The sequence below is a fragment of the Ewingella sp. CoE-038-23 genome (assembly GCF_040419245.1).
Taxonomy (GTDB): Bacteria; Pseudomonadota; Gammaproteobacteria; order Enterobacterales; family Enterobacteriaceae; genus Ewingella; species Ewingella allii.
In genome coordinates, this window is sequence record NZ_JAZHOH010000001.1 from 687,984 (window position 1) to 745,654 (window position 57,671).

46 protein-coding genes and 4 tRNA genes (2 of these 50 cut by a window edge) are annotated in these 57,671 nt (G+C 54.0%); 41 read left to right on the forward strand and 9 right to left on the reverse strand.

What is annotated here, in order from left to right; translation table 11 throughout:
- On the forward strand, positions 1-947 hold the 3' portion of the coding sequence (locus V2154_RS03260) for an amino acid deaminase (protein WP_353501046.1). Its footprint begins 415 nt before the window's first position; only the last 947 of its 1,362 coding nucleotides appear in the window; the start codon falls outside the window, past its left edge; it ends in the stop codon at positions 945-947.
- An 80-nt stretch (positions 948-1,027) separates the two neighbouring features.
- On the opposite strand, the gene celB is transcribed toward V2154_RS03260, so the two are convergent.
- The 3 genes from celB to barA form a co-directional block, all read right to left on the reverse strand.
- Positions 1,028-2,377 carry a PTS cellobiose transporter subunit IIC gene (gene celB, locus V2154_RS03265; protein WP_437342019.1) on the reverse strand — a complete coding sequence of 450 codons (1,350 nt, stop codon included), beginning with the start codon at positions 2,375-2,377 and terminating at the stop codon, positions 1,028-1,030.
- 116 nt (positions 2,378-2,493) lie between these two features.
- Positions 2,494-2,844, reverse strand: coding sequence for a PTS lactose/cellobiose transporter subunit IIA (locus V2154_RS03270; RefSeq protein ID WP_353501048.1), 351 nt, complete (start codon positions 2,842-2,844; stop codon positions 2,494-2,496).
- Positions 2,845-3,206: 362 nt separating this feature from the next.
- Complete coding sequence (gene barA, locus V2154_RS03275) at positions 3,207-5,954, reverse strand: two-component sensor histidine kinase BarA (protein WP_353501049.1); 2,748 nt, start codon at positions 5,952-5,954, stop codon at positions 3,207-3,209.
- Between the two features lie 66 nt (positions 5,955-6,020).
- On the opposite strand from barA, the gene rlmD reads away from it, so the two are divergent.
- The 5 genes from rlmD (at position 6,021) to eno (ending at position 13,918) form a co-directional block, all read left to right on the forward strand.
- Positions 6,021-7,394, forward strand: coding sequence for a 23S rRNA (uracil(1939)-C(5))-methyltransferase RlmD (gene rlmD / locus V2154_RS03280; protein ID WP_353501050.1), 1,374 nt, complete (start codon positions 6,021-6,023; stop codon positions 7,392-7,394).
- 27 nt (positions 7,395-7,421) lie between these two features.
- Positions 7,422-9,665 carry a GTP diphosphokinase gene (gene relA, locus V2154_RS03285; protein WP_353501051.1) on the forward strand — a complete coding sequence of 748 codons (2,244 nt, stop codon included), beginning with the start codon at positions 7,422-7,424 and terminating at the stop codon, positions 9,663-9,665.
- 92 nt (positions 9,666-9,757) lie between these two features.
- A complete protein-coding gene (gene mazG / locus V2154_RS03290) occupies positions 9,758-10,564 on the forward strand; it encodes a nucleoside triphosphate pyrophosphohydrolase (RefSeq protein WP_353501052.1) in 807 nt (268 codons plus the stop codon).
- A 345-nt stretch (positions 10,565-10,909) separates the two neighbouring features.
- Complete coding sequence (gene pyrG, locus V2154_RS03295) at positions 10,910-12,547, forward strand: glutamine hydrolyzing CTP synthase (protein WP_034787426.1); 1,638 nt, start codon at positions 10,910-10,912, stop codon at positions 12,545-12,547.
- A 75-nt stretch (positions 12,548-12,622) separates the two neighbouring features.
- Positions 12,623-13,918 carry a phosphopyruvate hydratase gene (eno, locus tag V2154_RS03300; protein WP_353501053.1) on the forward strand — a complete coding sequence of 432 codons (1,296 nt, stop codon included), beginning with the start codon at positions 12,623-12,625 and terminating at the stop codon, positions 13,916-13,918.
- Positions 13,919-14,005: 87 nt separating this feature from the next.
- On the opposite strand, the gene V2154_RS03305 is transcribed toward eno, so the two are convergent.
- The gene (locus V2154_RS03305; protein WP_353503902.1) at positions 14,006-14,833 is read right to left on the reverse strand and encodes a MurR/RpiR family transcriptional regulator; all 828 of its coding nucleotides are present in this window, start codon (positions 14,831-14,833) and stop codon (positions 14,006-14,008) included.
- A gap of 177 nt (positions 14,834-15,010) precedes the next feature.
- Here V2154_RS03305 and V2154_RS03310 point away from each other — a divergent pair, with 177 nt between their 5' ends.
- The 3 genes from V2154_RS03310 to queE all read left to right on the forward strand — a co-directional run bounded on the left by V2154_RS03310 (position 15,011) and on the right by queE (position 18,015).
- Positions 15,011-16,564 carry a PTS transporter subunit EIIC gene (locus V2154_RS03310; RefSeq protein WP_353501054.1) on the forward strand — a complete coding sequence of 518 codons (1,554 nt, stop codon included), beginning with the start codon at positions 15,011-15,013 and terminating at the stop codon, positions 16,562-16,564.
- Positions 16,561-17,259: an N-acetylmannosamine-6-phosphate 2-epimerase gene (locus V2154_RS03315; protein ID WP_353501055.1), complete on the forward strand. Its 699-nt coding sequence runs from the start codon at positions 16,561-16,563 to the stop codon at positions 17,257-17,259. The genes V2154_RS03310 and V2154_RS03315 overlap by 4 nt, the downstream gene beginning before the upstream one ends.
- 84 nt (positions 17,260-17,343) lie before the next feature.
- A complete protein-coding gene (queE, locus tag V2154_RS03320) occupies positions 17,344-18,015 on the forward strand; it encodes a 7-carboxy-7-deazaguanine synthase QueE (protein ID WP_353503903.1) in 672 nt (223 codons plus the stop codon).
- Here the strand turns inward: queE and queD are convergent.
- The gene (queD, locus tag V2154_RS03325; protein ID WP_353501056.1) at positions 18,012-18,371 is read right to left on the reverse strand and encodes a 6-carboxytetrahydropterin synthase QueD; all 360 of its coding nucleotides are present in this window, start codon (positions 18,369-18,371) and stop codon (positions 18,012-18,014) included. The two genes, queE and queD, sit on opposite strands and share 4 nt — an antisense overlap.
- 167 nt (positions 18,372-18,538) lie before the next feature.
- Between queD and V2154_RS03330 the strand changes: the two genes are divergently transcribed.
- The 4 genes from V2154_RS03330 to V2154_RS03345 all read left to right on the forward strand — a co-directional run bounded on the left by V2154_RS03330 (position 18,539) and on the right by V2154_RS03345 (position 24,271).
- Positions 18,539-19,600: a hypothetical protein gene (locus tag V2154_RS03330; RefSeq protein WP_353501057.1), complete on the forward strand. Its 1,062-nt coding sequence runs from the start codon at positions 18,539-18,541 to the stop codon at positions 19,598-19,600.
- Between the two features lie 342 nt (positions 19,601-19,942).
- Positions 19,943-21,745 (forward strand): NADPH-dependent assimilatory sulfite reductase flavoprotein subunit, encoded by a 1,803-nt coding sequence (gene cysJ, locus V2154_RS03335; protein WP_353503904.1) that lies wholly within the window; start codon positions 19,943-19,945, stop codon positions 21,743-21,745.
- 27 nt (positions 21,746-21,772) lie between these two features.
- Positions 21,773-23,509 (forward strand): assimilatory sulfite reductase (NADPH) hemoprotein subunit, encoded by a 1,737-nt coding sequence (gene cysI, locus V2154_RS03340; protein WP_353501058.1) that lies wholly within the window; start codon positions 21,773-21,775, stop codon positions 23,507-23,509.
- A 30-nt stretch (positions 23,510-23,539) separates the two neighbouring features.
- Positions 23,540-24,271, forward strand: coding sequence for a phosphoadenylyl-sulfate reductase (locus V2154_RS03345; protein ID WP_034787438.1), 732 nt, complete (start codon positions 23,540-23,542; stop codon positions 24,269-24,271).
- A 115-nt stretch (positions 24,272-24,386) separates the two neighbouring features.
- On the opposite strand, the gene V2154_RS03350 is transcribed toward V2154_RS03345, so the two are convergent.
- Positions 24,387-25,445, reverse strand: coding sequence for an aminopeptidase (locus V2154_RS03350; protein WP_353501059.1), 1,059 nt, complete (start codon positions 25,443-25,445; stop codon positions 24,387-24,389).
- A gap of 282 nt (positions 25,446-25,727) precedes the next feature.
- On the opposite strand from V2154_RS03350, the gene cysG reads away from it, so the two are divergent.
- The 13 genes from cysG (at position 25,728) to rpoS (ending at position 37,072) form a co-directional block, all read left to right on the forward strand.
- The gene (cysG, locus tag V2154_RS03355) at positions 25,728-27,152 is read left to right on the forward strand and encodes a siroheme synthase CysG (protein WP_353501060.1); all 1,425 of its coding nucleotides are present in this window, start codon (positions 25,728-25,730) and stop codon (positions 27,150-27,152) included.
- A 9-nt stretch (positions 27,153-27,161) separates the two neighbouring features.
- Positions 27,162-28,070 (forward strand): sulfate adenylyltransferase subunit CysD, encoded by a 909-nt coding sequence (cysD, locus tag V2154_RS03360; protein WP_034787444.1) that lies wholly within the window; start codon positions 27,162-27,164, stop codon positions 28,068-28,070.
- 12 nt (positions 28,071-28,082) lie between these two features.
- Positions 28,083-29,510 (forward strand): sulfate adenylyltransferase subunit CysN, encoded by a 1,428-nt coding sequence (gene cysN / locus V2154_RS03365; RefSeq protein ID WP_353501061.1) that lies wholly within the window; start codon positions 28,083-28,085, stop codon positions 29,508-29,510.
- A gap of 1 nt (position 29,511) precedes the next feature.
- The gene (gene cysC / locus V2154_RS03370) at positions 29,512-30,132 is read left to right on the forward strand and encodes an adenylyl-sulfate kinase (RefSeq protein ID WP_353501062.1); all 621 of its coding nucleotides are present in this window, start codon (positions 29,512-29,514) and stop codon (positions 30,130-30,132) included.
- A gap of 60 nt (positions 30,133-30,192) precedes the next feature.
- The gene (locus V2154_RS03375; protein WP_353501063.1) at positions 30,193-30,549 is read left to right on the forward strand and encodes a DUF3561 family protein; all 357 of its coding nucleotides are present in this window, start codon (positions 30,193-30,195) and stop codon (positions 30,547-30,549) included.
- 245 nt (positions 30,550-30,794) lie between these two features.
- On the forward strand, positions 30,795-31,133 hold the full coding sequence (gene ftsB / locus V2154_RS03380) for a cell division protein FtsB (protein ID WP_034787453.1): 339 nt from the start codon (positions 30,795-30,797) through the stop codon (positions 31,131-31,133).
- 2 nt (positions 31,134-31,135) lie between these two features.
- Positions 31,136-31,855, forward strand: coding sequence for a 2-C-methyl-D-erythritol 4-phosphate cytidylyltransferase (gene ispD / locus V2154_RS03385; RefSeq protein ID WP_353501064.1), 720 nt, complete (start codon positions 31,136-31,138; stop codon positions 31,853-31,855).
- Positions 31,855-32,328, forward strand: a complete 474-nt coding sequence (ispF, locus tag V2154_RS03390) for a 2-C-methyl-D-erythritol 2,4-cyclodiphosphate synthase (protein WP_353501065.1) — start codon at positions 31,855-31,857, stop codon at positions 32,326-32,328. The genes ispD and ispF overlap by 1 nt, the downstream gene beginning before the upstream one ends.
- Before the next feature lie 18 nt (positions 32,329-32,346).
- Positions 32,347-33,393, forward strand: coding sequence for a tRNA pseudouridine(13) synthase TruD (gene truD / locus V2154_RS03395; RefSeq protein WP_353503905.1), 1,047 nt, complete (start codon positions 32,347-32,349; stop codon positions 33,391-33,393).
- Positions 33,374-34,138 carry a 5'/3'-nucleotidase SurE gene (surE, locus tag V2154_RS03400; protein ID WP_353501066.1) on the forward strand — a complete coding sequence of 255 codons (765 nt, stop codon included), beginning with the start codon at positions 33,374-33,376 and terminating at the stop codon, positions 34,136-34,138. The genes truD and surE overlap by 20 nt, the downstream gene beginning before the upstream one ends.
- Entirely contained in the window at positions 34,128-34,754 is a 627-nt protein-coding gene (locus tag V2154_RS03405; protein WP_353501067.1) for a protein-L-isoaspartate(D-aspartate) O-methyltransferase, read from the forward strand. Before surE ends, V2154_RS03405 begins: the two co-directional genes overlap by 11 nt.
- Before the next feature lie 240 nt (positions 34,755-34,994).
- Entirely contained in the window at positions 34,995-36,020 is a 1,026-nt protein-coding gene (nlpD, locus tag V2154_RS03410) for a murein hydrolase activator NlpD (RefSeq protein ID WP_353501068.1), read from the forward strand.
- A 50-nt stretch (positions 36,021-36,070) separates the two neighbouring features.
- Complete coding sequence (rpoS, locus tag V2154_RS03415; RefSeq protein WP_100938021.1) at positions 36,071-37,072, forward strand: RNA polymerase sigma factor RpoS; 1,002 nt, start codon at positions 36,071-36,073, stop codon at positions 37,070-37,072.
- Positions 37,073-37,194: 122 nt separating this feature from the next.
- On the opposite strand, the gene mutS is transcribed toward rpoS, so the two are convergent.
- Both mutS and V2154_RS03425 read right to left on the reverse strand, forming a co-directional pair.
- Positions 37,195-39,750: a DNA mismatch repair protein MutS gene (mutS, locus tag V2154_RS03420; protein WP_353501069.1), complete on the reverse strand. Its 2,556-nt coding sequence runs from the start codon at positions 39,748-39,750 to the stop codon at positions 37,195-37,197.
- A gap of 304 nt (positions 39,751-40,054) precedes the next feature.
- Entirely contained in the window at positions 40,055-41,566 is a 1,512-nt protein-coding gene (locus V2154_RS03425) for an anion permease (RefSeq protein WP_353501070.1), read from the reverse strand.
- 594 nt (positions 41,567-42,160) lie between these two features.
- Here V2154_RS03425 and V2154_RS03430 point away from each other — a divergent pair.
- Both V2154_RS03430 and V2154_RS03435 read left to right on the forward strand, forming a co-directional pair.
- Complete coding sequence (locus tag V2154_RS03430; RefSeq protein ID WP_353501071.1) at positions 42,161-44,944, forward strand: flavocytochrome c; 2,784 nt, start codon at positions 42,161-42,163, stop codon at positions 44,942-44,944.
- A gap of 148 nt (positions 44,945-45,092) precedes the next feature.
- A complete protein-coding gene (locus tag V2154_RS03435) occupies positions 45,093-46,520 on the forward strand; it encodes a hypothetical protein (protein WP_353501072.1) in 1,428 nt (475 codons plus the stop codon).
- A gap of 15 nt (positions 46,521-46,535) precedes the next feature.
- Here the strand turns inward: V2154_RS03435 and V2154_RS03440 are convergent, their stop codons facing one another.
- Positions 46,536-47,438, reverse strand: coding sequence for a LysR family transcriptional regulator (locus tag V2154_RS03440; protein WP_353501073.1), 903 nt, complete (start codon positions 47,436-47,438; stop codon positions 46,536-46,538).
- Positions 47,439-47,539: 101 nt separating this feature from the next.
- Between V2154_RS03440 and V2154_RS03445 the strand changes: the two genes are divergently transcribed.
- From V2154_RS03445 to yqaB, 13 genes are all read left to right on the forward strand, one after another.
- The gene (locus V2154_RS03445; RefSeq protein WP_353501074.1) at positions 47,540-48,763 is read left to right on the forward strand and encodes an MFS transporter; all 1,224 of its coding nucleotides are present in this window, start codon (positions 47,540-47,542) and stop codon (positions 48,761-48,763) included.
- Positions 48,764-48,773: 10 nt separating this feature from the next.
- Complete coding sequence (locus tag V2154_RS03450; protein WP_353501075.1) at positions 48,774-49,178, forward strand: GlcG/HbpS family heme-binding protein; 405 nt, start codon at positions 48,774-48,776, stop codon at positions 49,176-49,178.
- A gap of 187 nt (positions 49,179-49,365) precedes the next feature.
- A complete protein-coding gene (gene mltB, locus V2154_RS03455; RefSeq protein ID WP_353501076.1) occupies positions 49,366-50,478 on the forward strand; it encodes a lytic murein transglycosylase B in 1,113 nt (370 codons plus the stop codon).
- A 241-nt stretch (positions 50,479-50,719) separates the two neighbouring features.
- The gene (gene pncC / locus V2154_RS03460; RefSeq protein WP_154146491.1) at positions 50,720-51,214 is read left to right on the forward strand and encodes a nicotinamide-nucleotide amidase; all 495 of its coding nucleotides are present in this window, start codon (positions 50,720-50,722) and stop codon (positions 51,212-51,214) included.
- Positions 51,215-51,324: 110 nt separating this feature from the next.
- On the forward strand, positions 51,325-52,389 hold the full coding sequence (gene recA, locus V2154_RS03465) for a recombinase RecA (protein WP_034787594.1): 1,065 nt from the start codon (positions 51,325-51,327) through the stop codon (positions 52,387-52,389).
- 224 nt (positions 52,390-52,613) lie between these two features.
- The gene (gene recX / locus V2154_RS03470) at positions 52,614-53,183 is read left to right on the forward strand and encodes a recombination regulator RecX (RefSeq protein WP_353503906.1); all 570 of its coding nucleotides are present in this window, start codon (positions 52,614-52,616) and stop codon (positions 53,181-53,183) included.
- 138 nt (positions 53,184-53,321) lie between these two features.
- A complete protein-coding gene (gene alaS / locus V2154_RS03475) occupies positions 53,322-55,949 on the forward strand; it encodes an alanine--tRNA ligase (RefSeq protein ID WP_353501077.1) in 2,628 nt (875 codons plus the stop codon).
- Positions 55,950-56,205: 256 nt separating this feature from the next.
- Positions 56,206-56,391 carry a carbon storage regulator CsrA gene (gene csrA, locus V2154_RS03480; protein ID WP_013574027.1) on the forward strand — a complete coding sequence of 62 codons (186 nt, stop codon included), beginning with the start codon at positions 56,206-56,208 and terminating at the stop codon, positions 56,389-56,391.
- Positions 56,392-56,718: 327 nt separating this feature from the next.
- A tRNA-Ser gene (locus V2154_RS03485) sits at positions 56,719-56,811 on the forward strand.
- 8 nt (positions 56,812-56,819) lie between these two features.
- Positions 56,820-56,896: transfer RNA gene (locus tag V2154_RS03490), tRNA-Arg, on the forward strand.
- Positions 56,897-57,007: 111 nt separating this feature from the next.
- A tRNA-Arg gene (locus V2154_RS03495) sits at positions 57,008-57,084 on the forward strand.
- Between the two features lie 182 nt (positions 57,085-57,266).
- A tRNA-Arg gene (locus V2154_RS03500) sits at positions 57,267-57,343 on the forward strand.
- Between the two features lie 321 nt (positions 57,344-57,664).
- Positions 57,665-57,671, forward strand: partial view of a fructose-1-phosphate/6-phosphogluconate phosphatase gene (gene yqaB, locus V2154_RS03505; RefSeq protein WP_185688492.1) — the beginning only. The gene runs 560 nt beyond the window's last position; 7 of the gene's 567 nt are visible here — the first part of the coding sequence; its start codon is at positions 57,665-57,667; its stop codon lies beyond the right edge, outside the window.

The window sequence follows — 57,671 nt, forward strand, 5'->3', positions numbered from 1 at the left end:
TGGTCGGCAAAGCCAATATGGCCGTGATCGCCGGGCTGTTGGCACAGGACAGCGAGTTTGATTTCACCTGTATTGTGGATTCGGCGGCCAACGTCGACGCCCTCGGCGAGTATTTTACTTCTCGCCAGCAGACGCTGCGGGTGCTGTTGGAATATGGTCTGGCCGGCGGGCGCACCGGCGTGCGCAACGCCGAGCAGGAGCTGGAGGTGTTAGAGGCTATCCAGCGCTGGCCGCGGGCTATTTCGCTGGTGGGGGTAGAAATTTACGAAGGGGTGATTAATGAAGAAGCGCCCATTCGCGCTTTCCTGCAACACGTGATGCAACGCACCGAGGCTCTGGCGCAGAACGGTGCCTTTGCCGAGCCGACGGTGATTCTCACCGGCGCGGGTTCTGCATGGTTTGACGTGGTGGCCGAAGAGTTTAGGCGTGATAGCCAGTATCTGGACAGCCAGCAGCGTTTCACGCTTGACGTTATCCTGCGTTCAGGGTGCTACCTGACCCATGACGCCGGTATTTATCAGCAGGCTAATCAGCGAATTCAGGCCCAAAACCCCGTGGCGCGCCAGATGAACAGCAGCCTGCAACCTGCGCTACAGGTGTGGGCTTACGTACAGTCACTGCCTGAGCCGGGCAGGGCGATCATCGGCCTGGGCCGTCGCGACGCCGGGCCGGATGCGGGTTTCCCGGTCGCTGCCGGGCATTTTCGCCCGCAAAGCAGCCATTCGGCAGGCTACACTACGGTTGTGCCGGTAGATAAGTCATGGGAAATCATCAAGATGATGGACCAACACGCCTTTATGACCGTGCCCGCAGGGGCCGATATTCAGGTCGGCGACATGCTGATTTTCGACATTTCCCACCCTTGCCTGACCTTCGACAGATGGCGTCAGCTGCTGCGAGTGAATGAACAGTGGGACGTGACCGGCGCGGTAACTACCTGGTTCTAACAAGTTTGAAACCTAAAAGCCCGACGCTGGCAGACAGTCGTCGGGCTTTTTTGTTTCTTCAGTTTGCTACAGCAGTAGTATCAGCGGGCGGTTAATTGCCCTGCGGCGGTTTGCGCTTTCTCCGCTTCTAACTGCGCGGCCTGATGCTCTTCTTTATACTTCAACTTGTCCCAGGCGCGGAAGAACGGATAGTAAATCACCAGCGAAATCCCCAAATTCACCACCTGAATCACTGTGCCAGAAATATGCCCGCCGGTGGCCAGATAGCCACTGATGAAGATTGGTGTCGTGAACGGTAGCGCAATCCCTACCGGCGGCGTCACCAGCCCGGTAGCCATTGCGGTATAGGTGACAATCACCAGAATCACCGGGGTCAGAATAAACGGAATGGCGAAGTACGGGTTCATCACCAGCGGAATACCAAACACCATTGGCTCGCTAATATTAAACAGGCAGCCCGGCGCGGCAATTTTCCCCAGCTGTTTCATCTGCGCGCTGCGGGCGCGCAGCAGCATGAAGATCACCAGTCCCAGCAAGGCTCCGGTGCCCCCCGGCGCTATCCATAAGTCGTAAAACTGCTGAGTAATAATGTGCGGGATCGGCTGGCCGTTCTGGAAGGCCGTCAGGTTTTCGGACATGTTAGACAGCCACACCGGCTGAATAAACACCAGCACGATGGCATCGCCGTGCAGCCCTACCATCCACAGCAAACCTATCAATATCACCGAGAAAATCATTCCCGGCAGCGTGCCGCCAATATGGTGCATCGGGATGCCGATAAGGGTGGCAATCATATTGTTGATGTTGCCAAACGGCGTCGCTTCAACCCCTAAACGCAGGGCCAGCACCACCGCCATAACCGCAAAGCCCGGGATCAGCGCCAAAAAGGATTTCGCTACCGCCGGTGGCACACCCGCAGGCATGTTGATCACCAGATTGCGATCGTGGACGAAACGATAGATTTCAGTCGAAAGTATGGCGATGACAATCGCCACAAACAGCCCCTGACTGCCGATGAAATTCATTGGCAACACGCCTTTGACGATCTGTTCAGTCGCGCCATTCAGTGGCTGGAAAAGGGTGTTTTGCGGAATGGTCAGAATGAACGCCACCAGCGAGACGGCGCCGGTGGTCAGCGGGTCCAGCGTTTTGTATTTCTCCGCCAGTCGGTAGGCGATGCCGAAGCTGGAGATAATCGCCATGATGTCGTAGGTCGCTTTCACCGGATAAAGCAGCTTTTCACGCCAAGCCGCGCCAAACACGTCGCCCATCATGTTGGCGTAACTTGGGATTGGCAGGTACGCAAAAATCAGGAAGAACGAGCCAATCAGCATAAATGGCATGTTCAAAATGATGCCGTCGCGCACCGACAGGACGTGCTTTTGAGAGGCTATCTTCAAAGCAAAAGGCAAAACATAACGTTCGAGCAGGACATTCGGTTTAGACACTACACACCCCCGAGCGGATTTTTTCCGCATTATTATTTGTTAATGGCTATTTTTGTCAGTGCTTGGCTAATTAAAACGATGTATTGCGTGAGGCCAGGCTAGCAATGGCTGGCCTGAAATGTGTTTACCCTAGTTGCAGGTGCTGGCGGTAAACGGCGGTAAAGCTCAATCATATCAATGGCTAAATCCTGAATGACCATCGCATTCATAAGGTGGTCCTGCGCGTGGACAGTGATCAGATTGACCGGGATTTTGCCGCAGCCTTCATCCAGACCGATAAGCTCAGTTTGCATGCCGTGGGCCAAAGATACGGCCTGACGCGAGTCGCCCATGGCCTGCTCTGCGGCAGGGAAGTCACCACGGCGGGCGTGTTGTAACGCCATCATGGCATGGCTACGGGCGCTTCCTGCGTGAACCAACAACTCCATGATTGTGTTTTCCAGATCCATGCGTTTTTCCTCTACTTAAATCAGAGACAGTCATCGGTGGGATTGTCTGGTTTCAGGTCTCGTCGTCAGGAAGACAGACTACGATTTGCGCCTCATAAATAAAAAGAGAGCGCTCTCATTTTTGAATCAAAAAAAATCAGCTCGCGCAAAAATACCGACTTCAGCCCAGAAATAGAGTGACGGAAAACTGCGCAACTGATGAGTAGAGTTAAACCAAAGTGATCGGGAGTTGTAAATACCTCCCGACCATAGGATTTTTATATGAGGAATAAATAACGCTTAATTTCAGTGAGTTAGTGTGGTCGCGAACAGAAACTATTTTCCGTAAGTGAGATCTCAAGCAAATGTTGGTGCCGCATAATTTACCGTTTCAGGTGCAGCTGCGCTTCGCGGGTCACATTTTCAATTTCGTCCAGCAGCTCGAACCATTCCGGCTCCAGGTCGCTCGCCGGGATGTTTTTACGCAGTTGCTGTTCAAGGTAAAAACAGAGCTGTTTCAAACGCGGCACGCCGCTGTAACTACAGCTGCCGTGCAGCTTATGGATCAGCGACAGGATGTCTTCGTCCGGTTGGCCCTGCGCTACGGCGTTCACCCGCTCAGTGACCTGCGGGAGAAAATCGACCAGCATTTGCAGCAGATCGCGCGCCAAATCCTCTTTGTTAGCCGACTGGCGCAGGGCCAGTTGCCAATCCAGCGTGCTCATTGGCATGCTGCCACTCTCCTGAATGAGCGGCGACTCCTGCGGCGTCTGGTGCGAGTAATGGCGGGCCAGCACGCGTTTTAGCATGCTCTCATCAATAGGTTTCGCCAGATAATCATCCATGCCCACTTTGAGCAGCTGTTCACGCTCGCCACTCAGCGAGTGGGCGGTGACGGCGACAATAGGCGTTTTTGCGTGGCGCGGCATCTGGTGAATGATTTCACTGGCGCGAATGCCATCGATGTTTGGCATCTGAATATCCATCAGGATGATATCCAAATCGTTATTGCGCGCCATGTCGATGGCCTCTTCGCCGCTATGGCAGAGCAGGGTGGTTTCCACCAATTCTTCCAGCAGAGTCCCAATCAGCTTGAGGTTCGCCGGGTTGTCATCCACCGCCATGGCCGTCAGGGGCAGGCGGTCAGAACGCGCGCCGTCCACGTTCAGGAGTGGCGGGGAATAAGGCGTTGCAAGCAGCAGCGGCAGCAGGCGAATACTGGAGATAGGCTTGATTAAACAGGCTCGTACCCCACGATTTTTAAGGGACTCAGCATCAACCTGGAATTCGCTCGGCAGTGCCAACATCAGCCTGTCAGTCATCTTTAACACTTTCTGCAGGCGCTCGTCGTAGTCAGAAAGTTGGTGGTCGAGTTTCACCGGAATGCTGCACAGCATCAGGTCGTAATAAGGGTCAGGCAGTGCTTGAATGGTCGTGCGATGCACCACGTCGAGCGGCGTGGATTGCAAGATTTCCAGCGTGGCTTTCGCCGCCGCTGGGTTGGCTTCCACATAGGCCAGGCGCTTACCTTCCAGACAGGACATGGAAAGCGGCGTGATGTGTCGGTTGTCATTCAACTCAAGGGTGATGTGGAACCAGAAGGTCGATCCGCGATTAATTTGGCTGTAGAAGCTGATGTCGCCGCCCATCTCCTTGACCAGCCGCTGAGTGATAACCAGCCCCAGCCCGGTGCCGCCGTGGCGACGGGAAATACTGGCATCGGCCTGACGGAATGCCTGGAAGAGCTGCGACTGTTGGCGCTCAGATATTCCGATCCCTGTGTCATGAATTTGTACTTCCAGCTCCACTTGCAAATTGTTCTGCGAGCGAACTTCCACATTGATATCAATGTTGCCATTTTCGGTGAACTTGATGGCATTACCGAGTAAATTAGTGACAACTTGCTGCAAGCGCATCGGGTCGCCAAGGACACTTTCCGGCACGTTATTGTGCACATTGAGCGTCAGCTCTAGCCCTTTTTCATGGGCAGTGTGTGCCAGCAATACCACCACTTCATCCAGCATTTCACGCAGGGAGAACGGGATATGCTCCAACACCAGTTTGCCGGCTTCCAGTTTCGAGAAGTCGAGCACGTCGTTAATAATTGTCAGCAGGTTATTGGCAGAACGTTCAATGGTTTGCAGGTAATCGGCCTGCGTCGGCGACAGCGGCGTTTTCAGGGTCTGGCGAGTGAAGCCAATCACCCCGTTGAGCGGGGTACGCAGCTCGTGGGACATATTGGCGAGGAACTCGGACTTAATACGGGCAGCTTCCTGCGCACGCTTTTTCGCCAGATCCAGTTCCACGTTTTGGATCTCCATCTGCTCCAGCGTCTCTCGCAGATCCGAGGTGGCCTGATCGATGTTCTGTTGCACCTCTTCATGGTAGGCAGTCAACGACATGGCCATCGAGTTTATGCCGTTTTTCAGCATGCTGAGCTCACCCAGCATGTTGCCTTCGACGCGGCTATCGAGCTGGCCGCGACGAATACGGTCAACAGTATTGACCATGTTGCGAATTGGGCCAGTCACGTCGCGCATCAGGCGGTAAGCGAACAGCGTGGCGATACCCAGACAGAGCAGCAGCAACATGGTGGAGACAAAGGCCTCCTGATACTGCTGTAGGCGAACAGAGCTGAGATCCAGATCAATAGCGATGTAGCCGAGAGTGCGCGCAGGCGAGGTGTGGAAGGCGTCGTCATCCGCCGCCGTGTGGTTTTCCGCCAAAATCGGCGTGCGCAAAATCAGTGAGTCTCCCATGCGTTTTTGGGTGAGTTCGCGCGGAATATCGCTAACTGAAGCCACCTGCAACTTGTTGCCTTCGCGCAACGAGTTTGAGGTAGCAAAGAGTTTGTTTTGCCCGTCGAACACGCTGATGGCGCGAACAATCTCTGAATGGTTGCGATGCAGTCGGCTGATTAAACGCGTTACCGGCTCTCGCTCACGGAAGGTCATGCCATATTCGCTGGCGACGGCCAAAGGCTCAATAATGCTGGAACCGGAGTCCGTTAATTGCTTCTGCAACTCGTTATAACGATGCACCACAAAGAAGGTGCTGAGCAGCAGACCAATCATCAAAGTCGGTGCCAGAATTAAAATCATCATCCGTGCGCGAAGGCTATATTTGGTCATGAGGTTCCAATGTGGGAGAATCAGCAGCTGAAAGACCTTAATTGACTCAGCGTGCAATCAACAATAATGGCCCAATTCTACTCTCCGAATCGTCGCGTGACGACCCGGCAAACAATAACTGTGACTGCCACCGACCTTGATGCATTTGGTCAGGGTGTGGCACGCCACAATGGTAAGGCGATATTTATCAGCGGCTTGCTGCCAGGCGAACAGGCCGAGGTGACGCTCACCGAGGATAAACGCCAGTATGCCAAAGGGCGTGTAAAACGCCTGCTGACCACCAGCGAACAGCGCGTGAAACCGGCCTGCCCACATTTCACTACCTGCGGCGGCTGTCAGCAGCAACATGCCAGTGAAGTATTACAGCAACAGAGCAAATCTGCGGCCTTATTACGCCTTATTTCACGCGAAACTGGGGTAGAAGCGCAACCTCAGCCGGTGATCGCTGGCCCGCAATACGGCTATCGTCGCCGCGCGCGACTGGGTTTACAGATTGCCGGAAGTGGGAAAGGCGGCGGGAAAGGCAAAAATAAAATGGCGTCTTCCTCATCTTCTTCTACGCTGGTGATGGGTTTTCGTCAGGAAGGCTCGAATGATCTGGTGGGGATAAATCGCTGTCCGGTGCTGCGCTCTGAGCTGGAACGTCTGTTGGTGCCTTTGCAACACTGTCTTTCTCACCTCTCCGCGGCCCAACGTTTGGGGCATGTTGAACTGGTGCTGGCCGAAAATGGTCCATTAATCGTGTTGCGCCATCTCGATCCGCTGAAAGAGCAAGACCGCGCCAGCCTGTTGGCCTTCGGCGCAGAACACGGCGTGGCGGTATGGCTGGCGGCAGAAAGCGACAGTTTAGCGCTGCTGTGCGGCGAGCCGCCGTTCTATCAAATTGATGGCCTGACGCTGAAATTCAGCCCGCGTGATTTCATTCAGGTGAATGATGACGTCAACCAGCAAATGGTGGCACAGGCGATTGAATGGCTAGATCTCAATTCCGACGATCGCCTATTGGATTTATTCTGCGGCGTGGGTAATTTCACCCTGCCTTTAGCCAAGCGTGTAAAGCACGTCACTGGCGTAGAAGGTGTTGCCACGTTGGTGGCGAATGGGCAAGATAATGCCATTCGAAATAATTTGAACAATGCTGAATTCTTCCATGAAAATTTGGAAGAGGATGTCAGCCAGCAACCTTGGGCGGCACAGGGCTTTAATAAAGTGCTGCTAGACCCTGCAAGGGCCGGTGCTGCTGGCGTTATGACACATATTATTAAGCTGAATCCGCAGCGCGTGGTGTATGTCTCATGCAACCCCACGACTTTGGCGCGGGACAGCAAAATTTTGTTGGAGGCGGGTTATCACTTAGCTCAGGTTCGCATGCTGGATATGTTCCCGCACACTGGGCATCTTGAGTCGATGGCTCTGTTTATCAACCCGTCTGTCGCCTGAATGGCAGCAGAAATGTAGGGAGAGGGTATGGTTGCGGTAAGAAGTGCACATTTGAACACGGCAGGCGAGTTTGCGCTCGACGACTGGATAACCAGTTTAGGCCTTTCTAGCCAGCAGTCATGTGAGCGTTTAGCCGAAACCTGGCGCTACTGCGAACAACAGACACAAGGCCATCCGGATGCCTCGCTGCTTTTATGGCGCGGGCTGGAGATGGTCGAGATCCTCTCTACCCTGAGCATGGATAACGACAGTATGCGCGCCGCGCTGCTGTTCCCCCTGGTTGATGTTGGCATTATCGATGAAGACACGCTGACCCAGCAGTTTGGCAAAAGCATCACCGATCTGGTGCATGGCGTGCGCGATATGGACGCCATTCGCCAGCTAAAAGCCACGCAAAACGACTCCATGGCCTCCGAGCAGGTGGATAACGTTCGCCGCATGCTGCTGGCGATGGTGGAAGATTTCCGCTGCGTGGTGCTCAAGCTTGCCGAACGTATCGCTCACCTGCGCGAAGTGAAAGACGCGCCGGAAGAAGAGCGCGTGTTGGCGGCGAAAGAGTGTACCAACATCTATGCCCCGCTGGCTAACCGTCTGGGCATCGGCCAGTTAAAATGGGAGCTGGAGGATTTCTGCTTCCGTTACCTGCATCCTGACGAATACAAAAGAATCGCCAAACTGCTGCACGAGCGTCGCATCGATCGTGAGCAGTATATTGACGATTTTGTCTCCACCGTGCGCGGTGCGATGGCCGAAGAGGGCATCAAAGTTGATGTCTATGGTCGTCCGAAACACATCTACAGCATCTGGCGTAAGATGCAGAAAAAAGCGCTGTCATTTGACGAGCTGTTTGACGTCCGCGCGGTGCGTATCGTGGTCGAGCGCCTGCAAGATTGCTACGCGGCGCTGGGTATTGTTCACACCCATTTCCGCCATCTGCCTGACGAGTTTGATGACTACGTCGCTAACCCGAAACCTAACGGCTATCAGTCCATTCATACCGTGGTTCTTGGGCCGCGAGGCAAAACCCTTGAAGTGCAAATCCGTACCCGCCAGATGCATGAAGATGCCGAACTGGGCGTGGCCGCGCACTGGAAATACAAAGAGGGTACTGCCGTGGCTGGTGGCCGCAGCGGTGGCTACGAAGGCCGCATTGCCTGGCTGCGTAAACTGATTGCGTGGCAGGAAGAGATGGCCGATTCGGGCGAAATGCTTGATGAAGTGCGCAGTCAGGTGTTTGACGATCGCGTCTACGTGTTTACCCCAAAAGGCGACGTCATTGACTTGCCGATGGGCTCCACGCCGCTCGACTTCGCTTATCACATCCACAGCGATGTCGGTCACCGCTGTATCGGGGCCAAGATTGGCGGGCGCATCGTGCCGTTCACCTATCAGCTGCAAATGGGCGATCAGATTGAGATCATCACCCAGAAGCACCCGAACCCAAGCCGCGATTGGCTGAATCCGAACCTCGGCTATGTCACCACCAGCCGTGGGCGGTCGAAGATCCACAACTGGTTCCGCAAGCAGGATCGCGACAAAAACATTATTGCCGGCAAACAGATCCTCGATGACGAGCTGGACAGGCTGGATATCAGCATCAAAGATGCCGAGAAACTGCTGCTGCCGCGCTACAACGTCAACTCGCTGGATGAAGTGCTGGCGGCCATCGGTAACGGCGATATTCGCCTGAACCAGATGGTTAACTTCCTGCAATCTCAGTTGAAAAAGCCGAGTGCGGAAGAGTTAGACAAAGAGGCGCTGCGCCAGTTGACGCAGAAAACCTCTGCGCCGCCGCCGCGCAGCACTGGCAAGGACAATGGTCGCGTGGTGGTGGAAGGCGTGGGTAATCTGATGCACCACATCGCGCGCTGCTGCCAGCCGATTCCGGGCGATGAGATTGTGGGTTATATCACTCAGGGTCGTGGGATTTCGATTCACCGCGCCGACTGTGACCAGTTGGAAGACCTGCGCCAGAATGCGCCGGAGCGCGTGGTTGACGCCGTGTGGGGCGAAAGTTATTCCAGCGGTTACTCGCTGGTGGTCCGCGTGGTCGCCAATGACCGCAGCGGCCTGCTGCGCGACATCACCACCATTCTTGCCAACGAGAAGGTTAACGTGCTCGGCGTTGCCAGCCGTAGCGACACCAAGCAGCAGCTGGCGACTATCGATATGGACATCGAAATCTACAACCCGCAGGTGCTGGGGCGCGTAATAGCCAAGCTCAACCAACTGCCGGATGTGATTGACGCCAAGCGCCTTCACGGCAACTAAGCATTGTGATTTTACTGGCCCGCTTGTCGGGCCTTTATTTTTACGGCTGGCGCTCAGACGCCCGCCGCTCAATAAGAAACGGACAGCCCGCCATGACAGAATCAGCCCTGCAACGTTTGCTCACCATCATGAAAACCCTGCGCGACCCGATTGCCGGATGCCCTTGGGACAAGGAGCAGACCTTTGAAACTATCGCACCTTACACTCTAGAAGAGGCTTACGAAGTGCTCGACGCTATCGCTCGCAAAGACTATGACGACGTGCGCGACGAGCTGGGCGACTTACTCTTCCAAGTGGTGTTTTATGCCCAGATGGGCAGCGAGCAGGGGCTGTTTGCCTTCGACGATATCTGCAATGCCATCTCCGACAAGCTCGAGCGCCGTCATCCTCACGTTTTCGCTAATGCCGGCAGCCCGCAAAAGGAGAAGAGCAGTCAGGATGTGTTAGCGAAATGGGAAGCGCGCAAGTCGCTGGAAAGAGCCGAGAAGTCGCTGCATTCCGCGCTCGATGATATTCCACAGGCTTTGCCTGCCCTGATGCGGGCGCACAAAATCCAGAAGCGCTGCGCCAATGTCGGCTTCGACTGGACCACCCTCGGCCCGGTGCTGGACAAAGTCTACGAAGAGATAGACGAAGTGATGCACGAAGCGCAACAGGCGGTTATCGATGAAGAGAAGCTGGGCGAGGAGATTGGCGACCTGCTGTTTGCTACCGTGAACCTGTCGCGCCATCTGGGACATAAGGCCGAAGATGCATTACAGGCCGCCAACCGTAAGTTTGAGCGCCGCTTCCGTCAGGTCGAGCAGATTATTCGTGAGCAAGGCTTAACCATGCAGGGCGCAACCTTGGACCAAATGGAAGAGGCATGGCAGCAAGTTAAGCAGGGCGAGGCGCACTGACGTCCGCTCGGACTTTGATCGGCGACAATATCTGTCAGTGCTGAAACGGTTAAGCTCAAACTTAGTCAACCAAGTATTGTTTGGCCTGAGAGAGCAAAGTCCAACAAATTGAAATCTAAGAGATTTTATTGGGCTACGGCAGCAAGTTAGCGAATCACAATGGTTAACTTGTTGTTTTTAAAAGAATCAGAGGCAGGGGCTTGAAGAGTTAACTCTTCTGAACTGAGGCGAAGAAAACGATGATAAACAGCAAAACCTTTATTTGTGGCGCGCACAAGGTTCCGGTATATTGTTTTCCCGTCTTGGTTATTCCATCGTCTTTAAACCTAACCTCTCAGGTTCAGCATGACAACTAATTATATTTTTGTGACCGGCGGGGTCGTATCCTCTCTGGGTAAAGGCATTGCCGCAGCCTCTCTGGCGGCTATTCTCGAAGCCCGTGGCCTCAACGTGACCATCATGAAACTGGACCCGTATATCAACGTGGATCCGGGCACCATGAGCCCAACTCAGCACGGCGAAGTGTTCGTCACCGAAGACGGCGCTGAAACGGATCTCGATTTAGGTCACTACGAGCGCTTCATCCGCACCAAAATGACTCGTCGCAACAACTTCACCACGGGGCGCATCTACTCTGACGTACTGCGCAAAGAACGCCGTGGCGACTATTTGGGCGCGACCATTCAGGTAATCCCACACATCACCAACAACATTAAAGAACGTATCATCGAAGGCGGCGAAGGCCATGATGTGGTTCTGGTTGAAATTGGCGGTACCGTTGGCGATATCGAATCTCTGCCATTCCTGGAAGCTATTCGCCAGATGGCGGTAGAAGTCGGCCGTGAGCACACGCTGTACATGCACCTGACTCTGGTTCCGTACATGGCAGCCGCCGGCGAAGTGAAAACCAAACCAACCCAGCACTCTGTTAAAGAACTGCTGTCGATTGGTATTCAGCCAGACGTGCTGATCTGCCGTTCAGACCGTGCCGTACCGGCCAACGAACGCGCGAAAATCGCCTTGTTCTGTAACGTGCCAGAAAAAGCGGTTATTTCACTTAAAGACGTTGATTCCATTTATAAAATCCCAGCCCTATTGAAATCTCAGGGTCTGGACGACTATATTTGTAAACGATTCAGCTTGACCCCGCCTGAAGCTAACCTGTCCGAATGGGAGCAGGTAGTGTATGAAGAAGCGAACCCAGGTGGCGAAGTGACCATCGGGATGGTGGGTAAATACGTTGAGCTGCCAGATGCTTATAAGTCTGTTATCGAAGCGCTCAAGCACGGCGGGCTGAAAAATCGTCTGACCGTCAACATCAAACTTATCGACTCACAAGATGTCGAAACGCGTGGTGTAGAAATTCTGAAAGGGTTGGACGCTATCCTGATCCCTGGTGGCTTCGGTTACCGTGGTGTGGAAGGGAAAGTGATGACCGCCCAATATGCGCGCGAAAACAACATCCCTTACCTGGGTATTTGTTTAGGTATGCAGGTCGCGTTGATGGAGTTTGCCCGCCACGTTGTTGGCATGGAAAACGCCAACTCAACCGAATTTGTGCCAGACTGTAAGTTCCCGGTTGTGGCATTGATTACCGAATGGCGTGATGAGAACGGCAATGTAGAAGTCCGTTCTGAAGAGAGTGATTTAGGCGGCACCATGCGTGTCGGTGGGCAACAATGCCACCTGACTGACGGTAGCCTGGTTCGCGAGATGTACGGCGAGCCGACGATTGTAGAACGTCATCGTCACCGTTACGAAGTAAACAACATGCTGCTCAAACAGATCGAAGCCGCGGGTTTACGCGTTGCAGGACGCTCTGGCGACAAGCAACTGGTGGAAATTATCGAGCTGCCAAACCACCCATGGTTTGTGGCTTGCCAGTTCCACCCGGAATTTACGTCAACGCCGCGTGATGGTCATCCGTTGTTTGCAGGCTTTGTTAAAGCTGCCGGTGAGTATCAGAAGCGTCAGGTAAAATAAATATAGGAGAAACAGCGTGCCATTTGGCACGTTGTTTGTCTGAAGCTTTAGTTAACTTGTACTGAGGAAATCCTAATGTCCAAAATCGTTAAAGTGATCGGTCGTGAAATCATCGACTCCCGTGGTAACCCTACTGTAGAAGCTGAAGTTCATCTGGAAGGCGGTTTCGTAGGTTTGGCAGCGGCTCCATCAGGCGCATCTACTGGTTCTCGCGAAGCGCTGGAACTGCGTGACGGTGATAAATCACGTTACCTGGGCAAAGGCGTTACTAAAGCCGTTGCTGCAGTAAATGGCCCAATCGCTGACGCTGTTAAAGGCAAAGACGCGAAAGACCAGGCTAACATCGACAAGATCATGATCGATCTCGACGGTACTGAGAACAAATCTAAGTTCGGTGCTAACGCGATTCTGGCTGTTTCCCTTGCTGCGGCTAAAGCTGCTGCTGCCTCTAAAGGCATGCCGCTGTACGCGCACATCGCTGAACTGAACGGCACCCCAGGCAAATACTCTATGCCTCTGCCAATGATGAACATCATCAACGGTGGCGAGCATGCTGATAACAACGTTGATATCCAAGAGTTCATGATCCAGCCTGTTGGCGCGAAAACCCTGAAAGAAGCCATCCGTATGGGTTCTGAAGTTTTCCACACTCTGGCTAAAGTTCTGAAATCTAAAGGCATGGGTACTGCTGTTGGTGACGAAGGTGGCTACGCGCCAAACCTGGGTTCTAACGCTGAAGCTCTGGCTGTTATCGCTGAAGCTGTTAAACAAGCGGGCTACGAGCTGGGCAAAGACATCACTCTGGCGATGGACTGTGCTGCGTCTGAATTCTACAAAGACGGCAAATACGTTCTGGCTGGCGAAGGCAACAAAGCTTTCACTTCTGAAGAGTTCACTCACTTCCTGGAAGACCTGACTAAACAGTACCCAATCGTTTCTATCGAAGACGGTTTGGACGAGTCTGATTGGGATGGCTTTGCTTACCAGACTAAAGTTCTGGGCGACAAAATCCAGTTGGTTGGTGACGATCTGTTCGTAACTAACACCAAGATCCTGAAAGAAGGTATCGAAAAAGGTATCGCTAACTCCATCTTGATCAAATTCAACCAGATCGGTTCTCTGACCGAAACTCTGGCAGCGATCAAAATGGCGAAAGATGCTGGCTACACTGCAGTTATCTCTCACCGTTCAGGCGAAACTGAAGACGCTACCATCGCTGACCTGGCTGTTGGTACTGCTGCAGGCCAGATCAAAACGGGCTCTATGAGCCGTTCTGACCGTGTTGCTAAATACAACCAGCTGATTCGTATCGAAGAAGCGCTGGGTGATGCAGCACCGTTCAACGGTCTGAAAGAAGTTAAAGGCCAGTAATTACTGCGCTTTATAACACTTTCCTAAAAACCCGCTTCGGCGGGTTTTTTTATGCCTAAAACAGATGAAATCTCGCCATGCAGAATGCTAGAGCAAGAGAGAAAGCGTCGCGCTGGCGCTTTGTTGGCTCGCTTGAAGGTAATCAGGAGAGAGGGTTAGCAGCTGATTTATCAGCAGTTCTACCAGCAGCATTCCGCCGATTTTCGAGGTCAGCAAACCCGCCGTCAAAGGCCCTTCAGGTTTAGCGGCCACCAGCAAAGTATCAGCCAGAGAAGAGAGCGGGCTGCGTAGCGTGTTGCTGATACCAATCACTTTGGTGCCCTGGCGCTTAGCCAGTTCAGCGGCATGGAGCACGTCTTTGGTAGAACCGGAGCTGGAAATCACGACCACAATGTCTTGTTTATCCAAACTCACCGCATTCATTGCCGCGCGATGCATATCGGAGAAGCACTGCGATGCTTTGCCTAAGCGCAGCAGCTTGTAGCCCAAATAATCCGCCACGATCGCGCTGGCAGCCACGCCATAAATTTGTACGGATCGGGCGTTATGAATGTCTAACGCGGTATCAACCAGAGTTTGCCGATCGAGTAATTTCCCCGTATCTCGCAGCGCGGTAATGCTGTCGTCAATGACCAACTGCACTTCATCATCCCCGTCAGTGGCCTGACGAGCTTGGCTTTGGCGAGTTTCCAGAGCAAGACCCATCTTGAATTCTGTAAAGCCTTTACAACCTAGCTGGCGGCAAAGTCGGGTGACGCTGGCCTCGCTGGTATCACTCTCGCGCGCCAATTCGGTAATGGTCAGATAAAGCACTCTTTCAGGCTGCTCGAGCACAAAGTTGCCGAGCTTATGCAGTGTCGGGCTGTAATTCTCCAACCCTTGGCGCAATCGCAGTAATAGCGTGCCCGTTTCCATGGTCTGACTCACTCGGCTCTCCTCTGATTAATTGACCTCTCTAGTTTGGCTGATGTGACGCAGTTAACGCCAGAAGAATTCCATATGGATAACTCGCCTTATTTGGTGGTAATTATTTTTATATAAATATAATGTGGTGAAAATAATTACCAAAACAACCTAACGCGGAGTTATCTCATGTCGATCTTCAATGGTTCAGGCGGTGGAACTTGGTTTGAAAGGGCGCAGAAATTTGGCAAGTCTTTCATGTTGCCTATCGCGATTTTGCCAGCGGCGGGTTTGCTGTTGGGGATTGGCGGGGCGCTCTCGAACCCCAATACCCTGACGGCATACCCGTTTCTGAATATTCCGGCGCTACAGGCCATCTTTACCGTGATGGCCAGCGCGGGTTCGATTGTTTTTGCCAATCTTGCGGTGCTGTTTGCCGTCGGAGTCGCGGTTGGGCTGGCGCGAAGTGACAAGGGAACCGCAGGGCTATCCGCGCTGCTCGGCTATTTAGTCATGAACGCTACTATTAATGCCATTTTGATCCTCAAGGGGCAGTTGGCGGCCAGCAATCTCAGTGCGTCGGGGCAGGGAATGGCGTTGGGCATACAGACTCTGGAAACGGGCGTTTTTGGCGGCGTGGTGATTGGATTAGTCACCTGGCTGCTGCATAGCCGCTATAACAAAATTCAACTGCCGCAATTCCTCGGATTTTTCGGCGGCTCGCGCTTTGTGCCTATTATTACTTCGGTGGCGGCAATTGTTGTCGGGGCGCTGATGTTCTTCATCTGGCCTCATTTCCAAAAAGTAATTTTTGGCATGGGCGGGCTGGTGGATGCCACGGGGTATTTGGGCACCTTTATCTACGGTTTTGTCTTGCGCATGCTCGGGCCTTTCGGCCTGCATCATATCTTTTATCTGCCTTTTTGGACCACAGCACTGGGCGGCAGTGAGGTGGTAAACGGGCATCTGGTGGAGGGAACCCAGCGTATCTTCTTTGCCCAGTTGGCCGATCCTTCAACTCAGCATTTTTACGTCGGCACGTCGCGTTTTATGTCCGGGCGTTTCATTACCATGATGTTTGGTCTGGTGGGGGCCTGTCTGGCGATGTACCACACCGCGCGGCCTGAAAATAAAAAGAAAGTGGCCGGTCTGCTGCTTTCTGCGGCGCTAACTTCTTTCCTCACCGGTATCACTGAGCCGATTGAATTCTCATTCCTGTTTGTCGCGCCGATGCTGTACGTGCTGCACGCGGTGTTTGACGGGCTGGCTTTCATGATTGCCCATATTCTGCATATCACCATTGGTCAGACATTCTCTGGTGGCTTCATCGACTTCCTCCTTTTCGGGGTTCTACAGGGCGAAGGCAAAACCAATTGGATGTACGTGCCATTGGTGGGTGTGCCTTGGTTTGCTCTCTACTACTTCTCTTTCCGCTATCTGATCACCCGTTTCAACTTTAAAACGCCAGGTCGAGATGACGCGGAAGTAGAACAAGCCAGCATCACCACCGACCGTGCCGGGCTGATCATTGAAGCATTGGGCGGTGCTAGCAATATTGCCGAGCTGGACTGCTGCGCAACACGTCTGCGGATAAGCGTGCATCAGGCCAACATGGTGAATGAAAGCCAGTTGAAGTCGAGTGGCGCGAGGGCGGTACTGATTCGTGGGAATGGGATTCAGGTCATTTATGGGCCACATGTCACGGTGATTAAAAACGAAATTGAGGAGATGTTGGGAGTATGAATCAGTCAATGTTAGCGGCCATAAAAGGAAAACTGGTGGTGTCCTGTCAGGCACTGGACGATGAACCCTTACACAGCGATTTCATCATGAGCCGCATGGCGCTGGCCGCCATGCAGGGCGGGGCTGCGGGGATCCGCGCCAATAGTGTTGTAGATGTGCAGGCGATTCGCGCCACCGTGACTCTGCCGGTCATTGGCATTATCAAGCGCGATTATCCCGACAGCGAAGTCTATATCACCGCCACAATGCAAGAGGTTGACGAGCTGATGACCGCAGGTCCGCAAATGATCGCGCTCGATGCCACCTTGCATCGACGTCCGGGGGAGTTGCAGTTGGCGGCCTTAGTGCAACAGATTCGGCAGAAATATCCCTCTTTGTTGCTGATGGCCGACATCGCTAGCGTCGAAGAGGCGGTCAATGCTGAGGCCTTAGGCTTTGACTGCATTGGCACCACTTTACACGGGTATACCCCGGAAACCGCGGGCTGCAAGCTGTGGCAAGATGACTTCGCCTTTTTGCGCCAGGTGCTCTCACAGTGCGGCGCTCCGGTCATCGCCGAAGGCAATGTGGACACGCCTGAAATGGCCGCGCGCTGCCTGACACTGGGGGCGCATTCCGTGGTTGTGGGCGGTGCCATCACCCGGCCTCAACAGATCACTCAACGCTTCACCGAGGCCATCAATCACCTTTACTGACAAATCTGCTTGGGTCGAAGTTTGGAACAGCGTGCACTATCTGTGATAATGCGCGCTGATTTTTTAGAGATGATTGAGAAAACCATGCAGTACCCGATTAATGAAATGTTCGAAACCCTGCAAGGGGAAGGTTATTTTACCGGCGTGCCGGCTATCTTTATTCGCCTGCAGGGCTGCCCGGTGGGCTGTAGCTGGTGCGACACCAAACATACCTGGGACAAAATCGCCGATCGGGAAGTCGACGTACAACGCATTTTGGTGAAGACCGAAGAGAGTGACGCCTGGGGTAACGCCACGGCAGAGCAACTGCACGAGATTATTCTTCAGCAGGGCTATACGGCGCGTCACGTGGTGATCACCGGCGGAGAGCCGTGCATTTACGATTTAATGCCGCTCACCACGCTGCTGGAAAAAAATGGTTTTAGCTGCCAGATAGAAACCAGCGGGACCCATGAGGTGCGCTGCTCGGTGAATACTTGGGTGACGGTGTCGCCAAAGGTGAACATGCGCGGCGGCTATGACATTCTGCCGCAGGCCTTGAAACGGGCTGATGAAGTGAAGCATCCGGTGGCGCGTCAGCGCGATATCGATGCCTTGGAAGCGTTACTGGCGACATTGACTGACGAAAAAGCGCGAATCATCGCTTTGCAGCCAATCAGTCAGAAAGAAGAAGCCACCAAATTGTGCATTGCGACCTGCATTGCAAAAAATTGGCGGCTGTCGATGCAGACCCACAAATACCTAAATATCGCTTAGCCTTTATAGACGCAGCCCGCGGTGCAAGTCTCTTTGACGCGTACGGCGGAAAGCAGGGGCAGCTTAGGCTTCATCTCATTCCAGATCCACTCGGCCAGCACTTCACTGGTCGGGTTCTCTAAGCCCGGAATATCGTTGAGATTATAGTGGTCGAGACGGTCCAATGTCGGGGCGAAAGCCGCTTTTAAATCAGCAAAATCCATTACCCAACCCGTATGCGGATCCACTTCACCGGTGATTTCTAATCTTACCGAGAAAGAGTGCCCGTGCAGGCGGCCGCATTTGTGGCCTGCTGGAACGTGAGGTAAATGGTGCGCGGCTTCGAACTGAAAATCTTTAAAGAGTGTGGTGGTCATGGTGCTGTCTCGTTGCTCAAAAAACGCGGCATAGTAACGGAAATCCGGCGTTCGCGCCACGAAATCCACGGTACATAGCTGTACAAGGCGTTACCAACCACTGCTTTACTCAGCCTGATTTACTGACTTAAAGTGGCAGCAGTGAGACTAACCTATTGAGTGTTTGCATGATTACTGTGCTGCGTTTGGCCATATTGTCGGTGCTATTCACGGCGAGCGTCGGTGCGGAAACGCTCCCCCAGCCAGCCGCGCCTGCTTCCACCGATGCCAAGTCTACGGACTCAAAGCCTGCGGAATCTGAGGCTGCTGGCCCTAAGCCTGCTGACATCAAACCTGCTCAAACTGAGCCGAAAACCGCCAAGCCTGCCGTTGCTGCTAAACCTGTTGCCCTGACCTTCCCGACGGGCGCGGGCAGTTTACATATTCTGGTGGCGCAGGGGAAAAAGACGCTGGACGTTTTCACCTATCAACCCGAGGGTGCTGATGCCACAACGCCTATCGTGATGGTGATGACTGAAGGCGATCGTAACGCCGTCAATGCGCGCAATGAATGGATCACCATGGCGAACCAGTACCATTTGCGCGTGGTGGTGCCAAAGTTCAGCGAGCAGGACTTCCCGGGCGCGGCGGGTTATAACCTTGGCAATCTGGTTGATCCCAAAACCCATCGCAAGCTGCCCGCGTCACAATGGACTTTCACGCTGGTAGATTCGCTGTTCAGCCAGTTGCAGAAGCAGGGCGTCACCAGCCAGTCGCAGTTCTACCTTTTCGGCAACAGCGCCGGATGCCAAGTTGTTCACCGCATGCTGACATTATTGCCGCAGCCGCAAGTGAAAGCCGCCGTCTGTGCCGCGCCGACGTGGTGGACCTTGCCGGATACCGACCAGCGCTGGCCTTATGGCCTGCGCGAGTCGCCGGTGAGCGTCAACCAGCAGCAGCTCGCCAGCTATTTTGCCAAGCCGATGCTGATTGCCGTCGGCAGTGAAGATGATAATCCTGAAACGCGCGCGCAGCGTTTGTCCAAGCAGGTGATGGCACAGGGGAGTAACCGCCTTGACCGCGCCGAGAGCTATTTCACCACCTCACAGCAGCGCGCCGAGCAGAACAACACGCCGTTTAACTGGCACTTTGTCGATTTGCCGGACACCGGCCACAGCAGCAGTAAAATGTCGGTCTTTGCCGCAGGGCAGTTCGCCTGGTTCGAAGAACATGGCCAGTTCCATCTATAAAACCTGCTGCTAATAAAGTATTTTCACCCCGCTCCGGCGGGGTTTTTCTTTATATAACAAACTGTTTTGCCTAGTCGGATAAATGTCTGCCGATTTTCATAGCTATTTCAGTAAGATAAAAAATCATTACTTACCACTTTTAGTGGTTATGGCTATCTCTAAAACCACTTAGTCATTTTGGTTATTTAATATTTCCATCACTTCTTTAATTGTTATCATCAGCCTCGTTAACCTTACAAACTGCAGCCTCCGTCGCTTTTCTACGTGGGGTGATTTACGGTCTTTCTTGTGCACGAAGGCCGGATTGATGACTGGCTTATGCATAAGGGAATTCGTACCGCGATGACGACTCAGGCTCCTCCAACTTCTATCTTGCCTCTTTCTCCAGAGCAACTGGCTAAGCTCCAGTCTGCCATTGGTGAATACTCACCAACGCAGCTGGCATGGCTATCTGGCTATTTCTGGGGAATGGTGAATCAACAGCCGGGCGCTGTTCCGGCAGCAGCACCTGCGCCCGCCGCGGCCGCTGTTACCCTGATTTCCGCTTCCCAGACCGGCAATGCCCGTCGTTTGGCCGAGCAGGTGCGCGATGACCTGATCGCCGCAAAACTGAACGTCAATCTGGTTAACGCCGGTGATTACAAGTTCAAACAAATCGGTCAGGAAAAATTGCTGCTAATTGTTGCCTCCACTCAGGGGGAAGGTGAGCAGGCCGAAGAGGCCGTCGCCTTGCATAAATTCCTGCAATCGAAGAAAGCGCCACAGATGAAAGATACGGCGTTTGCCGTGTTTGCGCTGGGCGACACTTCCTACGAATTCTTCTGTCAGGCCGGTAAAGATTTTGATAACCGCCTTGGCGAGCTGGGCGCAGAGCGCCTGTTAGATCGCGTGGACGCTGACGTTGAATATCAGGCCCAGGCCGAAGAGTGGCGCAAACGCATTGTTGAAGTGCTGAAACAGCGCGTTCCCGCAGAGGCGACGGCGCAGCCCGCCGCGACTCTGGCTGGCGCGGTCAACCAAGTTGACAGCAGCCCCTATACTAAAGAAGAGCCACTGACCGCTTTGCTGTCGGTAAACCAGAAAATTACCGGGCGCAATTCGGATAAAGACGTGCGCCATATCGAGATTGATCTGGGTGATTCGGGCCTGCGCTACCAGCCGGGCGACGCCTTAGGTATCTGGTTCGAAAACGATCCGGCCTTGGTCAAAGAAGTGGTTGAACTGCTCTGGCTGAAAGGAGATGAGTCGGTTGAAGTTAACGGCAAAACGCTAGCGCTGAGCGAAGCGTTGCAGCATCACATCGAGCTGACCCAAAACACCACGCCCATCGTCGAGAAATACGCCGCAGCGTGCCGTGATGAGCAGCTGAATGCGCTGCTAGCCGACAAGCACGCCTTGCAGCAGTTCGCGCAAAACACGCCGTTCGTCGACATGGTGCGTCAGGCGCCGACCGAGCTGGATGCCCAGCAGTTGGTTGATTTGCTGCGCCCGCTGACGCCGCGCCTCTACTCCATCGCCTCCTCTCAGGCCGAGAATGAGTCCGAAGTGCATATCACCGTCGGCGCCGTGCGCTACGAAATCGACGGCCGCGCCCGCACCGGCGGTGCATCGGGCTATCTGGCTGACCGTCTGCAAGAAGATGGTGAAGTTCGCGTATTCATCGAGCATAACGACAATTTCCGCCTGCCAGCTAACCCGGATGCGCCAGTGATTATGATTGGCCCGGGCACCGGCATCGCGCCATTCCGCGCCTTTATGCAGCAGCGCGAAAACGACGGCGCCGGGGGTAAAAACTGGCTGTTCTTCGGCAACCCGCACTTCACCGAGGACTTCCTATATCAGGTTGAATGGCAGCGCTACGTCAAAGACGGCTTACTGACCCACATTTCTCTGGCTTGGTCGCGCGATCAGGCTGAAAAGGTCTACGTTCAAGACAAGCTGCGCGAAAACGCCGCCGAAGTCTGGCGCTGGCTGCAAGAGGGCGCGCACGTCTATGTCTGCGGCGATGCCAACCGTATGGCGAAAGACGTCGAGCAAGCGCTGTTGGAAATTATCTCCCAGCAGGGGTCGATGGACCTGGAAACCGCCGACGAATTTTTAAGTGAATTGCGTATGGACCGCCGTTATCAGCGCGACGTCTACTAATAAAATTTAAGCAATGAGTGAGCACTTATGAGCAATAAGTTGTGGAGTGAACAGAATCCCGGTCCTGGCCCGTTAATCGTTGATGCGCCGCTGGTTGATGCTGAACGTCTTAAAAAGGAAAGCAATTTCCTGCGCGGAACCATTACTGAAGATTTGCAAGATGGCCTGACCGGCGGCTTCAACGGCGACAACTTCCTGTTGATCCGCTTCCACGGCATGTACCAGCAGGATGACCGCGATATCCGTGCCGAACGCGCCGAGCAGAAGCTGGAGCCGCGCCACGCGATGATGCTGCGCTGCCGCCTGCCGGGCGGCGTGATGACGCCAGACCAGTGGCTGGGCATTGATAAATTCGCTGAAGAGAGCACGCTGTACGGCAGTATTCGTATTACTAACCGTCAAACTTTCCAGTTCCACGGTATCCTCAAACCTAACGTAAAACCGGTTCACCAGCTGCTGAATAAGCTAGGTCTGGACGCGCTGGCGACCGCCAACGACGTTAACCGCAACGTGCTGTGTACCTCGAACCCGGTGGAGTCAGAGCTGCATCAGGAAGCCTACCAGTGGGCGAAGAAGATCTCCGAACACCTGCTGCCGCGCACCCGCGCTTACGCCGAGGTGTGGCTGGATCAAGAGAAAGTCGAAACCACGGATGAAGAGCCGATCCTTGGCCCAACCTATCTGCCGCGTAAATTCAAAACTACGGTGGTGATCCCGCCGCAAAACGATGTCGATCTTCACGCCAATGATCTGAACTTCGTGGCGATCGCCGATAACGGCAAGCTGGTTGGCTTCAACGTGCTGGTCGGCGGCGGCCTGTCTATCGCCCACGGCGACAAGGCAACTTACGCCCGCACCGCCAGCGAACTGGGCTTTATTCCGCTGGATAAAACCTTGGCCGTGGCCGAAGCGGTAGTGACCACGCAGCGCGACTGGGGCAACCGTACCAACCGTAAAAATGCTAAAACCAAATACACCCTTGAGCGCGTTGGCGTGGAAGTGTTCCGCGACGAAGTGGCCAAGCGCGCAGGGATCGAATTCGAAGCGGTTCGCCCTTATGAATTCACCGGACGCGGCGATCGCATCGGCTGGGTGAAGGGGATCGACAAGCAGTGGCACCTGACACTGTTTATCGAAAACGGCCGTATTCTGGATTATCCGGGCAAGCCGCTAAAAACCGGTCTGGCAGAAATCGCTAAGATCCACAAAGGGGATTTCAGGCTTACTGCTAACCAGAACCTGATCGTCGCCGGTGTCTCGGAAAAAGATAAAGACGCGATCGAAACGCTGGCCCGCAACCATGGCCTGATCGACGACAGCGTCACCGAGCAGCGCAAAAACTCCATGGCCTGCGTCTCATATCCGACCTGTCCGCTGGCGATGGCCGAAGCCGAACGCTTCTTGCCAGAGTTTGTCACCAAAGTGGAAGGCATCATGCACCAGCATGGGGTGGGCAAAGAGCACATTGTCCTGCGTGTGACGGGTTGCCCTAACGGCTGCGGCCGTGCGCTGCTGGCTGAAATCGGTTTGGTGGGTAAAGCCATGAACCGTTACAACCTGCACCTTGGCGGTAACCGTGAAGGGACGCGTATTCCAAGAATGTATCGGGAGAACATCTCTGATACTGACATTCTGGCGATTATCGACGAGCTGGTCGGCCGCTGGGCGAAAGAGCGTGAAAACGATGAAGGCTTTGGTGATTACGTGATCCGCGCTGGGATTATTCGCCCAGTGCTGGATCCGGCCCGCGACTTCTACGACTAACGCTGCTGTAACGTGAAGAATGGAGAGTTTATGAGTTTGCTCACTCTTGCTGAACTGAATGAAATGCCGAAATCAGGTCAGGCCCTGGCATTGGCGGAAACCAATGCCCAGCTTGAAAAACTGTCGGCACAGGATCGTGTCATCTGGGCACTAGAGAATTTGCCGGGCGAATTCGCGCTCTCCTCAAGTTTTGGCATTCAGGCTGCGGTCTGTTTGCATCTGGTGACTCGCCAGCAGGCGGATATCCCGGTGATCCTCACTGACACCGGCTACCTGTTCCCCGAGACTTACCAGTTCATCGATCAACTCACCGAACAGTTGAAGCTGAACTTGCAAGTGTTCCGCGCAGCCGAAAGCCCGGCGTGGCAAGAAGCGCGTTATGGCAAGCTTTGGGAGCAGGGCGTCGAAGGCATTGAGCGTTACAACAACATCAATAAAGTGGAGCCGATGAACCGCGCTCTGGCGACATTGGGCGCGCAAACCTGGTTTGCCGGCCTGCGCCGCGAGCAGTCCGGCAGCCGTGCGAATCTGCCGGTGTTAGCCGTGCAGCGCGGCGTATTCAAGATCTTGCCAATTATTGATTGGGACAACCGCCAAGTGTTCCAGTACCTCAAAGAGCACGGCCTCAGTTATCACCCGCTGTGGGATCAGGGCTACCTGTCGGTTGGCGATACCCACACTACCAAGAAGTGGGAAGAGGGCATGAGCGAAGAGGAAACCCGTTTCTTTGGGCTTAAACGCGAGTGCGGCTTACACGAATAAATCCCTGTCATACTTCGAGCCAGAGGTGCGTCGGCTTGCCGCGTTACTTGGCCTATTTCCAGCCAAGCCCCTAAGGGGGCCGCTGCAAGCAGATTTGTCCTCTGACTCGAATTATTTAAGGGATGGCGTTACCGCCTTGTAAAGCATCAGCCGGTTTTGCCAGCTCTTTCAGCAGCGGCAGTAAAATTCTCACGCTATCTTTCGAGCGTTTGTCTATCCGGCCTGGCAGGACGCGGTCGAGATACTGTAAGTTATCCAACTGGCCCTGATGGCGCGACGTGCCCTGCGGGAAATGCGCGCTGATTGCCCGCTGCTGCTGGCCGTCTTTCTTGCCCAACGCATAATCCGTGGCCGTCACCATCAATAATGGAATATGCGCGTCGTCCAGCGCCTGCATGCCATTACAGCAATCCTTTCCACTGTATGCCTCGGCGGCGATACCTGCGTGACGCGCCAGCGCCACGGCGCGGTCGCGTGTCAGCTTAGTGACGGCCTGAGAGGTATTTTTGCCACTCTTGAAGTAGAGCTTATCGCCAACAATCAGCGAATCGAGATTGACCACCAGCAGGGTGTTTAACTTCTCCTCCGGCGACATGCGCAGCACATAGTCTGCGGCACCCTGTGCGCCCGTCTCTTCGGCACTAAGCGCCACGAAGCGCAAGCTGTAGTGGGTTGGCTCCTTACTGAGTCGTTCGGCCAGCTCCAGCATCACACCTACGCCTGACGCATTATCATCAACCCCCTGCAGGGTAAGACCGCCCAAATTATGGTCGGAGTCGGCGTCGCTTTGTGGCAAATAAGTATCAAAGTGCGCCATCACGACAATCTGCTGAGGCACGATACCGGCGCGGGCGGCGATCACGGAGGTCGAATGCACATCATGCCAGCTCTGCTTGCCATCCCGGCTGGTGTAGAGATAACGCGTATCAAAGCCGCGAAGATCACTCTGATAGCCGAGTTTGGCAAAATACTGTTGCAGGTAATCTGCGGCGATTAACTCCGCCGGACTACCGGCCATGCGGCCCGGAAAATAGGTGGCGATATGGCGAGTTTGTTCGGCAGCAATTTTACCGAGGGCGGGCGCGGCAACCTGCTGCACGGCCGCGTGCGTAAAACCGGCACAGCCCAGGCCAAAGGCCAGTAGCGCCAGTTTCATGCGAGAAAGGGATAGCATGGACAAAAAATCCTTATTCGTGGGTCAAAGACCGGAAAGCTTTCAATCGGGCAGGCCGCGTTATGCGGTCATTATTGCGCAATAGTATGCGATTGTGACGGCAATTAGACAATTTCCCCTTATCTCAAATGGCTCTTTTTGTTGCATCTTTCTGCGTCTGGAAAGTGAGGTTGGCGAATCTATATTCCATTTGGTAACTATTCATTCCATTTCGTCATTTCAATTCAATAATTGCCACCACGTATAGTCTTGTTATTACTCTTCGCTATCAAAAAGGCCGTTGTGGACTATCTACCAATATTTGCCGACCTAAGACAACGTCCTGTATTGGTCGTCGGCGGCGGCGAAATCGCAGCACGCAAAATAGACCTTCTGCTGCGTGCTGGCGCTGCTGTCCGCATTGTCGCGCTGTCACTCTCCTCAGAACTTGAGCATCGTCTCCAGCAGTCGCAAGTCAGCTGGCTGGCGAAGCAATTTGAGCCACAGCAGTTGGATGACGTGTTTCTGGTGATTGCTGCCACCGACGACGCCGAGCTGAATGCCGAGGTGTTTGAGCAGGCCAATCGCCGCCAGCTGCTGGCCAACGTGGTCGATGACCAGCCGAAGTGCTCCTTTATCTTCCCTTCCATCGTCGACCGTTCGCCGATTGTGGTGGCTATTTCATCCAGCGGCACGGCCCCGGTGCTGGCGCGCATGCTGCGGGAAAAGCTGGAAACGCTGTTACCGACCAGTTTGGGCAAGATGGCTGAGATTGCTGGCAGTTTCCGCGACCGCGTGAAGCAGCGCTTCACCTCAATGACGGCACGCCGTCGCTTTTGGGAGCAGACCTTTGATGGTCGCTTTGCCTCGCTGGTGACTGCGGGACAGATTCCAGAAGCTGAGCAAGTGTTGCAACAACAATTAGATAATCCGGAATCCATCGCGAGAAACGGTGAAGTGACGCTGGTCGGCGCGGGGCCGGGTGATGCAGGATTACTGACATTACGCGGCTTGCAGGTGATGCAGCAGGCAGACGTGGTGTTGTATGACCATTTGGTCAGTGACGAGATTTTAGATTTGGTGCGCCGAGACGCCGACCGTATTTGCGTCGGCAAGCGCGCAGGCAGCCACTCGGTGGCGCAGGAAGAGACAAACCGCATGCTGGTCGAACTGGCGCAGCAGGGCAAAAAAGTGGTGCGCCTTAAAGGCGGCGATCCGTTTATTTTTGGTCGCGGCGGTGAAGAGCTACAGGCCGTTTCGGCGGCGGGCATCCCTTTCCAAGTGGTGCCGGGCGTGACGGCAGCCGCGGGCGCGACGGCCTACGCGGGGATCCCTCTCACCCATCGCGACTACGCGCAGAGCGTGATGTTTATTACCGGCCACTCCCGTCCCGATGGGAATGGCATGCAGTGGGAAACGCTGGCGAAGGGCAACCAAACGCTGGCCATTTATATGGGCACGGTGAAGGCGGCAGAAATCAGCCAGCAGCTTATCGCTCATGGCCGCGCGGCGAGTACGCCGGTGGCTGTCATTGGCCGTGGTACGCGAGTCGATCAGCAGGTGCTGACCGGCACGCTCTACAACTTAGAACTCTTGGCTCAACAGGCACCAACGCCAGCACTACTGGTTATCGGCGAAGTGGTCGCACTTCACGATAAGCTCGCCTGGTTTGGGCATCAACCACAGACTGACGACGCAGTTCGCCCGTCGGTCGTGAATTTGGCTTAAGGATCTGTTATGGACGAAAAACGACTCACACATTTGCGTCAACTGGAGGCGGAGAGTATCCATATCATCCGTGAAGTGGCGGCTGAATTTGCTAACCCGGTGATGATGTACTCCATCGGTAAAGACTCCTCGGTGATGCTGCATCTGGCACGCAAGGCCTTCTTCCCGGGAACGCTGCCTTTCCCGCTACTGCATGTGGATACCGGCTGGAAGTTCCGCGAAATGTACGATTTCCGCGACCGCACGGCGAAGAACTACGGTTTTGAACTGCTGGTGCATAAGAACCCGGAAGGCGTCGCGATGGGCATCAACCCCTTCGTCCACGGCAGTGCCAAACATACTGACATCATGAAAACCGAAGGCTTGAAGCAGGCGCTGAACAAATACGGTTTTGACGCGGCCTTCGGCGGCGCGCGTCGTGATGAAGAGAAGTCGCGTGCCAAAGAGCGTATCTACTCGTTCCGCGACCGTTTCCATCGTTGGGATCCTAAAAACCAGCGCCCAGAGCTGTGGCACAACTACAACGGCCAGATCAACAAAGGCGAAAGCATCCGCGTGTTCCCGCTCTCCAACTGGACTGAGCTGGATATCTGGCAGTATATCTTCTTGGAAAATATCGAAATTGTTCCACTGTATCTCGCAGCGCCGCGTCCGGTTCTCGAACGCGATGGCATGCTGCTGATGGTGGATGACGATCGCATCGACCTGCAACCGGGCGAAGTGATTGAGCAGAAAATGGTGCGCTTCCGTACTCTCGGGTGCTGGCCGCTAACGGGCGCCGTGGAGTCAGAAGCTCAGACTCTGCCGGAAATCATCGAAGAGATGCTGGTTTCAACCACCAGTGAGCGTCAGGGGCGGGCAATTGACCGCGATCAGGCGGGTTCGATGGAACTGAAAAAACGTCAGGGCTATTTCTGAGGAGCGACCAAAATGAACAATGCAATTGCACAACAAATTGAAGAACAGGGTGGCGTAGAGGCCTACTTGCACGCCCAGCAACACAAAAGCCTGCTGCGTTTTCTGACCTGCGGCAGCGTGGATGATGGCAAAAGTACCCTGATTGGTCGCCTGCTGCATGACACTCGCCAGATCTATGAAGATCAGCTCTCGTCGCTGCATAACGACAGCAAGCGTCACGGCACCCAAGGTGAAAAACTCGATCTGGCGCTGCTGGTGGATGGTCTGCAAGCCGAGCGCGAGCAGGGGATCACCATCGACGTGGCGTATCGCTACTTCTCCACCGAAAAACGCAAATTCATCATTGCTGACACGCCGGGGCATGAGCAGTACACCCGCAACATGGCAACCGGTGCGTCCACCTGTGATCTGGCGATTTTGCTGATCGACGCCCGCAAAGGCGTGCTGGATCAAACTCGCCGCCACAGCTTTATCGCTACTCTTCTGGGGATCCGCCACTTGGTGGTGGCGGTCAATAAGATGGATCTGGTGGATTACAGCGAAAGCGTTTTCGAAGAGTTCAAAGCCAACTATCTGGACTTCGCCCAGCAGCTGCCAACCGATTTGGATATCAAATTCGTGCCGCTGTCGGCGCTGGAAGGCGACAACGTTGCTACGCCGAGTGAGAAAATGAGCTGGTATACCGGCCCAACCCTGCTCGACGTGCTGGAAACCGTGAACATCATTAACATCCGCGAACAGCAGCCAATGCGTTTCCCGGTGCAGTATGTTAATCGTCCGAACCTCGACTTCCGTGGCTATGCGGGCACGCTGGCCTCTGGCTCAGTGCGCGTCGGGCAGAAAGTCAAAGTGTTGCCGTCCGGCGTTGAGTCAAGGGTGGCACGCATTGTGACTTTCGACGGTGATTTACAAGAAGCTTGGGCCGGTGAAGCTATCACGCTGGTGCTGGCCGACGAGCGCGATATCAGCCGTGGTGACCTGCTGGTCGACGCGGATGAAACCGTGAAAGCGGTGCAGAACGCCAAAGTGGATATTGTCTGGATGGCCGAGCAGCCGCTCAGCGTTGGGCAAAGCTACGACATCAAAATCGGCGGCAAAAAGGCCCGCGCTCGGGTTGAAAACATTGAGTATCAGGTTGAAATTAACTCGCTGACCCAACGTATTGTTGAGAGCCTACCGCTGAATGGCATCGGCCTGGTTGAGCTTACCTTCGATGAGCCACTGGTTCTGGATAACTACCAACACAACGCGGTGACCGGCGGGATGATCTTTATCGATCGCCTGACTAACGTCACCGTCGGAGCAGGACTGGTTCGCGAAGCCGTAGAAAGCGTTTATCAGGAACAAGATTCCTACAGCGCCTTCGAGCTGGAGTTAAACAGCCTGGTTCGCCGTCACTTCCCACACTGGGGTGCTCGCGACCTGCTGGGTGGGAAATAATATGGCGTTACCCGACGCAAATTTGAAAGATGAAAACGTCGTCTGGCACCCGCACGCGGTAACGCGTGCGGACCGTGAGCTGAAACATGGCCATAAAGGCGTGGTGCTGTGGTTCACAGGCCTGTCAGGTTCAGGCAAATCCACGGTCGCTGGCGCGCTTGAGCAGGCGCTACACGCACTTGGTGTCAGCACCTACCTGCTTGATGGCGACAATGTGCGCCACGGTCTGTGCCGCGATTTGGGCTTCTCTGACGACGACCGGCGGGAAAATATCCGCCGCGTTGGTGAGGTCGCTAAGCTGATGATAGATGCCGGGCTGGTGGTGCTCACCGCCTTTATCTCTCCCCATCGTGCCGAGCGAGATATGGTGCGGGAATTGCTGGATAAAGATCAGTTTATTGAGATCTTTGTCGATACCCCGCTGGCCATTTGCGAGGCGCGAGATCCCAAAGGCTTATACAAGAAAGCCCGCGCCGGCGAGCTGAAAAACTTCACCGGCATTGACTCTGTTTACCAAGCGCCAGAAGCTCCAGATGTACACCTCGATGGCGAACAATTGGTAACACATTTAGTCCCGCAATTATTAGATGTACTGCGCCGCCACGCTATTATCAAACCCTGAAGGTTTCCGGCCGCTGGTTAAACAGCGCGCCGGTTTACACTGAACTACAGGGATCACTTTATGCAGGCATTACTTCACCGAATAGTGAGTCGGATCCGAGACGAGGGCACCAGCGCCACGTCCGACGATCGGGCTGTGGATGCTGAAGCTCCCTCGTATTCTATGTTTGGCGGTACGGCAGGTTTTATCTTCTACTGGCTAGCCTTTGCCATTCCCTTTGTGATGTACGGCTCTAACACGCTGTTTTTCTTTCTCTACACCTGGCCGTTTTTCCTCGCTTTAGTGCCTATTTCCGTGTTGATTGGCATTGCATTTAGCATGCTGTTTGGCGGTAACTGGTGGCGCACGCTGGCGGCGACGGGCGTGGTGGTCATTGGTATGTTTTGGACTATCTTTTCATTCCTCTCCGGCTGGTAACTTCCCCTGTTTTCTCACTCACTGAAAATCTTCACGTGTTCACCAGATTCACGCGCTCACCGTGGTTTTACGTTGGCAGAGGTTCTGGGTGTTTTATCGTCAATTTCTTATCTCTATGTAAGTCATTGTGTCATTCTCACCCATAATTACCTGCTTAAGTCTGAATCTCACCGGCATTTTCCCTCTCAGTGTGGAGTCGGAATGAAAGTTGTGGGATGATTGTTCGGCTTTTTTAGGGGGCGGGGATGGGCAAATTAACGCTGCTGTTATTGGTTTTGCTTGGCTGGTTACAGTATTCGCTGTGGCTGGGTAAGAATGGTATTCACGATTATGTTCGTGTGAATGATGACGTTCAGGTACAGCAGGCCAACAACGGCAAACTCAAGTCACGGAATGATCAACTCTTTGCAGAAATCGATGACTTGACCGGTGGTCAGGAAGCTATCGAAGAACGCGCACGTAATGAACTGGGCATGATTAAGCCCGGTGAGACTTTCTATCGTCTGGTGCCTGACCAATCCAAACGAAATGCAGGTATGAGTTCTTCTCAAAACAATGCTTCGCAAAACAACCTAAAACAATAGCTATGAGCGACATCGCAGTTTCCTCTCCAGAGATTATTGCTGTCCTGCCCGCTGCCGGTATCGGCAGCCGTATGCAGACAGAGTGTCCAAAGCAGTACCTTTCTATTGGCGGCAAAACGTTGATTGAACACTCAATCAACGCGTTACTACGCAGCCCGCAAGTCACTAAAGTGGTGGTTTCCCTTAGCCCGCACGATACCCAATTCCAACATTTGCCTATTGCGCAAGATGCTCGCATCCAGTGCGTTATAGGTGGCGCTCAGCGAGCCGACTCGGTCATGGCCGGGCTGGAAGCCGCTGGCTCTCACGGCTGGGTGCTGGTGCACGACGCCGCGCGCCCTTGTCTGCACATCGACGACCTTAATCGCTTATTGGCGATTTCAGCCACCAGCCGCGTGGGCGGTATTCTGGCCGCGCCGGTGAGAGATACCATGAAACGCGGAGAGCCTGGCGTGAGCGCCATTGCCCATACTGTGGATCGCGAAGATCTGTGGCACGCGCTGACGCCGCAATTTTTCCCGCTCGAATTACTAAAAACCTGTTTGCGCCGAGCATTAAATGAAGGGGCAACCATCACAGATGAAGCGTCTGCAATGGAATATTGTGGGTTTCATCCTATGCTGATTGCCGGGCGCTCAGACAATATTAAAGTCACACGGCCGGAAGATTTGGCCTTGGCAGAATTCTATTTAACCCAGTTGTATCAAAAGGAGAACGCATAATGCGTATCGGTCATGGTTTTGACGTGCATAAATTCGGCGGCGAAGGCCCATTGGTGATCGGCGGAGTGCGTATCCCTTATCCGCAAGGTTTGCTGGCTCACTCAGACGGCGACGTCGCGCTGCATGCAGCCACTGATGCCATTCTGGGAGCGGCGGCCATGGGAGACATCGGCAAGTTGTTCCCAGACACTGACCCTGCCTACAAAGGCGCGGACAGCCGCGAACTGCTGCGTGAAGCTTATCGCCGCGTGCGCGCGAAGGGTTACTCCCTGGGCAACCTGGATATCACTATTATCGCTCAGGCACCTAAAATGGCGCCGCACATCCCGCAGATGCGCGTATTCTTGGCCGAAGATTTAGAGTGTCATATGGATGAGGTGAACGTAAAAGCCACCACAACCGAACAATTAGGTTTCACTGGCCGTGGTGAAGGTATCGCCTGCGAAGCCGTTGTCCTGCTGATCAAGGACTGAGTTTTGGAAAATAACCCGATGGATATGTCCCGCCTGACCTGGCTCAATGGTGAACCTGTTTCGACTGGCAAGCTGAAAGCCAACCCGGAAGATTTCATTGTTGAGGAAGATCTCGGCTTTGAGCCTGACGGCGAGGGTGAGCATCTGCTGGTGCGTATCCGCAAGAACGGCTGCAACACTCAGTTTGTGGCCGAACAGCTGGCGCGATTTGCGGGCATTCATCCGCGTTCCGTCAGCTACGCGGGTTTGAAAGACCGCCACGCGGTAACCGAACAGTGGTTTTGCGTGCACCTTCCCGGCAAAGAAGACCCTGATTTAAGCCAATTCGCGTTGGAAGGCTGCGAGATTGTTCGCGCCGCGCGTCATCGCAAGAAAATGCGTATCGGTACTTTGAAAGGCAATGCTTTTACTTTGGTGCTGCGCCAGCTGAGTGATATCGCCGATGTCGAAGCGCGTTTGCAGCAGGTGGCAGAGCAGGGCGTGCCGAACTATTTTGGCGAACAGCGTTTTGGCCGTGGTGGCAACAACCTGATTCAAGCCGCGCGTTGGGCGAATAACGAAATTCGGATCAAAGAGCGCCCTAAGCGCAGTTTCTACCTTTCGGCCAGCCGCAGCGCGATGTTCAACCTTATCGCCAGCCAGCGTTTAGCCGATGGCACGCATCGTCAGGTGATGCTGGGCGATGCTTTACAGTTAAGCGGGCGCGGCAGCTGGTTTGTGGCCAAGGAAGATGAATTTGACACGCTCCAGCCACGTGTTAATAGTAATGAATTGCTGATAACCGCCCCCTTACCGGGTGATGGCCCGCTGGGAACCACTGACGCCGCTGAGGCGTTTGAGCAGGGCTGTCTGGCGGAGTGCGCCACGTTATTATCATTAATTAAGCGCGAACGCGTTGAACCGGCTCGCCGTGCGGTGATGCTCCAGCCTTTAGATATCAGCTGGAAGCGTTGGGACGATGTCACACTTGAGCTGAAATTCTGGCTCCCTGCTGGCAGTTTTGCGACCAGCGTGGTGCGAGAACTGATGCGTCAGGAAAATATTGATGCGGATATTACTGAGTAATGACGACGGCGTTTTAGCGCCGGGTATCCAGACGTTGGCCGCGGCTTTACGCCAGTTCGCCGACGTTACGCTGGTTGCCCCCGATCGCAATCGCAGTGGTGCGTCCAACGCGCTAACGCTGGACGGCCCGCTGCGTATTCAGTCATACCCAAACGGCGACACGGCGGTGATTCAGGGTACGCCTACCGACTGTGTTTACTTGGGCGTTAACTCACTGATGCGCCCGCGTCCCGATATTGTAGTTTCAGGCATTAATGCCGGACCAAATCTCGGCGACGATGTGATCTATTCCGGCACGGTCGCCGCCGCAATGGAGGGGCGCCACCTGGGCTTCCCAGCGCTGGCCGTCTCGCTGGATGGTCACAGGCATTATGACACTGCCGCCGCGATAACCTGTCGCATCCTGCGCGCGTTGGCCACTGAGCCATTGCGCACCGGCAAAATTCTTAATATCAATGTTCCTGATCTGCCTCTGGCGGAGATTAAGGGTATCAGTGTTACTCGCTGCGGGAGTCGTCACCCGGCTGAGCAGGTGTTTTGCCAGCAGGACCCGCGCGGTCAGGATATGTATTGGATTGGGCCACCGGGTGATAAGTTTGATATCGCGCCGGACACCGATTTCGCGGCCGTCGCACAGGGTTATGTCTCTGTCACGCCTCTTCAGGTCGATTTAACCGCCTACGCTGCACAGGATGTGGTGAGCGGATGGATAGCCAAAGTCGGGGTCAACAGGCATGGTGAATAAACCGATGTACAACCTGCTCGAGCAGCTTCGCCAGCAGGGGATTCATGATGAAAATCTGCTGCACGCCATTGAAAAAGTGCCGCGGGAACGTTTTGTCGATGAAGCTTTTCAGCACAAGGCTTATGAAAATACCGCCTTGCCAATTGGCTCGGGTCAGACGATTTCTCAGCCCTATACCGTGGCGCGCATGACAGAGCTGCTGCGCCTCACACCGGCCTCGCGCGTGCTGGAAATCGGCACCGGGTCGGGCTATCAGACGGCTATTTTGGCGCATCTGGTTGAGCACGTGTTTTCCGTCGAGCGGATCAAAGGCCTGCAATGGCAGGCCAAGCGTCGCCTCAAACAGCTGGATCTGCATAATGTGTCGACCCGCCACGGTGATGGCTGGGAAGGCTGGCCTTCTCGTGGGCCATTTGACGCCATTATCGTGACCGCCGCCCCTCTGGAAATTCCTCAGGACTTACTCCAGCAATTGGATGAGGGCGGCGTGATGATCCTTCCCGTTGGCGAACAAAACCAGGTGCTGCAACGCATCACGCGTCGCGGTAACGACTTTGTGGTTGAGACCATCGAATCGGTCCGTTTTGTACCTTTAGTCAAAGGTGAGTTAGCCTAAACGCTGCTTCTGGCGGTGAGTTTCAGGACTAAGCCCTTAAAATTTAAATACAACTGTAATATGGTGCTGTACTTGTGATGTTGATAGCATCCACTACAGTTTTTTACTGTCGCCATCTGGCTGGCTTCTTATCCGCCCGGATGTGTTCTCTGCTAGCAACGTGCTAATTGGCACAAAGCCCGCCAAATGTGGGGTTGCGAGTGGAATGATAGATTCTGAGATTGCCGTAACGGGGGAAATATGAGCACGGGAAGCCCAATTAAAACCTTAAGCCGCATTGCGGTGTGTACGTTTATTAGCGCCTGGATGGTGGGATGTAGCAATAATGCATCGACGTCAGCCCCTATTAGCAGTGTAAACGGCGTTGGCGGAGGTCAGAATACTCCGAATTCAGCCCCGGCAAATGTCGCCAATACGCCTAATATTGCAGCGACAAATCAGCAGGGTCACATCGTTTATAACCGCAGTTACAACACAATTCCTAAAGGCAGTTATAGCGGAAGTACCTATCAAGTTAAGCGTGGGGATACGCTTTTCTATATCGCCTGGATCACCGGCAATGACTTCCGAGACCTTGCGGCACGTAACAATATCCCCGCGCCTTATGGTTTAGAAGTCGGTCAAACTATTCAGATTAATAATGTCTCCTCTAACGCCAGCACCGGCGGCATGTTAGCCACTACCGATGCGACTAAAGGTGGCGTTCCAACAGTACCAAGCGCCGGGATGATGCAAGGTACGGTGGTTGCATCTCAACCAACTACCACGTATTCTGAATCTCCGGGTAAACAGAATGTAGGTAAAATGTTGCCTTCATCAGGTGTAGTTACCACCACAGCACCTGTTGCCGTAGCCAGTACTCCTGTCACTAGTACCACCAATAATGGCGGTCCAGTTTCCTCTTGGAAGTGGCCGACAGACGGGAAAATTATCGATAATTTCTCAGCTTCCGAAGGGGGAAATAAGGGGATCGATATCGCTGGTTCGCGTGGACAACCTGTCTTAGCCACCGCCTCAGGGCGCGTCGTTTATGCAGGTAATGCTCTTCGCGGTTACGGTAATCTGATCATCATTAAACACAATGATGATTACCTCTCCGCCTATGCACATAACGATTCAATGCTGGTCCGGGAACAACAAGAAGTGCAGGCGGGTCAGAAAATAGCAACCATGGGTAGCACCGGAACCAGTTCAGTAAGATTACATTTTGAAATTCGTTACAAGGGGAAATCCGTAAACCCGCTGCGTTATCTTCCGCAGCGATAAATCGGGCAGAGTCTTGATTCTGCCCTCGGGACCACGGGTAGGAGCAGCTTATGAGTCAGAATACGCTGAAAGTTAACGAGTTACATGATGATGTAGATTTCGATGAGAACAGCGCTGAAGCCTTTGACGAGAAAGCAAATGTCGAAGAGACTGCCGATAACGACACTATTGATGCGGATGCTGAAGAAGAGTTGTTATCGCAGGCTGTAAGCCAACGAGTGCTGGACGCAACTCAACTGTACCTTGGTGAGATCGGTTACTCTCCTCTGCTTACCGCAGAAGAAGAGGTTTATTTTGCACGGCGTGCGCTGCGAGGGGATGTTCCATCTCGTCGTCGCATGATTGAAAGTAACTTGCGTTTGGTGGTTAAAATAGCCCGCCGCTACAGTAATCGCGGACTGGCACTGTTGGATTTGATCGAAGAAGGTAACTTAGGTCTGATCCGCGCAGTTGAAAAGTTTGACCCAGAGCGCGGTTTCCGTTTTTCAACTTACGCTACATGGTGGATTCGACAGACAATTGAACGGGCGATTATGAATCAAACCCGTACCATTCGTTTGCCAATCCATATCGTTAAAGAACTGAACGTTTACCTGCGTACTGCACGTGAACTTGCACATAAACTTGACCATGAGCCAAGTGCTGAAGAGATTGCTGAGCAACTCGACAAACCGGTTCATGACGTCAGCCGTATGTTGCGCCTGAATGAGCGTATTACTTCAGTTGATACCCCGTTGGGTGGTGACTCTGAAAAAGCGCTGTTAGATATTCTGGCCGACGAAAAAGAAAACGGTCCTGAAGACACCACGCAAGACGACGATATGAAACAGAGTATCGTTAAGTGGTTATTCGAGTTGAATGCAAAACAACGTGAAGTTTTAGCCCGCCGCTTTGGCCTGTTAGGTTATGAAGCAGCGACGCTGGAAGATGTGGGCCGTGAGATAGGCCTGACGCGTGAACGAGTTCGTCAGATTCAGGTTGAAGGGTTGCGCCGCCTGCGCGAGATTTTGCAGGCACAAGGGCTGAGTATCGAAGCTCTGTTTCGCGAATAATTTTATCGCTTAGCAACGCGACAAGCTGACTGACTATTTGATTAGCACAGCGTTACCAATAAAAAGGCGAGGTATGAAAATACCTCGCCTTTTTCTATTCAGCGTTTATGGCGTTGAGAAAGCTACACCATATCTTTCAGACGGTAGATCCACTCCAGCGCCTGGCGCGGTGAGAGTGAGTCGGCATCCAGCGCCTCCAGAGCCTCTACGGCTGGCGACACTTCTTCAGTCAACAGCGCCAACTGCGGGCCATCCACCTTGCTGGCGGCGGCGCTGTTGGACAGCGTTTCCAGCTCTTTCAGCTTCTGGCGCGCGCGTTTAATCACATCTCTTGGCACACCTGCCAGCGCGGCAACCGCCAGACCATAACTCTTGCTGGCCGCGCCTTCCTGCACGCTGTGCATAAAGGCAATGGTGTCGCCGTGCTCGATGGCATCCAGATGGATATTCACCGTGCCTTCCATCTTCTCCGGCAGCGTGGTCAGTTCAAAATAGTGGGTGGCGAACAGCGTCATGGCTTTGATGCGGCTGGCGAGATTCTCCGCGCAGGCCCAGGCTAGAGAGAGGCCGTCATAGGTCGAGGTGCCGCGACCAATTTCATCCATCAGCACCAGACTGTTTTCGGTGGCGTTGTGCAGGATATTCGCCGTTTCGGTCATTTCGACCATGAAGGTGGAACGGCCAGAAGCCAGATCGTCCGCCGCGCCAACGCGGGTGAAGATCCGATCCACCGGGCCAATCACCGCCTGATCCGCCGGCACGTAGCAGCCAATATGCGCCATCAGCACGATCAGCGCCGCCTGACGCATGTAAGTACTTTTACCGCCCATGTTCGGGCCGGTGATGATCAGCATGCGGCGCTGCGGCGACATCGCCAGCGGGTTGGAGATAAACGGTTCGCTCAGCACCTGTTCCACCACCGGGTGACGTCCGCCGGTAATATTAATCCCCGGTTTTTCACTCAGCGTCGGGCAGGTGTAGTTCAGGGTGTAAGCGCGCTCTGCCAGATTGCTCAACACGTCCAGCTCCGCCAAGGCAGCCGCGCTTTGCTGCAGGGCGTCAAGGTGCGGCATCAGCAGGTCGAACAGCTCTTCATACAGGGCTTTTTCCAGCGAAAGTGCCTTGCCCTTAGACGTCAGAACCTTATCTTCATACTCTTTCAGCTCAGGGATGATATAGCGCTCGGCGTTTTTCAACGTCTGGCGGCGCACATAGTGGATCGGCACTAAGTGGCTTTGGCCACGGCTGACCTGAATGAAATAGCCGTGCACGCCGTTAAAGCCAACCTTCAGCGTATCCAATCCAAGTTTTTCGCGCTCGCGGATCTCAAGCTGGTCGAGGTAATCCGTCGCGCCATCGGCCAGCGCGCGCCATTCATCCAGCTCGGCGTTATAGCCCGGCGCAATCACGCCGCCGTCACGCACCAGCACGGGGGGCGCCTCAATAATGGCGCGCTCGAGCAATTCAACCAGTTCATTGAATTCGCCACAGTTTTTGACCAATGTCTGGATGTGCGCGGGTTCTAAAGGCTGGAGCAGGGCGCGGATCTCCGGCAGCTGCTGCAAGGCGTGGCGCATACGGGCCAGATCGCGCGGGCGAGCGCTGCGCAGAGCCAGACGGGCCAGGATTCTCTCTAAATCCCCCACCTGACGCAGCACTGGCTGCAAATCGGGAGTGAGATCCTGTAAAGAACCGAGGGCCAGCTGGCGATTGCGCAATACCTTGGCGTCGCGCGTTGGCATGTGGATCCAGCGTTTGAGCATGCGGCTGCCCATTGGCGTCACCGCCTGATCGAGAATCGCCGCCAGCGTGTTTTCGACTCCACCAGACAGGTTTTGCGTCAGTTCCAGATTCCGGCGAGTGGCGGCGTCCATAATGATGCCGTCCTGCAAACGTTCCATGGTCACGCCGCGAATGTGCGGCAGGGCGGTGCGCTGGGTATCTTTAACATATTGCAGCAGGCAGCCCGCCGCGCGCAGCGCCTGCGGGGCTTGTTCCACCCCAAAGCCACTTAGGTCGCGAGTACCAAACTGCAAGTTGAGCTGCTGCTTGGCGGTTTCCAGTTCGAACTCCCACATCGGCCGGCGGCGCAGGCCGCGGCGCGACGAGATAAGCGACATAGACTCGAAACTTTCAGGGTAGAGCAGCTCGGCAGGATTGGTGCGCTGGATCTCCGCCGCCATGGTTTCCAAATCTTCTGGCTGAGCCACGCGGAAGCGGCCTGAGCTAATGTCGAGCGTGGCATAACCAAAGCCGCGACCATCCTGCCAGATAGCCGCCAGCAGGTTGTCGTGGCGCTCGTTGAGCAGTGCTTCATCACTGACCGTGCCGGGCGTCACAATGCGCACGACTTTGCGCTCAACCGGCCCTTTGCTCAGTGCGGGATCGCCGATTTGCTCACAAATCGCCACGGATTCGCCCAGTTGCACCAGCTTGGCTAAATAGCCTTCCACGGCATGGTAAGGCACGCCCGCCATCGGGATTGGCTCGCCCGCCGACGCACCGCGCTTAGTGAGGGAGATATCCAGCAGTTGCGATGCGCGTCGCGCGTCGTCATAAAACAGTTCGTAGAAGTCCCCCATGCGATAAAACATCAGAATCTCTGGGTTTTCAGCCTTGAGGCGCAGGTACTGCTGCATCATGGGCGTGTGGGAATCTAGGCTTGCATTATCAGTCATAGACTTGGTCTTATTAATCCATTGAATTTAAAGTTGATTGTGATTTTTATTGTTGTCATTCGTCATCACGATGTGGCTAAGAGAATCAGCACTTGTCACTCAAAGACCCGTGGATTTTCACCCCGCTATACTAGCCCAGCGAGCAATATGCTGTCACAGGTAAAAGTTCGAGAGATGCCGCAATCTGAGATTGCAATGGACTGTAAAGCGCGGTGGGAAGGCTGAAAATAAAAATGGCCAGAAGGTTTAACCCATCTGGCCATGTCGAGGCGGTGCAGCAAGTGCCACGCCGTGAGGGACTAAATTAGAACATCATTACCATCCACGGGTAGGCGATGAGCATCAGGCCGCCGAGGAAGATGGCGCCGAAGATGGTGCCTAAACGCCAGAAGTCTTTGGTTGGCAAGTAGCCGCTGCCGTAGTAAATCGGGCTTGGGCCGGTGCCGTAGGGGGTGATGATCCCCATCACGCCCAGCGAGGTCACCATCATCAGGCAGTAAACCGGCATGTTTATGCCCGGAATAGCCGCCGCGATGGTCAGCATCGCCGGTAACAGCGCGGTGGTGTGCGCCGTGGTGCTAGCGAACAGGTAGTGCAGCAGGAAGAAGGCCACCAGCAGCATCACCGCCGCGACCTGCGGGTCTATGCCGGTAAGCAGTTGTCCGCCTTGCAGACCCAGCCACGAGATAAAGCCAACTCGCGCCAGCCCGTCGGCCAGTGCCACCAGCGTGGCAAACCAAGCGAAAGTGTTCCAGGCCGGCTTATTGCTGGTGATGTCATTCCAGTTCAGCACGCCAGTCCACAGCATCAGCACCACAACCAGCAGCGCGGCCATGGCAGGTTCAATCCACGCGGCGGCGAAAATCCACATCAGCAGGGCCGAGCAGACGAAGACCAGCAGCAGGATTTCATGGCGCGACAGCTTACCCAGCTTCTCCAGCTCGGAGGTCGCCCAGCGCGGCACTTCATCATTTATCTTCACTTCTGGCGGATAGAACCAGTAAGCCAGCAGCGGCATAGTGAGGATTAAGAGCACGCCAAGCGGCAGGAAGGCGAGGAACCACATTCCCCATGTAATCTCGAACCCGACGATGCTCTTAACCAGCGCCAATGCCAGCAGGTTAGGGGCCAGGGCGGAGAGGAACATGGAGCTGGTGATACAGGCCGAGGTTATCGCCACCCACATCAGATAGGAGCCGATTTTGCGCGCGCTCGGATCATTGGGTTTTGAGCCGTACAGCGGCGGAAGGTTGGCAATAATCGGGTAGATAGTCCCGCCGCTGCGCGCCGTGTTGGACGGCGTGAACGGAGCCAGCAGCAGGTCGGCGAAGGTAATGGCATAGCCCAGGGTCAAGCTGCGACGCCCGAGGTATTTCACCAGAATCAGCGCCAGACGGCGGCCAAACTGCGTTTTGTCATAACCCGCAGCAAACATAAATGCGCCGAAAATCAGCCAAACCGTGGAGTTACCGAAACCACTCACTGCCCATTTGAAAGCTTCAGTGGCGGTTTTAAATTTCGGGTTAGCGAGTTCGGCCGGGCTGAAGAGCAGCCACTGGCTGAAAAGGGCAATCACCACCACCCCGGTCAAACCAATAACGGCGCCTGGCAGTGGCTCAAAAATCAAACCAACAATCACCCCGACGAAGATGGCAAAGAAGTGCCAGGCATAAGGTTCAAGCCCAGCCGGCACCGGTAAAAGCAGCAGAATGACTGCCACCAGCACCGGCAAGAACAGCATGATCAGGCGTTTCTTTAGTCCCGATGAGGCAGGCGCGGCCTTATTAGGATCACTCAAAGTTGATGTGGGTTTCATAGTTTTTATCTGCAAGTTAGTGAGGGGGAGCGTTACGCCCCGTTTATCTATGTTTGCGTTTGGAATGCTTAAAGATTTTTGTGCTATTTCACCATGGCATTTGCAATATATTCATTCCGTGTTTCAGCGTTTTTGCCTATTACTCGATTATGATGAATATAATATGAAAAGAATAAGTGATTAGTATTACCCAGAGAAGAGCTTATCGGATGGATATTATCATTCTTTATAGAGGCCTAGAGTAAAAAAGGTACAGTTATCAGTCAAACACCATCCACTCTCAGTGAGAGTAGAGTAAATTTACGTAAAAGCCAAATACCCATCTTAACCTACTGATTTTTATGGTATGATTTTTTATGTTAATCATAAGTTGATTTTTGTCAACTCATCACTAACAATTAAGGGTGGTATGGGTTTTCTGACGATTAAATAAACAACTCCCTTTCTCTTAAAAACGCATAACTAAATTTTCCCACTATATAAGCTACGCCCTTTTATTTTTATTTTTTAGATGACCTCAGCGCTGGTTAATTAAACGGTATGCACTACGCCCTCGGAAAAATTTTCGATTTCTAAATGTTGGAGTTGCTCAGAATGAATAAGCTCACCCCGGTTCTTAACCACCTCACCTTGCCCAATGGCGCGGTGCTAAAAAACCGCCTGGTTATGGCCCCGATGACCACCTGTACCGGCTTTTATGATGGCACCGTCACCAGCGAATTAGTGGAGTATTACCGCGACCGCGCGGGCAGTATCGGGACTATTATTGTTGAATGCTGCTTCATCGATCGCATGGGGCCGGCCTTCCCTGGGGCTATCGCAATTGATAGCGATAATAAAATTCCGGGACTGAAGAAAATAGCCGACGCCATTAAATCCAAAGGCTCAAAAGCTATTTTGCAGATTTATCACGGCGGCCGCATGGTGGAGCCGGAACTGATTGGCGGCAGAACGCCGGTCGCACCGAGTGCTATTGCGGCACCGCGTGAAGGGGCGACCACGCCAAAAGAGCTGAGTGCGGAAGAAGTTGAGGTGATGATCACCAAGTTTGGTGACGCCTTTAACCGTGCTATCAAAGCGGGCTTCGACGGCGTGGAGATTCACGGCGCAAACACCTACCTGATTCAGCAGTTCTACTCGCCAAACTCCAACCAGCGCACCGACAAATGGGGCGGCGACCGCGACAAACGCGCCCGTTTCCCGCTGGAAGTGCTTGATATCGCTCACAAGATGGTGGAGCGCTTTGCCCATAACGACTTTATTATCGGCTACCGTTTCTCTCCGGAAGAGTTAGAAGTTCCGGGCATCCGTTTCGACGACACCATGTATTTGCTGGAGAAGCTGGCCGAGCGCGGTCTGGACTACGTGCACTTCTCCGTCGGCCAGTTGCTGCGCCCGTCGATTGTCGACACCAGCGACCCAACGCCGCTTATTACGAAATATCGCGCGCAGCGTTCCGAAAATCTGGCGAAGATCCCGGTCATTGGTGTGGGCGGCGTGTTGAACAAGGAAGACGCGGAAAACGCGCTGGAGCACGGTTTTGACTTGGTCGCGGTAGGTAAAGCCTGCATCGCGTACCCGGACTGGGCCGACCGCATCATCAACAATGAGCATCTCGAGCTGTTCATTGATAGCAACAAACGCGAAGCGCTGAACATCCCTGAACCGCTGTGGCGCTTCTCACTGGTTGACGCCATGATCCGCGACACCAGCGCCACTGGCCGTAAATATAAAGCCGGGGTTTATCAGGAGAAAGTCGAAGCCGAAGCGCTGAAACTGAAAATCAGCGTCACGCTGGATACCGACCGTATCACCGACATCACGCTGGTTAAGGACGACACCCTCGACGTCGACTTCACCACCACCTTCGAAAGCCTGCGTTCGCGTATTCTGGTTGCCAACAGTCCGCACGTTGACGCCATTACCGGCGCGACCACCCAGAGTGAGGCGCTGAAGAAAGCCGTTTCCCGCGCGCTGGCGACCTCCAGCAAAGAGCACGTGATTGAAGAGGGCGGTAACCCGCAGGCACCACAGAATTACGACGTGGTAGTGATCGGCAGCGGCGGCGCAGGTCTTGCGGCGGCCATTCAGGCCCATGACGAAGGCGCGCACGTGGTGATCATCGAGAAGATGCCAACCATCGGCGGCAACACCATCAAGGCCTCGGTGGGTATGAACGCCGCAGAAACGCGTTTCCAGAAGCTGAAAGGCATTGAGGACAGTAAAGAGCTGTTCTATGAGGAGACGTTGAAAGGCGGCAAGTTCAAAAACAATCCTGAGCTGCTGCGTGAGTTCGTCGAGTTGGCACCAGAAGCCGTAGAGTGGCTGGCGTCGAAAGAGATTGAGCTGAACGATATCACCATCACTGGCGGGATGAGCATCGACCGTACCCACCGTCCTGCTGACCGTTCCGCCGTTGGCGGCTTCCTGATCAGCGGCTTGGTGAAAAACATCAACAAACGCGATATCGAAGTGCTGCTCGAAACTTCCGTTGCTGACATTCTGTTTGATAACGGCGTAGTGACCGGCGTGAAGGTGGTAGATGAGTACAACGACACCCGCATTCTGAATGCGAAAAGCGTGATTGTTGCCACCGGCGGCTTCAGCGCCAACCGCGAAATGGTGGTGAAATACCGCCCTGAGCTGGACGGCTTTGTCACCACTAACCACAAAGGTGCGACCGGCAGCGGCATCGCTATGCTGCAAAAGATCGGCGCGGACACCGTGGACATGGGCGAGATCCAGATCCACCCAACGGTTGAGCAAACCACCTCTTATTTGATTTCCGAAGCTATCCGCGGTGGCGGTGCGATTCTGGTGAGTCAGGCGGGCAAGCGTTTCTACAACGAAATGGAAACTCGTGACAAAGTCTCTGCCGAGATCATCGCGCTGCCAGAGAAGAGTGCCTGGGTGATCTTCGACGACCAGGTTCGCGCCAACAACAAAGCCGCCGACGAGTATATCGCCAAGGGCTTTGTGGTCAGCGCGCCTTCGCCGCAGGAGCTGGCGGTGAAACTGAACATGGACATGCACGCGCTGCTGGCGACGCTTGAGCGTTACAACGTGTTCGTGGATAAGCAGAATGACGAAGATTTCGGCCGTAAAACCGCGCTGCGCCATCCGCTGAATCAGGGACCTTTCTACGCGATTCGTATTGCGCCGGGGGTTCACCACACCATGGGCGGCGTGACCATCAACACCGACACTGCCGTGCTTGATACTCAGAAACAGGTGATCACCGGGGCCTGGGCGGCGGGCGAAGTGGTTGGCGGTATCCACGGCGCTAACCGCATCGGCGGTAACGCAGTGGCTGACATCATCATCTTCGGCATTCTGGCCGGGCGTAACGCGGCGGCACTGGCGCGTAAATCAGCCTGACGGATAATCTCGATGTAAGCTGTACACAATGGGCCGACTTGTTCGGCCCATTTTACTTTCTGCTTGCCGACACTTTGCGCATTTTCTTCTTAAGTTAATCAAAATTTGGCCGATACCAGATAACGCATCAGAAACAGGGATAGGACAAATGGTAGGTCAAATTAGCGGAATTTCGTTCCCACCCCCGCGCATCGCCAGCGCTAACGGGGCCAGAGTAAACCAGCCAGCGGCAACGCCGCCTCAGCCTTCAACACGCGTCACGCTGAGTAACGCGAGTGACGAACTCAATGCGATTTACAGCATCAGCGCGCAGAAACTGCGTACCAACAACATTAACACCGGCCACAGCCAGCTGGATGTGTTGATGGGCGCCAATGCCAATCAGCCGATATCGGGCGCGTTTCAGGGGTTAGGTAAGGCGCTGTTAGCGCAGCTAAAAGATAACCCTTCTGACTTCTCTGCGGCGGTGAGTTCTACCAAAAACGTTGATGCTAGTGGCACCGATAAAGCCAGCGCCGTGGCGTTGGACATCGTCACCCAAAGCGGCGTGAAGGTCAGCGTGTCGCTCTCCCGCCAGCAGGGGGGATTGGTGGCAGAAGTGACTACCACCGGTGGCGAACTGACAGATAAAGAGACCGACGCGATTGCGGGTCTGGCAGATGCTTTCCAAAGCACCCTCGACGGCATGTCCGGCAAGACCCCGACGGTGAACGTGGATGGTTTAACCCAATTTAATACCACGCTGCTCAAATCCGTCGACCTTAACGCCGACGTACGTGAAAGCGGCCAGTCCGTGCAGTCTCTGAACTTCCAGAGTGACCTCACCCAGCGCGCCCTGAGCTATAAAGACGCTAACGGCTCATTCCAGCTGAACACCGACCTCAGCCATCCTGAGCTATTGGGCACGCTGGGGCAGCAGGATCAGGCGCTCGCGGCTTATGACAAACAGCTGAATAACGCGGCGCTGCGCGGCTATGCCAACCAAGACATGATGTCGAGCTTCAAGTCGGCGTTCCACGCGCTGAATAGCCACTATGGCTCAAACGAAATCGACAAAAGCCACCAAATCATCACAGTGACTGAAACTAACAAGGCGCAGTCTTATTTGAGTGGTTTGGCAGACTTCTCGGCTTCCTTCCAACAAACGGATGTTAAGTCGAACCCGTACAAAGATGATGAGAAGGACAGCTTTGCCTATAGCTTCAGCCAAAGCAGCAACGTGGTTGACGGAGTGGACGGCACTCGCAGCAAGATAACTCAGAACACCAAGTCTCACTTGCAGGCCAGCTTCCATGAGTCGCTGACGGCGGGGACGCCGCTGGCATTGAGCATGCTGAAGTCGTCGCAGAATTACACCTATCATCAGATAAATGAAGACAGTTCTACCGACACCACGCTGGACTTTAAGAAAGGTCGACTGGCGACGGTGGGCACGTCTCAGAGCACTCACAGCCTGGAAACGGTGAAAACCTACAACGACGCTCTGCTGGTCAAGGAAAGCAAAACGCCGAATGACCATCAGGAGAGCCATCAGCTCAACCTGCTTTCCGAGAGTATTAAGGTGAAAACCAAGTAAGGGAGTGCCCAAGGCTTATTGGGCATGTTCTCTAATCAGCTCAATCAGTTGCTTAAGGCCGGGCTGAAGCTGGCGGCGGCTAGGGTAGTACATGACGATCGGCTCGCCCTGTACTGCCCAATCTTGCAGCACCGGCACTAACTGCCCGCTCTGAAGATAGGGGGCGATATAGCGCTCCAGACAGTACGCCAGCCCCATGTGGTTGAGCGCGGCGTGAATAATCATGTCGGTTTCATTGGCGACAAAATTACCCGGCACGTCCAGCTCGCACGCCTCTTCACCTTCACCCAACTGCCATTTGTAGATGCTCGCATCGCCAATACGCATGCGAATGCAGCTATGCTTCATCAGATCCTGCGGGGTTTGCGGTGTGCCGTGTTGCGCAAGATAAGCCGGGGAGGCGACCACCACCCAGCGCAGCTTGCCGGTCAGCGGCATGGCAATCATGTCCTGCGGCACCGTCTGCCCGTAGCGCACCCCCGCGTCGTAGCCGCTGCTGACGATATCTATCATGTTGTCATCAATGGTGATTTCTAGCTGAATGCGCGGGTAAGCGCGATTGAACTGCGCCAAAATCGGCGTGAACAGCAGACGCGCGGCGTCGCGGGGAATATTAATGCGCAGTCGGCCCACCGGCAGCTCGCGGTAGTTTTCCAGCTCGCCGAGGGCGGTGCGAATGAACTCAAAGCCCTGATCTAACTGACTGACCAGCGCCGCGCCCGCCGCCGTGGGGACCACGGATCGGCTGGTGCGATGCAGCAATTTGACGCCAAGACGCTCTTCCAGCCCGCGCATGGTGTGGCTCAGCGCCGAGGTGGTGACGCCCAGTTCGGCGGCAGCCAGTCGGAAACTTTGTCGCCGACAAATAGTAGAAAAAACATTAAGATCGGCTAATTCGCCGCGCGTCAGAGTAGGCATAAAAGGCTCGATTATTCTCGCAGAAGAAGTCACTGCATCGTTGAATTTTACTCAACGATACATGAGGTATAATCGCTTTCCAATTAGCACATGGATCCACAATGAACTCTTTAGAACAAGACATCAGGGCGGAAGCAGTTGATACGCCGGAACTTTCTCGCGCTGGCGTTGGCAAGGCGCTGTTTGCACTCGGCATGGGTGGCTTTGCCATCGGCACGGGGGAATTCGTCATCATGGGGCTGTTGCCCGACGCCGCTAAAGGGCTAGGGGTGTCGATTCCCTCCGCGGGCCATCTGATCAGTATTTACGCGCTGGGTGTGGTTATCGGCGCGCCGCTGCTGGCAATCTTAGGGGCGCGCTGGCCGCGCCGTAATTTCCTGATGATCCTGATGGGCCTGTTTGCCGCCGGAAATCTGGTCAGCAGCGTAGCGCCCACTTTCTACTCTATGGCCTTTGCCCGTTTCATCGCCGGCTTCCCCCACGGGACTTACTTTGGCGTGGCGGCGCTGGTGGCGGCCAGTCTGGTGGAGAGAAAGCGGCGAGCGCAGGCGGTATCCATGGTACTGCTCGGCCTCACGGTCGCTAACCTGATCGGCGTACCTGCCGCCACGGCTATCGGCCAGTGGGTTGGCTGGCGCTCGGCCTTTGCCATTGTTGGCGGTCTTGCGGTGCTGACCCTGATTCTGGTGCTGATGTGGGTACCTCGGGTGGAAGGCAATAAATCCGCCAGCCCGCTCAGTGAGTTAAAAGCCCTGACCCGTAAACAAGTGCTGCTGACGCTGGCGATTGGTGCCATCGGCTCCGGCGGGATGTTCTCCGTCTTCAGCTATGTGAAGCCAACCATGCTGCAACTGGCGCACCTGCCGCTGTCGATGATCCCGGTGGTGCTGGCGCTGTTCGGCTTAGGGATGATTCTCGGCAACGTGGCGGGGGGGCGATTAGCAGACCGTGGTCTGGAGAAGACTATTCGCGGCATTTTGCTGTGGTCGATTGTGATTCTGGCTGCCTTTACCTTTACCGCGCACCATCCGGTGCTGGGGCCGCTCAACGTCATGCTGGTGGGCACCATGGTGGCGCTTTCCGCCGTGCTGCAAATTCGCCTGATGGACGTCGCCGGTGACGCACAAACCATGGCCGCGGCCATGAACCACTCGGCATTCAACATCGCCAATGCCATGGGGGCATGGCTGGGCGGCGTGACGATTTCGGCGGGAATGGGTTGGGAATCAACAGGCTGGGTCGGGGCGCTTTTAGCCATCGGCGGCCTGATGATCCACACCGTTGCCGTGATCGACAGTAAAAAACATCCCCTGAATCATCATTAGAGAGAAGATTATGAGCCTGACTTTACGCATGGCCGAAGACGTGATTGCCGCCGCGCGCCAATCAGTAAGTGACAACCGGTTCCCGCCAGTGTCCATTACCGTGCTCGACGCGGGCGCGCACCTGCTGGCTTTCAGCCGCATGGATGGCACTTTCCTCGCCACCATCGACGTGGCCCACGGCAAGGCGCGCACCTCGGTATTGTTCCGCAATGACAGCGCCAACGTCGGCGTTGACCTGCATCCTAATGGCGCGGCCTACTCGCTGGAAAACACCAACGGCGGGTTAGTTGGCATTGGCGGCGGCGTGCCGCTGCGCAACGCGGCGGGCGAGGTTATTGGCGCGGTTGGCATCTCCGGCGCGACCAAAGAAGAAGACCAGATCATCGCTGAATTTGCCGCCCGCGCGATTCTGTAAAACTTCACCCAGATTGGCAGATTTACCTGTCAGTCTGGGTTTCTCCTCCATACTGCGCAAAAAGTTAAAACATTGTTCAAACAGGCTGATGCTTTAAGCCCGCGAAGACTAGATTCCAGTTTGTTCACGCAGTCCAATGCTTTAACATAGCTGTCACTTATTTCTTGCATGGCTATACGGATATCCGATGCGTCATTTGGCTGCCATTCTCCCGATCATTACCCTGCTTGCTGCCTGTAGCAGCAAACCCACTCCGCCGCCCGACGGGCCGCGTAATCCGTTTTCTGGTGGCAACAGTACCGCCAGCACGCCGAGTTCCGCCCCCGGCGGCTTCCTGTTACAGCCTGAACACAGCGGGCAACTGCAAAACGGTGACTTTGCCTACGACGCGGGGATGAACGCTTTCGTGGATAAAATGGTCCGCGAGCACGGCTTTGATCGCCAACAGCTGCATGACGTATTGGCGCAGACCAAGCGCCTTGGGTTTGTGCTGCGCTTGATGGACCAGCAGGCCCCAACCGGCGGACCTCCGTCTGGCCCGAACGGCGCATGGTTGCGTTACCGCGCCAAGTTCATTACGCCGGATAACGTGCAAAATGGCGTGGCGTTCTGGAATCAATATCGCGATGCGCTGCAACGCGCCGAGCAGGTTTACGGCGTGCCGCCAGAGATTATTGTCGGAATTATCGGCGTGGAAACGCGCTGGGGCCGCGTGATGGGCAAAACCCGCATTATTGATGCGCTGGCGACGCTCTCCTTCGCCTATCCGCGTCGCGCCGAGTACTTCCAAAGTGAATTGGAAACCTTCCTGCTGATGTGTCGCCAAGAGCAGGACGACCCGCTAAGCCTGCGCGGTTCTTTCGCGGGCGCCATGGGCTACGGGCAGTTCATGCCTTCAGCCTTCAAAAACTACGCGGTTGATTTCGACGGCGACGGCCACGTCAACCTGTGGGACCCGATTGACGCTATCGGCAGCGTCGCCAACTACTTTAAAGGCCACGGCTGGACGCGCGGGGCACCTGTCGCCGTGCCTGCAACAGGGCAGGCGCCTCTGCTGGAAAATGGCTTTAACACCAAATATCCATTGTTCACCTTAAAAGCGGCTGGCCTTAGCCCACTCGGCTCACTGGCCAATTATCAGGAAGCCAGCTTGCTGCGTCTGGATATGGGGCAAAACTACCAGTATTGGTACGGCCTGCCGAACTTCTACACCATCACTCGCTACAACCACAGTACCCAGTATGCGATGGCGGTTTGGCAGCTCGGTGAAGCCGTGAGCAGGGCGCGCGCTGGTAACTAATTTACTTAACCTGTTTTAATTACTCCAAAGGGCCACTTTTCGTGGCCCTTTCCACTTGTTTGCCAGATCACCCAAAGGGGGCGTTTTGGCGATAATACCGCGCTTTGCAACGCTTTGACGGGCTTAACCATAGAATGTTTTCTCTTCTGAATGCATCTCGCAAAAAAGGTGACTAGGCTGATTTGTGCCGAAAAGAAGTGATAACATCGCCCCATATCTTTACCACCAGAAAGGATTTCCGATGAGCGAAAAACAGTTACATCAGCTGAGCGTGCTGGTGGGTAATAAATTGAAAGAAAAAGGATTATGGATAACCTGTGCTGAGTCGTGCACCGGCGGCTGGGTGGCGAAAGCTATCACCGATATTGCGGGCAGCTCCGCATGGTTTGACCGTGGCTTTATCACTTACAGCAATGCCTCAAAGCACGAGCTGCTGGGCGTCTCTGACGGGACACTCGAGGAGTTTGGCGCAGTCAGCGAAGAGGCGGTGCGCGAAATGGCCAAGGGCGCACTGCATGCGGCGGGCGCTAACTTAGCGTTATCCATCAGTGGCATTGCCGGTCCTGATGGCGGCACGGAGCAGAAACCGGTCGGCACCGTGTGGTTCGGATTTGCGAATAGTGAAGGGCGAATTTTCACTTCCAAACAACATTTCTCGGGCGACCGGGAATCCGTTCGCTTGCAAGCTGCTGTTTTTTCGCTACAAACAGCATTAGATGAGTTTCTTGAAAAATAGGCTTGATACTGTATGAGCATACAGTATAATTACTGCCAATTACCTGTACATAAATTACATTCAGTGACGTCAGTGAAGTAATTCACTCCACGTCAGACGAAGGAGCAAAAATGGCTATTGATGAGAATAAGCAAAAAGCGTTAGCTGCAGCACTGGGCCAGATTGAAAAGCAATTCGGTAAAGGCTCCATCATGCGTCTCGGTGAAGATCGCTCTATGGACGTTGAAACGATCTCCACCGGCTCTTTGTCTTTGGATATCGCCTTGGGCGCTGGCGGATTGCCAATGGGCCGTATCGTTGAAATCTACGGGCCAGAATCTTCCGGTAAAACCACGCTGACTCTGCAAGTTATCGCAGCGGCGCAGCGCGAAGGTAAAACTTGTGCATTTATCGATGCCGAGCACGCCCTTGACCCGATTTACGCTAAAAAGCTTGGCGTTGATATCGACAATCTGCTGTGTTCACAGCCAGATACCGGTGAGCAAGCGTTGGAAATCTGTGATGCGCTGACTCGTTCTGGCGCGGTTGATGTGATCATCGTCGACTCCGTTGCAGCACTGACGCCAAAAGCTGAAATCGAAGGCGAAATTGGTGACTCTCACATGGGCCTTGCGGCACGTATGATGAGCCAGGCAATGCGTAAACTTGCGGGTAACCTGAAAAACGCCAACACCCTGCTGATCTTCATCAACCAGATCCGTATGAAAATTGGTGTGATGTTCGGTAACCCAGAAACCACTACCGGTGGTAACGCGCTGAAGTTCTACGCCTCTGTCCGTCTGGATATCCGTCGTATCGGCGCTATCAAAGAAGGTGACGTGGTTGTAGGTAGCGAAACGCGCGTTAAAGTGGTGAAGAACAAGATTGCTGCACCATTTAAGCAAGCTGAATTCCAGATCATGTACGGCGAAGGCATCAACATCAACGGCGAGCTGGTTGATCTTGGCGTTAAGCACAAGATGATTGAGAAAGCAGGCGCATGGTACAGCTACAACGGCGAAAAAATCGGTCAGGGTAAAGCTAACGCAAGTAACTTCCTGAAAGAAAACCCGAAAGTGGCTGCCGAGCTGGACAAAAAACTGCGTGACCTGCTGTTGAGCGGCACCGGTGAAATCAGCGCTACTGCTACCGTTGAAGACTTAGACGATAACGTAGAAACCAGCGAAGAGTTTTAATAGCGAAAGCTTTAATTAACGCTGGAACCTGAGCCTTCGGCTCAGGGGATATACGCGGTCGATAAAATGCCAGCCTGAGTTTCAGGCTGGCATTTTGCCAATATGAGGTACCCACTATGTCCGATGATAAAAAGGTCAATCTCGACGATTTACTGAATCAACATGGGGGCGATGAAGGTTCCTCTATGTTTAGCTCGCCACCCAAAGAGGGCGATGCAGCCAAAATTAACGCCTTAATCAGCCGTGCGATGCGTTTACTGTCGCAGCGCGACCATGGCGAAATGGAGCTGCGCAAAAAACTTCTTACCCCTCCCGTTGCTTTCAGCAAGCCAAGTTATTCAAAGCCCGCCAAACCTAAAGCACAAAAATCTAGCCTGTCGTTTTCTAAAGAGTGGCAGGAAGAAGAAATTCAGCAAAAAGCCGTGCGCTTGCCGCCAGAAGAGATTTCTCCCGAGCACGTGCAGTCCGTGATTGATTACTGCTACCAACATAACTGGCTGGATGACGCTAAATTTGCCGATCGCTATATCTCAGGCCGTAGCCGAAAAGGCTATGGCGCGCAGCGTATTCGTTCCGAATTGCAGCAAAAAGGTGTCGATAAAGAGCTTGTTGCGACAGCCTTCGAAGAGAGCGACGTAGACTGGTGCGCTTTAGCCCGCGATATCGCAGTGCGGAAATTTGGTGAACCTTTGCCAACCGAATGGAAAGAAAAATCAAAAGTTCTGCGTTATATGCTCTACCGAGGCTTTTTTCAGGAAGAGATCCAGTCTATTTATCGCGATTTTGATGATTGACCGCATACGGGATTTTACTTCCCAGCGAAGAAATTTTATCTTATCCACACTTTTTGTTCGTGGGCCGTACAGTCTGCCGCTGAATTCAGCGCTTTCTTGCTTACGAACCGTTTCTTCAAGCCAGATTCCGGGACATTTATGAGCAAGAGCACCGCTGAGATCCGTCAAGCGTTTCTCGATTTCTTCCACAGTAAGGGACACAACATTGTTGCAAGCAGTTCGCTTGTCCCGAATAACGACCCGACACTGCTGTTTACTAACGCAGGGATGAACCAATTTAAGGATGTTTTCCTCGGATTAGATAAGCGCGACTACAGTCGCGCTACGACTTCCCAGCGCTGCGTTCGCGCAGGCGGAAAGCACAATGATCTGGAAAACGTCGGTTACACCGCGCGCCACCACACCTTCTTTGAAATGCTGGGCAACTTCAGCTTCGGCGACTATTTCAAGCATGATGCCATTAGCTACGCCTGGGAATTATTGACCGGCGAAAACTGGTTCAATCTGCCTAAAGAGAAGCTGTGGGTCACAGTGTATGAAACTGATGACGAAGCTTTTGATATTTGGGAAAAGCAGGTTGGTGTGCCTAAAGAGCGCATTATCCGCATCGGCGACAATAAAGGCGGCGCGTTCGCTTCTGACAACTTCTGGCAGATGGGCGACACCGGTCCTTGCGGCCCATGTACTGAGATTTTCTACGATCACGGCGACCACATCTGGGGCGGCCCTCCGGGCAGCGCTGAAGAAGACGGCGACCGTTATATCGAAATCTGGAACATCGTCTTCATGCAGTTCAACCGTCAGTCAGACGGCACCATGCTGCCGCTGCCTAAGCCGTCGGTTGATACCGGTATGGGCCTGGAGCGTATCACTGCTGTCATGCAACATGTGAACTCCAACTACGATATCGATCTGTTCCAGAAACTGATTGCTGCCGTGGCGCAGGTTACTGGTGCAACTGACCTGAACAACAAGTCACTGCGCGTTATCGCTGACCACATCCGTTCTTGTGCATTCCTGATCTCCGATGGTGTTATCCCGTCGAATGAAAACCGCGGCTACGTGCTGCGCCGCATCATTCGTCGTGCTATCCGTCACGGCAACATGCTGGGCGCGAAAGACACCTTCTTCTATAAGCTGGTTGCGCCACTGATTGAAGTCATGGGCCCGGCAGCAGAAGAGTTAAAGCAGCAGCAGGCGATGGTTGAGCAACTGCTGAAAACCGAAGAAGAGCAGTTTGCCCGTACTCTGGAGCGCGGTTTGGCGCTGCTGGATGAAGAGCTTTCCTCTTTGAAAGGCGACACGCTGGATGGCGAAATCGCTTTCCGTCTGTATGACACCTTCGGTTTCCCGTTGGACTTGACCGCTGACGTTTGCCGCGAAAGAAATCTGAAAGTTGACGAAGCTGGCTTCGAGAAAGCGATGGACGTTCAGCGCCGTCGTGCGCGCGAATCTAGCGGCTTCAGCGCAGATTACAACAGCATGGTACGCGTTGATGGCGTGACTCAGTTCTCGGGTTATGAGCATGCAGAGCGTCATTCAAAAGTGGTTGCTCTGTTTGTTGATGGCCAGCCAGTGGAAGAGATTCAGGCCGGGGTTAACGCTATCGTTATCCTTGATGACACGCCATTCTACGGCGAGTCAGGCGGTCAGGTGGGTGATAAGGGCGAGCTGAAAACGGCCTCCGGCATCTTCACCGTTTCCGACACCCAGAAATATGGCAAAGCCATTGGTCATCAAGGCTCGCTGAATGCAGGCAAACTGAGCGTGGGTGACAGCGTTGAAGCTGAAATCGACGCTGCTCGCCGCGACCGCATTCGCCTGAACCACTCGGCGACCCACTTACTGCACGCCGCGTTGCGTCAGGTGCTGGGCAAGCATGTGGCGCAGAAAGGCTCGCTGGTTAACGATAACTACCTGCGTTTTGACTTCTCCCACTTCGAAGCCATGAAACCGGAAGAAATTCGTCAGGTTGAAGACTTGGTGAATGCGCAGATTCGTCGCAACTTGCCGGTTGAAACCAAAATCATGGCGCTGGATGATGCCAAAGAGCAGGGCGCAATGGCGCTGTTCGGCGAGAAATACGAGGACAATGTTCGCGTACTTTCTATGGGCGACTTCTCCACTGAGCTGTGCGGCGGCACCCATGCTAGCCGTACCGGCGACATCGGCCTGTTCCGTATTCAAAGCGAATCGGGCACTGCCGCAGGTATCCGTCGTATCGAAGGCATCACCGGCGAAAACGCTATTGCATCACTTCACCAACAGAGTGATTTGTTGCAAGACGTCGCGCATCTGGTGAAGGGCGATGTAAACAGCGTCTCAGAGAAGATTCGTACTTTGATCGAGCGTTCGCGCCAGCTGGAGAAAGAACTTCAGCAGGTGAAAGGCCAACAGGCTGCGCAGGAAAGTGCTTCACTTTCTAGTCAGACCAAAGAAGTCAAAGGGGTTAAAGTCCTTGTCAGCCAACTGGATAATGTCGAGCCGAAAATGCTTCGCACCATGGTTGATGACCTGAAAAATCAGCTGGGCTCGGTGATTATCGTTCTGGCAACCATCGCTGACGATAAAGTCAGCCTGATTGCTGGTGTCACCAAAGACCTGACCGATCGCGTTAAAGCAGGCGAGTTGATTGCCTCTATAGCGCAGCAGGTAGGGGGTAAAGGTGGTGGCCGTCCTGATATGGCTCAGGCAGGTGGTAGCGATGTTCAGGCACTTCCTGCAGCCCTTGCCAGTGTAGAAGCTTGGCTTGAAGCTAAGCTGTAATAAGAAATAAATCACTACACAAAGAAACGCCATAATGTATTGTGCACTATGGCGTTTTCGCTATCGCAGGTTGGGTAGGCCAGGCTAGAAAACCCACAATCGCCTCGTTTTCGGCTAAACTTAAAATATGCACGGCTGAGGTCGCAGGCTAGTTAAGTTTTATGTGGGGGTCATGGCTTACGTTTTACCCGTGGTTGATAGATAATGGCCGGGAAACTGAGAGACCCGACTCTTTTAATTCTTCAAGGAGCAAAGAATGCTTATTTTGACTCGCCGAGTTGGTGAAACCCTCATGATTGGCGATGAGGTAACTGTTACCGTGTTAGGCGTAAAAGGTAACCAGGTGCGTATTGGTGTTAACGCGCCAAAAGAGGTCTCTGTGCATCGTGAAGAGATTTATCAGCGCATTCAGGCTGAGAAGTCTCAACAAACGAGTTACTGATTTACCAGGCGTCTCGCCGATGGCGAGGCGCTGACCTTCTTATTTCGCGTTTAAGCGTTATCCCTTCCTGTTTTCCCCTGTTTTATTCTCTGTTTTTTCCCTTGCTTCAGCGACGCCGTAAACAGTTATCTCTAGAAAATATCCGGTGTTTTTGCCAATAAGAGGCTCTTTTTGCCTTGAAACTGTGCAGGTTGCGCGTGAATTGTTCAAACGAACGAATGTTAGAAAAAAAGGGTTTGACTTATAAGCCCGTGAAAGTAATATGTGCGCCACGCAGTGCCGATGAGCTTAAACAAAGTTAGTCAGCACAACTCGAAAGAGGCGTATGGTGAGGTGGCCGAGAGGCTGAAGGCGCTCCCCTGCTAAGGGAGTATGCGGTCAAAAGCTGCATCCGGGGTTCGAATCCCCGCCTCACCGCCATTTAAAATGCACCCATAGCTCAGCTGGATAGAGTACTCGGCTACGAACCGAGCGGTCGGAAGTTCGAATCTTCCTGGGTGCACCATACTTTCCAAAGCGTATGTTGATTTGCAATCAAATGAGCGTGATGGGCAGAAGCGAAAGCCACTGTAGTACGGAAAAATGGTCAGGTAAAATCTGCAGTAAGAATCAAAATGCACCCATAGCTCAGCTGGATAGAGTACTCGGCTACGAACCGAGCGGTCGGAAGTTCGAATCTTCCTGGGTGCACCATATTTTGTGTGTGTTGAAGCGATTGTGAACATCATATATTGCACTCAGCAGACAGATTGCACGAAGGAAGATAACGTTGCTTTAGCAACGGCCCGTAGGGCGAGGCGATAGCCGAGTAATCTTCCTGGGTGCACCATTCTTTCTTTGTATTTTCCCAGATAAAAACTCAGCACTACCCCAATGCACCCATAGCTCAGCTGGATAGAGTACTCGGCTACGAACCGAGCGGTCGGAAGTTCGAATCTTCCTGGGTGCACCATATTCCACGCTAGTCGCAGCAACCACGGTATTACCACGGTATTACCATGGCAGGCATGCTGGCAGCGAGCACGAAGGAAGATAACGTTGCTTCAGTAACGGCCCGCAGGGCGAGGCGCTAGCCGAGTAATCTTCCTGGGTGCACCATATTAGAGAAACCCGCTTCGGCGGGTTTTTTGCTTTTTAGACTCTTTCCTCCCTACTGCCGTTACCCCACTGATATTGCGGCTTTTCAATTGTGTACCCTTCCTGACAAAAAGCGACAATCAATAGACTTTGCGCTAAAGTAGTTTCCTGTTTTTATCGCGAGCAGGAGTACAAGATGTACG

Bases quoted from the DNA above. Each gene is read 5' to 3' on its own strand.
- ispF (WP_353501065.1), top strand. From the start codon at position 31,855: ATGCGTATCGGTCATGGTTTTGACGTGCATAAATTCGGCGGCGAAGGC.
- truD (WP_353503905.1), top strand. From the start codon at position 32,347: ATGGATATGTCCCGCCTGACCTGGCTCAATGGTGAACCTGTTTCGACT.
- queD (WP_353501056.1), bottom strand. From the start codon at position 18,371: ATGACCACCACACTCTTTAAAGATTTTCAGTTCGAAGCCGCGCACCAT.
- queE (WP_353503903.1), top strand. From the start codon at position 17,344: ATGCAGTACCCGATTAATGAAATGTTCGAAACCCTGCAAGGGGAAGGT.
- V2154_RS03440 (WP_353501073.1), bottom strand. From the start codon at position 47,438: ATGCCTACTCTGACGCGCGGCGAATTAGCCGATCTTAATGTTTTTTCT.
- cysJ (WP_353503904.1), top strand. From the start codon at position 19,943: ATGACGACTCAGGCTCCTCCAACTTCTATCTTGCCTCTTTCTCCAGAG.
- cysN (WP_353501061.1), top strand. From the start codon at position 28,083: ATGAACAATGCAATTGCACAACAAATTGAAGAACAGGGTGGCGTAGAG.
- cysI (WP_353501058.1), top strand. From the start codon at position 21,773: ATGAGCAATAAGTTGTGGAGTGAACAGAATCCCGGTCCTGGCCCGTTA.
- V2154_RS03315 (WP_353501055.1), top strand. From the start codon at position 16,561: ATGAATCAGTCAATGTTAGCGGCCATAAAAGGAAAACTGGTGGTGTCC.
- mltB (WP_353501076.1), top strand. From the start codon at position 49,366: ATGCGTCATTTGGCTGCCATTCTCCCGATCATTACCCTGCTTGCTGCC.
- ftsB (WP_034787453.1), top strand. From the start codon at position 30,795: ATGGGCAAATTAACGCTGCTGTTATTGGTTTTGCTTGGCTGGTTACAG.
- nlpD (WP_353501068.1), top strand. From the start codon at position 34,995: ATGAGCACGGGAAGCCCAATTAAAACCTTAAGCCGCATTGCGGTGTGT.
- V2154_RS03430 (WP_353501071.1), top strand. From the start codon at position 42,161: ATGAATAAGCTCACCCCGGTTCTTAACCACCTCACCTTGCCCAATGGC.
- mutS (WP_353501069.1), bottom strand. From the start codon at position 39,750: ATGACTGATAATGCAAGCCTAGATTCCCACACGCCCATGATGCAGCAG.
- V2154_RS03310 (WP_353501054.1), top strand. From the start codon at position 15,011: ATGTCGATCTTCAATGGTTCAGGCGGTGGAACTTGGTTTGAAAGGGCG.
- V2154_RS03445 (WP_353501074.1), top strand. From the start codon at position 47,540: ATGAACTCTTTAGAACAAGACATCAGGGCGGAAGCAGTTGATACGCCG.
- eno (WP_353501053.1), top strand. From the start codon at position 12,623: ATGTCCAAAATCGTTAAAGTGATCGGTCGTGAAATCATCGACTCCCGT.
- pncC (WP_154146491.1), top strand. From the start codon at position 50,720: ATGAGCGAAAAACAGTTACATCAGCTGAGCGTGCTGGTGGGTAATAAA.
- cysC (WP_353501062.1), top strand. From the start codon at position 29,512: ATGGCGTTACCCGACGCAAATTTGAAAGATGAAAACGTCGTCTGGCAC.
- surE (WP_353501066.1), top strand. From the start codon at position 33,374: ATGCGGATATTACTGAGTAATGACGACGGCGTTTTAGCGCCGGGTATC.
- pyrG (WP_034787426.1), top strand. From the start codon at position 10,910: ATGACAACTAATTATATTTTTGTGACCGGCGGGGTCGTATCCTCTCTG.
- V2154_RS03425 (WP_353501070.1), bottom strand. From the start codon at position 41,566: ATGAAACCCACATCAACTTTGAGTGATCCTAATAAGGCCGCGCCTGCC.
- rpoS (WP_100938021.1), top strand. From the start codon at position 36,071: ATGAGTCAGAATACGCTGAAAGTTAACGAGTTACATGATGATGTAGAT.
- relA (WP_353501051.1), top strand. From the start codon at position 7,422: ATGGTTGCGGTAAGAAGTGCACATTTGAACACGGCAGGCGAGTTTGCG.
- cysD (WP_034787444.1), top strand. From the start codon at position 27,162: ATGGACGAAAAACGACTCACACATTTGCGTCAACTGGAGGCGGAGAGT.
- V2154_RS03375 (WP_353501063.1), top strand. From the start codon at position 30,193: ATGCAGGCATTACTTCACCGAATAGTGAGTCGGATCCGAGACGAGGGC.
- recA (WP_034787594.1), top strand. From the start codon at position 51,325: ATGGCTATTGATGAGAATAAGCAAAAAGCGTTAGCTGCAGCACTGGGC.
- V2154_RS03270 (WP_353501048.1), bottom strand. From the start codon at position 2,844: ATGGATCTGGAAAACACAATCATGGAGTTGTTGGTTCACGCAGGAAGC.
- mazG (WP_353501052.1), top strand. From the start codon at position 9,758: ATGACAGAATCAGCCCTGCAACGTTTGCTCACCATCATGAAAACCCTG.
- V2154_RS03450 (WP_353501075.1), top strand. From the start codon at position 48,774: ATGAGCCTGACTTTACGCATGGCCGAAGACGTGATTGCCGCCGCGCGC.
- alaS (WP_353501077.1), top strand. From the start codon at position 53,322: ATGAGCAAGAGCACCGCTGAGATCCGTCAAGCGTTTCTCGATTTCTTC.
- V2154_RS03350 (WP_353501059.1), bottom strand. From the start codon at position 25,445: ATGCTATCCCTTTCTCGCATGAAACTGGCGCTACTGGCCTTTGGCCTG.
- V2154_RS03345 (WP_034787438.1), top strand. From the start codon at position 23,540: ATGAGTTTGCTCACTCTTGCTGAACTGAATGAAATGCCGAAATCAGGT.
- barA (WP_353501049.1), bottom strand. From the start codon at position 5,954: ATGACCAAATATAGCCTTCGCGCACGGATGATGATTTTAATTCTGGCA.
- rlmD (WP_353501050.1), top strand. From the start codon at position 6,021: ATGGCCCAATTCTACTCTCCGAATCGTCGCGTGACGACCCGGCAAACA.
- V2154_RS03305 (WP_353503902.1), bottom strand. From the start codon at position 14,833: ATGGAAACGGGCACGCTATTACTGCGATTGCGCCAAGGGTTGGAGAAT.
- V2154_RS03330 (WP_353501057.1), top strand. From the start codon at position 18,539: ATGATTACTGTGCTGCGTTTGGCCATATTGTCGGTGCTATTCACGGCG.
- ispD (WP_353501064.1), top strand. From the start codon at position 31,136: ATGAGCGACATCGCAGTTTCCTCTCCAGAGATTATTGCTGTCCTGCCC.
- V2154_RS03405 (WP_353501067.1), top strand. From the start codon at position 34,128: ATGGTGAATAAACCGATGTACAACCTGCTCGAGCAGCTTCGCCAGCAG.
- csrA (WP_013574027.1), top strand. From the start codon at position 56,206: ATGCTTATTTTGACTCGCCGAGTTGGTGAAACCCTCATGATTGGCGAT.
- V2154_RS03435 (WP_353501072.1), top strand. From the start codon at position 45,093: ATGGTAGGTCAAATTAGCGGAATTTCGTTCCCACCCCCGCGCATCGCC.